This is a genomic window from Bradyrhizobium sp. R2.2-H, from assembly GCF_004346455.1.
Taxonomy (GTDB): Bacteria; Pseudomonadota; Alphaproteobacteria; order Rhizobiales; family Xanthobacteraceae; genus Bradyrhizobium; species Bradyrhizobium diversitatis.
Map to the genome: position 1 here is coordinate 169,935 of NZ_SMBR01000010.1, position 56,018 is coordinate 225,952.

The 56,018-nt window shown below is 64.7% G+C and carries 51 protein-coding genes and 3 pseudogenes (2 of these 54 cut by a window edge); 23 read left to right on the forward strand and 31 right to left on the reverse strand.

What is annotated here, in order from left to right:
- Window positions 1-292, reverse strand: partial view of a linear amide C-N hydrolase gene (locus EDE08_RS25520; RefSeq protein WP_207913087.1) — the 5' portion only. 776 nt of this gene lie to the left of the window's left edge; the window shows 292 of its 1,068 coding nt (coding positions 1-292); the start codon lies at window positions 290-292; its stop codon lies beyond the left edge, outside the window.
- Between the two features lie 125 nt (window positions 293-417).
- On the reverse strand, window positions 418-1,014 hold the full coding sequence (locus EDE08_RS25525; RefSeq protein WP_131871481.1) for a TetR/AcrR family transcriptional regulator: 597 nt from the start codon (window positions 1,012-1,014) through the stop codon (window positions 418-420).
- 158 nt (window positions 1,015-1,172) lie between these two features.
- Here EDE08_RS25525 and EDE08_RS25530 point away from each other — a divergent pair, with 158 nt between their 5' ends.
- From EDE08_RS25530 to EDE08_RS25545, 4 genes are all read left to right on the forward strand, one after another.
- Window positions 1,173-1,571 (forward strand): RidA family protein, encoded by a 399-nt coding sequence (locus tag EDE08_RS25530; protein WP_131871480.1) that lies wholly within the window; start codon window positions 1,173-1,175, stop codon window positions 1,569-1,571.
- Between the two features lie 22 nt (window positions 1,572-1,593).
- Window positions 1,594-1,785 carry a hypothetical protein gene (locus tag EDE08_RS25535; protein ID WP_131871479.1) on the forward strand — a complete coding sequence of 64 codons (192 nt, stop codon included), beginning with the start codon at window positions 1,594-1,596 and terminating at the stop codon, window positions 1,783-1,785.
- Between the two features lie 162 nt (window positions 1,786-1,947).
- A complete protein-coding gene (locus EDE08_RS25540) occupies window positions 1,948-2,247 on the forward strand; it encodes a hypothetical protein (RefSeq protein ID WP_131871478.1) in 300 nt (99 codons plus the stop codon).
- Window positions 2,244-2,669 (forward strand): PIN domain-containing protein, encoded by a 426-nt coding sequence (locus EDE08_RS25545; protein WP_131871477.1) that lies wholly within the window; start codon window positions 2,244-2,246, stop codon window positions 2,667-2,669. The genes EDE08_RS25540 and EDE08_RS25545 overlap by 4 nt, the downstream gene beginning before the upstream one ends.
- A gap of 147 nt (window positions 2,670-2,816) precedes the next feature.
- Here EDE08_RS25545 and EDE08_RS25550 read toward each other — a convergent pair whose 3' ends face one another.
- Both EDE08_RS25550 and guaA read right to left on the reverse strand, forming a co-directional pair.
- Entirely contained in the window at window positions 2,817-3,620 is an 804-nt protein-coding gene (locus EDE08_RS25550) for a DUF4253 domain-containing protein (RefSeq protein ID WP_245524886.1), read from the reverse strand.
- 116 nt (window positions 3,621-3,736) lie between these two features.
- Entirely contained in the window at window positions 3,737-5,335 is a 1,599-nt protein-coding gene (gene guaA, locus EDE08_RS25555) for a glutamine-hydrolyzing GMP synthase (protein WP_131871619.1), read from the reverse strand.
- A gap of 147 nt (window positions 5,336-5,482) precedes the next feature.
- On the opposite strand from guaA, the gene EDE08_RS25560 reads away from it, so the two are divergent.
- Window positions 5,483-5,854: a nuclear transport factor 2 family protein gene (locus EDE08_RS25560; RefSeq protein WP_131871475.1), complete on the forward strand. Its 372-nt coding sequence runs from the start codon at window positions 5,483-5,485 to the stop codon at window positions 5,852-5,854.
- A gap of 18 nt (window positions 5,855-5,872) precedes the next feature.
- On the opposite strand, the gene EDE08_RS25565 is transcribed toward EDE08_RS25560, so the two are convergent.
- The gene (locus EDE08_RS25565; RefSeq protein ID WP_131871474.1) at window positions 5,873-6,325 is read right to left on the reverse strand and encodes a winged helix-turn-helix transcriptional regulator; all 453 of its coding nucleotides are present in this window, start codon (window positions 6,323-6,325) and stop codon (window positions 5,873-5,875) included.
- 95 nt (window positions 6,326-6,420) lie between these two features.
- Here EDE08_RS25565 and EDE08_RS25570 point away from each other — a divergent pair, with 95 nt between their 5' ends.
- The 3 genes from EDE08_RS25570 to EDE08_RS25580 all read left to right on the forward strand — a co-directional run bounded on the left by EDE08_RS25570 (window position 6,421) and on the right by EDE08_RS25580 (window position 8,549).
- Entirely contained in the window at window positions 6,421-7,683 is a 1,263-nt protein-coding gene (locus EDE08_RS25570) for an MFS transporter (protein ID WP_131871473.1), read from the forward strand.
- Between the two features lie 65 nt (window positions 7,684-7,748).
- Complete coding sequence (locus EDE08_RS25575) at window positions 7,749-8,081, forward strand: DHCW motif cupin fold protein (RefSeq protein ID WP_131871472.1); 333 nt, start codon at window positions 7,749-7,751, stop codon at window positions 8,079-8,081.
- A gap of 258 nt (window positions 8,082-8,339) precedes the next feature.
- Window positions 8,340-8,549 carry a cold-shock protein gene (locus EDE08_RS25580; protein ID WP_015686739.1) on the forward strand — a complete coding sequence of 70 codons (210 nt, stop codon included), beginning with the start codon at window positions 8,340-8,342 and terminating at the stop codon, window positions 8,547-8,549.
- 215 nt (window positions 8,550-8,764) lie between these two features.
- Here EDE08_RS25580 and EDE08_RS25585 read toward each other — a convergent pair whose 3' ends face one another.
- Window positions 8,765-10,066, reverse strand: a complete 1,302-nt coding sequence (locus EDE08_RS25585; protein WP_131871471.1) for an RsmB/NOP family class I SAM-dependent RNA methyltransferase — start codon at window positions 10,064-10,066, stop codon at window positions 8,765-8,767.
- Between the two features lie 29 nt (window positions 10,067-10,095).
- The gene (locus tag EDE08_RS25590) at window positions 10,096-10,518 is read right to left on the reverse strand and encodes an MAPEG family protein (protein WP_131871470.1); all 423 of its coding nucleotides are present in this window, start codon (window positions 10,516-10,518) and stop codon (window positions 10,096-10,098) included.
- 122 nt (window positions 10,519-10,640) lie between these two features.
- Here EDE08_RS25590 and EDE08_RS39685 point away from each other — a divergent pair.
- Both EDE08_RS39685 and EDE08_RS25600 read left to right on the forward strand, forming a co-directional pair.
- Window positions 10,641-10,731: pseudogene (locus tag EDE08_RS39685) on the forward strand (acriflavin resistance protein); the annotation flags it as partial.
- Between the two features lie 69 nt (window positions 10,732-10,800).
- Window positions 10,801-11,643 carry a metallophosphoesterase family protein gene (locus tag EDE08_RS25600; RefSeq protein WP_131871469.1) on the forward strand — a complete coding sequence of 281 codons (843 nt, stop codon included), beginning with the start codon at window positions 10,801-10,803 and terminating at the stop codon, window positions 11,641-11,643.
- Between the two features lie 14 nt (window positions 11,644-11,657).
- Here EDE08_RS25600 and EDE08_RS25605 read toward each other — a convergent pair whose 3' ends face one another.
- The 3 genes from EDE08_RS25605 to guaB all read right to left on the reverse strand — a co-directional run bounded on the left by EDE08_RS25605 (window position 11,658) and on the right by guaB (window position 14,892).
- A complete protein-coding gene (locus tag EDE08_RS25605) occupies window positions 11,658-11,954 on the reverse strand; it encodes a hypothetical protein (protein WP_131871468.1) in 297 nt (98 codons plus the stop codon).
- A gap of 151 nt (window positions 11,955-12,105) precedes the next feature.
- Entirely contained in the window at window positions 12,106-13,128 is a 1,023-nt protein-coding gene (gene curA, locus EDE08_RS25610) for an NADPH-dependent curcumin/dihydrocurcumin reductase (RefSeq protein WP_131871467.1), read from the reverse strand.
- A gap of 270 nt (window positions 13,129-13,398) precedes the next feature.
- Window positions 13,399-14,892 carry an IMP dehydrogenase gene (gene guaB / locus EDE08_RS25620; protein WP_028178447.1) on the reverse strand — a complete coding sequence of 498 codons (1,494 nt, stop codon included), beginning with the start codon at window positions 14,890-14,892 and terminating at the stop codon, window positions 13,399-13,401.
- A 509-nt stretch (window positions 14,893-15,401) separates the two neighbouring features.
- Here guaB and EDE08_RS25625 point away from each other — a divergent pair.
- Window positions 15,402-16,892: a DHA2 family efflux MFS transporter permease subunit gene (locus EDE08_RS25625; protein ID WP_131871466.1), complete on the forward strand. Its 1,491-nt coding sequence runs from the start codon at window positions 15,402-15,404 to the stop codon at window positions 16,890-16,892.
- A 118-nt stretch (window positions 16,893-17,010) separates the two neighbouring features.
- On the opposite strand, the gene EDE08_RS25630 is transcribed toward EDE08_RS25625, so the two are convergent.
- The 3 genes from EDE08_RS25630 to EDE08_RS25640 form a co-directional block, all read right to left on the reverse strand.
- Complete coding sequence (locus EDE08_RS25630; protein ID WP_131871465.1) at window positions 17,011-18,813, reverse strand: hypothetical protein; 1,803 nt, start codon at window positions 18,811-18,813, stop codon at window positions 17,011-17,013.
- A gap of 224 nt (window positions 18,814-19,037) precedes the next feature.
- Window positions 19,038-19,727 carry an RlmE family RNA methyltransferase gene (locus EDE08_RS25635; RefSeq protein WP_131871464.1) on the reverse strand — a complete coding sequence of 230 codons (690 nt, stop codon included), beginning with the start codon at window positions 19,725-19,727 and terminating at the stop codon, window positions 19,038-19,040.
- Window positions 19,728-19,729: 2 nt separating this feature from the next.
- Window positions 19,730-20,815 (reverse strand): Ppx/GppA phosphatase family protein, encoded by a 1,086-nt coding sequence (locus tag EDE08_RS25640; protein WP_131871463.1) that lies wholly within the window; start codon window positions 20,813-20,815, stop codon window positions 19,730-19,732.
- A 209-nt stretch (window positions 20,816-21,024) separates the two neighbouring features.
- On the opposite strand from EDE08_RS25640, the gene EDE08_RS25645 reads away from it, so the two are divergent.
- The gene (locus tag EDE08_RS25645; protein ID WP_131871462.1) at window positions 21,025-23,397 is read left to right on the forward strand and encodes a xanthine dehydrogenase family protein molybdopterin-binding subunit; all 2,373 of its coding nucleotides are present in this window, start codon (window positions 21,025-21,027) and stop codon (window positions 23,395-23,397) included.
- A gap of 160 nt (window positions 23,398-23,557) precedes the next feature.
- Here the strand turns inward: EDE08_RS25645 and EDE08_RS25650 are convergent, their stop codons facing one another.
- Window positions 23,558-24,355, reverse strand: coding sequence for a hypothetical protein (locus EDE08_RS25650; RefSeq protein WP_131871461.1), 798 nt, complete (start codon window positions 24,353-24,355; stop codon window positions 23,558-23,560).
- Window positions 24,356-24,458: 103 nt separating this feature from the next.
- On the opposite strand from EDE08_RS25650, the gene EDE08_RS25655 reads away from it, so the two are divergent.
- The 3 genes from EDE08_RS25655 to EDE08_RS25665 all read left to right on the forward strand — a co-directional run bounded on the left by EDE08_RS25655 (window position 24,459) and on the right by EDE08_RS25665 (window position 27,905).
- Complete coding sequence (locus EDE08_RS25655) at window positions 24,459-24,950, forward strand: YaiI/YqxD family protein (RefSeq protein ID WP_131871460.1); 492 nt, start codon at window positions 24,459-24,461, stop codon at window positions 24,948-24,950.
- 2 nt (window positions 24,951-24,952) lie between these two features.
- Entirely contained in the window at window positions 24,953-26,764 is a 1,812-nt protein-coding gene (locus tag EDE08_RS25660) for an ABC-F family ATP-binding cassette domain-containing protein (RefSeq protein ID WP_131871459.1), read from the forward strand.
- 61 nt (window positions 26,765-26,825) lie between these two features.
- A complete protein-coding gene (locus EDE08_RS25665; RefSeq protein ID WP_131871458.1) occupies window positions 26,826-27,905 on the forward strand; it encodes a D-TA family PLP-dependent enzyme in 1,080 nt (359 codons plus the stop codon).
- Between the two features lie 187 nt (window positions 27,906-28,092).
- Here the strand turns inward: EDE08_RS25665 and EDE08_RS25670 are convergent.
- From EDE08_RS25670 to EDE08_RS25705, 8 genes and pseudogenes are all read right to left on the reverse strand, one after another.
- Window positions 28,093-29,270 (reverse strand): annotated as a pseudogene (locus EDE08_RS25670) (TIGR03862 family flavoprotein).
- Between the two features lie 223 nt (window positions 29,271-29,493).
- Window positions 29,494-30,411 (reverse strand): SDR family NAD(P)-dependent oxidoreductase, encoded by a 918-nt coding sequence (locus EDE08_RS25675; protein WP_131871457.1) that lies wholly within the window; start codon window positions 30,409-30,411, stop codon window positions 29,494-29,496.
- Between the two features lie 221 nt (window positions 30,412-30,632).
- Window positions 30,633-31,112 carry a MaoC family dehydratase gene (locus EDE08_RS25680; protein WP_131871456.1) on the reverse strand — a complete coding sequence of 160 codons (480 nt, stop codon included), beginning with the start codon at window positions 31,110-31,112 and terminating at the stop codon, window positions 30,633-30,635.
- A 131-nt stretch (window positions 31,113-31,243) separates the two neighbouring features.
- The gene (locus EDE08_RS25685) at window positions 31,244-32,962 is read right to left on the reverse strand and encodes an AMP-binding protein (RefSeq protein WP_131871455.1); all 1,719 of its coding nucleotides are present in this window, start codon (window positions 32,960-32,962) and stop codon (window positions 31,244-31,246) included.
- Window positions 32,962-33,864 (reverse strand): annotated as a pseudogene (gene mmsB / locus EDE08_RS25690) (3-hydroxyisobutyrate dehydrogenase); the annotation flags it as partial. The gene EDE08_RS25685 and the pseudogene mmsB, both read right to left, overlap by 1 nt.
- 13 nt (window positions 33,865-33,877) lie before the next feature.
- Entirely contained in the window at window positions 33,878-34,945 is a 1,068-nt protein-coding gene (locus EDE08_RS25695; protein ID WP_131871453.1) for an enoyl-CoA hydratase/isomerase family protein, read from the reverse strand.
- Window positions 34,942-36,087 (reverse strand): isobutyryl-CoA dehydrogenase, encoded by a 1,146-nt coding sequence (locus EDE08_RS25700; protein ID WP_131871618.1) that lies wholly within the window; start codon window positions 36,085-36,087, stop codon window positions 34,942-34,944. The genes EDE08_RS25695 and EDE08_RS25700 overlap by 4 nt, the downstream gene beginning before the upstream one ends.
- Window positions 36,088-36,269: 182 nt before the next feature.
- Window positions 36,270-37,766, reverse strand: a complete 1,497-nt coding sequence (locus tag EDE08_RS25705) for a CoA-acylating methylmalonate-semialdehyde dehydrogenase (protein ID WP_131871452.1) — start codon at window positions 37,764-37,766, stop codon at window positions 36,270-36,272.
- Window positions 37,767-37,867: 101 nt separating this feature from the next.
- Between EDE08_RS25705 and EDE08_RS25710 the strand changes: the two genes are divergently transcribed.
- Complete coding sequence (locus EDE08_RS25710; RefSeq protein ID WP_131871451.1) at window positions 37,868-38,776, forward strand: LysR family transcriptional regulator; 909 nt, start codon at window positions 37,868-37,870, stop codon at window positions 38,774-38,776.
- Between the two features lie 112 nt (window positions 38,777-38,888).
- Here the strand turns inward: EDE08_RS25710 and EDE08_RS25715 are convergent, their stop codons facing one another.
- Both EDE08_RS25715 and EDE08_RS25720 read right to left on the reverse strand, forming a co-directional pair.
- On the reverse strand, window positions 38,889-39,509 hold the full coding sequence (locus tag EDE08_RS25715) for a TetR/AcrR family transcriptional regulator (protein ID WP_131871450.1): 621 nt from the start codon (window positions 39,507-39,509) through the stop codon (window positions 38,889-38,891).
- Between the two features lie 69 nt (window positions 39,510-39,578).
- Window positions 39,579-40,106: a PaaI family thioesterase gene (locus EDE08_RS25720; RefSeq protein ID WP_165936158.1), complete on the reverse strand. Its 528-nt coding sequence runs from the start codon at window positions 40,104-40,106 to the stop codon at window positions 39,579-39,581.
- Window positions 40,107-40,263: 157 nt separating this feature from the next.
- Between EDE08_RS25720 and EDE08_RS25725 the strand changes: the two genes are divergently transcribed.
- From EDE08_RS25725 to EDE08_RS25735, 3 genes are all read left to right on the forward strand, one after another.
- Entirely contained in the window at window positions 40,264-41,034 is a 771-nt protein-coding gene (locus EDE08_RS25725; protein WP_131871448.1) for an enoyl-CoA hydratase, read from the forward strand.
- 238 nt (window positions 41,035-41,272) lie between these two features.
- Window positions 41,273-42,469, forward strand: a complete 1,197-nt coding sequence (locus EDE08_RS25730; RefSeq protein WP_131871447.1) for an acetyl-CoA C-acyltransferase — start codon at window positions 41,273-41,275, stop codon at window positions 42,467-42,469.
- A gap of 115 nt (window positions 42,470-42,584) precedes the next feature.
- Window positions 42,585-43,874, forward strand: coding sequence for an MFS transporter (locus tag EDE08_RS25735; RefSeq protein WP_131871446.1), 1,290 nt, complete (start codon window positions 42,585-42,587; stop codon window positions 43,872-43,874).
- A 133-nt stretch (window positions 43,875-44,007) separates the two neighbouring features.
- Here EDE08_RS25735 and EDE08_RS25740 read toward each other — a convergent pair whose 3' ends face one another.
- A complete protein-coding gene (locus EDE08_RS25740) occupies window positions 44,008-44,502 on the reverse strand; it encodes a hypothetical protein (protein ID WP_131871445.1) in 495 nt (164 codons plus the stop codon).
- Window positions 44,503-44,657: 155 nt separating this feature from the next.
- On the opposite strand from EDE08_RS25740, the gene EDE08_RS25745 reads away from it, so the two are divergent.
- Window positions 44,658-46,127, forward strand: coding sequence for an FAD-binding oxidoreductase (locus EDE08_RS25745; RefSeq protein WP_131871444.1), 1,470 nt, complete (start codon window positions 44,658-44,660; stop codon window positions 46,125-46,127).
- Window positions 46,128-46,134: 7 nt separating this feature from the next.
- On the opposite strand, the gene EDE08_RS25750 is transcribed toward EDE08_RS25745, so the two are convergent.
- Genes EDE08_RS25750 through EDE08_RS25760 form a run of 3 tightly spaced genes read right to left on the reverse strand, consistent with a single transcriptional unit; the run spans window position 46,135 to window position 48,767 of the window.
- A complete protein-coding gene (locus tag EDE08_RS25750; protein WP_131871443.1) occupies window positions 46,135-46,788 on the reverse strand; it encodes a TadE/TadG family type IV pilus assembly protein in 654 nt (217 codons plus the stop codon).
- Entirely contained in the window at window positions 46,788-47,345 is a 558-nt protein-coding gene (locus EDE08_RS25755; RefSeq protein ID WP_131871442.1) for a TadE/TadG family type IV pilus assembly protein, read from the reverse strand. Before EDE08_RS25755 ends, EDE08_RS25750 begins: the two co-directional genes overlap by 1 nt.
- A 12-nt stretch (window positions 47,346-47,357) precedes the next feature.
- Complete coding sequence (locus EDE08_RS25760) at window positions 47,358-48,767, reverse strand: TadE/TadG family type IV pilus assembly protein (protein WP_131871441.1); 1,410 nt, start codon at window positions 48,765-48,767, stop codon at window positions 47,358-47,360.
- A gap of 270 nt (window positions 48,768-49,037) precedes the next feature.
- On the opposite strand from EDE08_RS25760, the gene EDE08_RS25765 reads away from it, so the two are divergent.
- Complete coding sequence (locus EDE08_RS25765; protein WP_245524887.1) at window positions 49,038-49,409, forward strand: FAD-binding oxidoreductase; 372 nt, start codon at window positions 49,038-49,040, stop codon at window positions 49,407-49,409.
- A gap of 815 nt (window positions 49,410-50,224) precedes the next feature.
- Here the strand turns inward: EDE08_RS25765 and EDE08_RS25775 are convergent.
- The 3 genes from EDE08_RS25775 to EDE08_RS25785 all read right to left on the reverse strand — a co-directional run bounded on the left by EDE08_RS25775 (window position 50,225) and on the right by EDE08_RS25785 (window position 54,662).
- On the reverse strand, window positions 50,225-51,922 hold the full coding sequence (locus tag EDE08_RS25775; protein WP_131871439.1) for a GMC family oxidoreductase: 1,698 nt from the start codon (window positions 51,920-51,922) through the stop codon (window positions 50,225-50,227).
- 276 nt (window positions 51,923-52,198) lie between these two features.
- Window positions 52,199-53,758 (reverse strand): acyl-CoA carboxylase subunit beta, encoded by a 1,560-nt coding sequence (locus tag EDE08_RS25780; RefSeq protein WP_131871438.1) that lies wholly within the window; start codon window positions 53,756-53,758, stop codon window positions 52,199-52,201.
- The gene (locus tag EDE08_RS25785) at window positions 53,688-54,662 is read right to left on the reverse strand and encodes an IclR family transcriptional regulator (protein ID WP_131871437.1); all 975 of its coding nucleotides are present in this window, start codon (window positions 54,660-54,662) and stop codon (window positions 53,688-53,690) included. The genes EDE08_RS25780 and EDE08_RS25785 overlap by 71 nt, the downstream gene beginning before the upstream one ends.
- A 95-nt stretch (window positions 54,663-54,757) precedes the next feature.
- Here EDE08_RS25785 and EDE08_RS25790 point away from each other — a divergent pair, with 95 nt between their 5' ends.
- Entirely contained in the window at window positions 54,758-54,979 is a 222-nt protein-coding gene (locus EDE08_RS25790) for an acyl-CoA carboxylase biotin carboxyl carrier protein subunit (RefSeq protein WP_131871436.1), read from the forward strand.
- Window positions 54,980-55,145: 166 nt separating this feature from the next.
- Window positions 55,146-56,018, forward strand: the 5' portion of a protein-coding gene (locus EDE08_RS25795; RefSeq protein WP_131871435.1) for a TAXI family TRAP transporter solute-binding subunit. The gene runs 294 nt beyond the window's last position; 873 of the gene's 1,167 nt are visible here — the first part of the coding sequence; the start codon lies at window positions 55,146-55,148; its stop codon lies beyond the right edge, outside the window.

Consider the following 56,018-nt stretch of genomic DNA (forward strand, 5'->3'; position numbering starts at 1 on the left):
CGTTGATCCCGTCCGACGTCGAAACCTCGTAAGCGGAGGCAACAACGCTACCGAACTTGGATTTCCATTTCAGCGAGTTCGGTCCGCCCTCTCCGCTGCGCGCCATGCCTCTCGGGAAGATCCAGAGATTGGTCGGCATCTCAAACCGCCAGTCCATCGACCGCGCCGTGACGACCTGGCTGTTGGCGCCGAGATAAACCAGCCGCGTACAGGCGAGCGAGAGCGATGGTGCAACGGCGATCATAGCCGCCATGCTCGCCAGGAAAATGCGCGATAGGGCCGGACTCTTCATTGTCATCGAACTCGCGATAGCTCTTGAACCGACAGGAGCACGCTACCGGCTTCGATGATCGTCATCATGAGGTAAGTCAAACTGCGAGGTGCACGGGCCAGTAGGCTTGTCCCCGGCGACTGAGGTCACACCGGTTTTGCAAGCAGCCCCGAAGCCAGGCAACGGAAGGCCTCGACAGCTTTCGGGAGAACCTCTTTGGGATCTTTGCTGGCCGCAATCCAGAGGGCAGCGTTGAGCGCGGCGCCGTTGAGAAGCCGCGCTGCGGCCTCGGTGTCCACCGGCTTCAGAACTCCCTGTGCGATCAGGCGCTCCACGGTCGCCTTGGTCGCCTGCAGGCAACTGTTCTGGCTCGGCCATTGCGATGGATCTCCGAGGACCGCCGGCCCGTCGAGCAGAACAATGCGCTGGACCTCGGGATCGAGCGCCATCTCGATATAGGCCGCCCCCTCGGCCAGCAGCCCCTCCCAGTCGTCTCCCGCCTGGCCGCCAATCTCCTGCGCACGCGAAGCCATCTCAGCGTCGATCTGGTGAACCACCGCAGCCAGAAGCCCACGCTTGTCCCCGAAGTTGTGGTAGAGGGCCCCTCGCGTCAGACCGACATCGGCGGTCAACTCATCCATGGAGGCGGCAGAGTAGCCCTTTTCGGCAAAGGCCTTTCGCGCCGCCGCGATCAGCTTTGCGTGGTTCTCCTCCATCTTTTCGATGCGCCGCTTCGCCGTCATCGTCGTCCCACACTCACATACGCAGCGTATATGAGTTGACATACGCCACGTATGTCCGTATCTCACATACGCACCGTATGTCAAACGGCGCGACCGCGCGAATCTTGGAAGCTCGCGTCCGCTCCTTGCGCGCCGGCGGCGATGAAAGGAATCATGAGATGGCACAGCGAGAAGCGGTCTTTCCCGCCAACAGGCATGCACTCTACGAGGCCCATGGCTATTCGGCCGCGATCCGATCCGGCGACCTTCTCTTTGTCTCCGGGCAGGTCGGCAGCCGTTCCGATGGGAGCCCCGAACCTGATTTCGGACGTCAGGTCCGATTGGCCTTCGACAACCTCAAGGCAACGCTGGAAGCCGCCGGCTGCTCCTTCGCCGATATCGTCGATGTGACGACGTTTCACACCGATCCCGAAAACCAGTTCGAGACCATCATGGCCGTCAAGAACCAGATTTTCAGCGCGCCGCCCTATCCCAACTGGACGGCGATCGGTGTGAACTGGCTTGCCGGCTTCGACTTCGAGATCAAGGTGATCGCTCGCATTCCCCAAGCGGCATAGGCGTTGCTGTCGAAGCGGTCCGATGAACTTCGGGCTGGCGCAGGCGCCTCGCTCCCATGTCGCGGTCGATCTCGCCAGCGGCGCGCTGATCGAACTGCTCAACGACACGCCGCACCCTCCGCGCCCATATCGCTGCTCTATCCACGCAGCCGCGCGTGCGTTTGTCGGCAGCATCGATGCCGGCCCGCATCGCGCCAGACATTCACAAGTGTAGCTGCTCCGGAACAAGTCTCCGGATTTCGTATCATGCGACACCGTCCGGGACGTCTCGCGTTTGTGCCGCGGTGCTGCGCACCGATCGCGATCGGCACGCCGGCACGCTGCCGTTGTAGACTCCGGATTTCCGGCTATATTACTGGAAATAGCCGAGGACCGCATGGGAAACTCACAGAAGCGCGCCATCCAGAACTATCGGTCACGCCTCAGTAAGCGCGGCTTGGCGCGTTTCGAAGTGCTTGGCCGGAATGCCGACCGCGATTTGATCCGTTCGCTCGCCAAACGACTCTCGGAGGATACGCCAGAGGCCTTGGAGCTTCGCGCCACCGTGAGCAAATCGGTCGGGGGCCAGCCGCCGAAACCCGGCGGCATCCTTGCCGCATTGCGTCGCTCCCCGCTCGTCGGAGCCGATCTCGACCTGTCTCGCCCCCGCGAAAAGGGCCGCAAGGTCGACCTGTGACGCGCTATCTCCTCGACACCAACATCATTAGCAACGTCGTCAAGCCGCGACCGTCGGACTCGCTGATGTCATGGCTGTCGATGCAGCGCGACGAGGATCTGTTCATCGCCTCCTTGACCGTTGCAGAAATCCGCCGCGGCATTTTGGAGAAACCGCGCGGCAAGAAGCGCGATATCCTCGACAATTGGTTCTCGGGGCCTGAAGGACCGCAGGCGCTTTTTGCGGGCCGCATCCTGTCTTTTGACGATAAGGCGGGAGTGGTCTGGGCGCGACTGATGGCCGAAGGCAAAACGGCGGGCAAACCACGCAGAGCGCTCGACACGATCATCGCGGCCACCGCCGCCGCAAACGACTGCGTGGTGGTGACCGATAACGAAAAGGATTTTGCCGGAATCAAGGTCTTCAATCCGGTACGCGGATGAGCGGGATTTGGCCTTAGCTGGTGGAGCGAAGTGCCAACCTCAATCTGGTTTTGAAGCGCGGGAGCCTTAAAGTGCTCTACCCATTCTGCGGATTTATCGTCGCGTTCTAAGAGGGCGTGACTGAGATCCCCCACCCGTTCGCGGGCTTCAATCCCACCAGAAAAACCACCAATCGTTCGCCATCAGTTCGGCGGCGAGCGAGCTCAAACTCCCTGTGCCTTGATCGACGATGTCGGGGCAATAAGTGTAATGTTCGCGCGCAAGTGCGAGTGCTTCTTCGCGGGTCTTCGGTTTGATCGAGACACGCAAATTGAGCGTGTCGGAGTTGATGCCGATGAGCTCTACACCGTAACGCTCACGCCAGCTCCTCAGCGCGGCAACGTGATACTCCGCCGTCGGACAACCGTTCCAGCCACCCCAGCGGAGATGCGCAGGAATGGTGGTCCAATCGTCAGTCGGAGCAACACCAATGTAGACCTTTGGAAACGGTTCTCCTTTCAGGTCTCGCGCAACCGAAAGCCCGATGCCTGGACCAGTTGCAATGGGCCATTCCCCAATCTGGGGTTCGGGTTGCGCACGTTCCATCGCTGCAATCGTCGCGTCGAGCGATCGATTTGGATTGTTCGCCGACAATTTCCGAAGTTGCTTGATCGCTTCTTCGCGATCGGCCTGCTTGCGCTTTACGACATCTTCAGGAAGGCGAATTTCAGCTGCCCTCCGCAGTATTTCCTCGACGGAGGGAGGCGACGCGACAAGCGGTCCGTTTGGACCGAACGGCGTCAGCAGATTGCCGAAAGAGCCCCTGCTGTCATCGGCTCCAAGAACGACCGGACATCCTGCACCGGCTGATTTCAGCTCTTCCCATTTCGCTAGCGCTTGATCGCCAGTCGTCTCAATCAGTCTGAGCGGAAAGCTCTCCAGAGCCTTTCTCTTGTACTCATCCGGCGTCATCGCGCTTGCTCCTCGTGTTCCCGCGCCTAACGCTCCGGCAAGAAGCCATCTCAGCAGTTCTCGTCGCTGCATCTAAATGGCTTCCGTTGTGACAAGCATAATCTTGAACGGCCAGCCTACTCCCACTCAATCGTCCCAGGCGGCTTGCTGGTCACATCATAGACCACCCGGTTCACGCCCTTCACCTCGTTGATGATCCGCGTCGCGGTCTCGCCCAGAAACTTCATGTCGAACTGGTAGAAGTCCGCGGTCATGCCGTCGGTCGAGGTGACGGCGCGCAGGCCGACGACGTAGTCGTAGGTGCGGCCGTCGCCCATGACGCCGACCGTCTTCACTGGCAGCAGCACGGCGAAGGCCTGCCAGATCTCGTCGTAGAGGCCGTGCTTGCGGATCTGGTCGATGTAGACGGCGTCGGCCTTGCGCAGGATGTCGAGCTTGTCGCGGGTGATCTCGCCGGGGCAACGGATGGCAAGGCCCGGGCCCGGGAACGGGTGGCGGCCGACGAAGATTTCGGGCAGGCCGAGCTCACGGCCGAGCTTGCGGACCTCGTCCTTGAACAGCTCGCGCAGGGGCTCGACGAGCTTCATGTTCATGCGCTCGGGCAGGCCGCCGACATTGTGGTGCGACTTGATGGTGACGGAAGGTCCGCCGGTGAAGGAGACGCTCTCGATCACGTCGGGATAGAGCGTGCCTTGCGCGAGGAAATCGGCGCCGCCGATCTTCTTCGCCTCGGCTTCGAACACCTCGATGAAGAGGCGGCCGATGGTCTTGCGCTTCTGTTCGGGGTCGGTGACGCCCTCTAACTCGCCGAGGAATTGCCTGGACGCGTCCACGTGCACGAGCGGGATGTTGTAGTGGTGGCGGAACAGGTCGACGACCTGCTCGGCCTCGTTGAGGCGCATCAAGCCGTGATCGACGAAGACGCAGGTGAGCTGGTCGCCGATGGCCTCATGAATCAGCACGGCCGCCACGGCGGAATCGACGCCGCCGGACAGGCCGCAGATCACCCTGCCCTTGCCGACCTGCGCGCGGATCTTGGCGATCTCCTCCTCGCGGAAGGCGCGCATGGTCCAGTCGCCGGACAGGCCGGCGATCTTGCGCACGAAGTTGCGGATGAGCTTAGCGCCGTCGGGCGTGTGCACCACTTCGGGGTGGAACATCAGCCCATAATATTTGCGCGTCTCATCCTGGATGATCGCAAACGGCGCGTTCGGCGAGGTGCCGGCGACGGAGAAGCCCGGCGGCATCCTGGTGATGCGGTCGCCATGGCTCATCCAGACCTGGTTCTTGCTCCCTGACGACCAGACGTCCTCGAACAGCTTGCTCTCGGCCTTGACCTCGACGTCGGCGCGGCCGAATTCGCGGTGATGGCCGCCCTCGACCTCGCCGCCGAGCTGCGCGGCCATCGTCATCTGGCCGTAGCAGATGCCCATCACGGGCACGCCGGATGCGAAGATCAATTGTGGCGCGCGGGGCGAGCCGGCCTCGTGCACCGACTCGGGGCCGCCGGAGAGGATCACCGCCTTCGGCTTCATCTCCTTGAAGGCCTCTTCGGCCTTGTTGAACGGCACGATCTCGCAATAGACGCCGTCCTCGCGCACGCGGCGCGCGATCAGCTGCGTCACCTGGCTGCCGAAGTCGACGATGAGAATCTTGTCGTGCGCCGAGGCCACTGAGGGCGTCGACGCGGAGCGGTCGTTCTGTGCTGCTGTCATGGCCAGCAGATACGCCGGCAGCGGGCGCGCCGCAACCGCGCTCGCTGCGCGCCCACATGCTTCTTTGGGCATGGACAAAGGCCTATAGGTCAGTAATATTGACCTATTATCGACCCACTCTGAAAAGGGTCGCTCAGGGAGAACGCCATGTCACAGCATCATCAGCCATCAACGCTTGCCGCGCTCGGCCGGACCTGGGTCGAAGCCTGGAATACTGGCGATCTCGAGCGCGTGCTGGCGCTCTATGACGAGGCGGCCGTGATGACCTCGGACCGCATCCCCGCGATGGGGTTCGACGCCAGCGGCACCGTGCGCGGCAAGGACAGCTTGCGCGCCTATTGGGGCAAGGCGCTGGGGCTGCTGCCGGAGCTGCACTTTTCTCTGATCGATCTGTTCGTCAGTCCGGACAGCGTGGTGGTGTTCTACGAGAACGAGCGGGGGAAGAAGATCTGCGAGTATCTGCGGGTGAACGACGCCGGGCTGATCGTGCAGGGCTCGGCGAATTATTTGGCCCGTTGATCCGCCTGCGCCGCGCCATCAGCGCTTGCGCGCGCCGACCTTTCGCACCTTCGTGTCGGACCACGTCAGCGGCCGGCCGGTTCGCGACGGCAGCACGAGTTGCCCAACCGGCTGGCCTGCCTGGTCTACGAGGTCGGAATGCGCCTCGCCGCGCGCATAGAGATGCGCCTCGCCCCATTGGCGCAAACCGACGATGACAGGAAACAAGTCGCGTCCCCGCCTTGTCAGTGCGTATTCCTGATACGCGCTGCCGTCGGAAGCCGGAACCAGTTCGAGCACGTCGAGCTCGACCAGCTTGCGCAGGCGCGTGCTGAGCATGCCCTTGGCAATGCCGAGGTTCTTCTGGAAATCGCCGAACCGGCGCAGCCCGTCGAAGGCATCGCGCACGATCAGGAGCGACCACCAATCTCCGATTGCATCGAGCGCGCGCGCCACCGGGCAGTCGGCCCCGGAGAAACCTGTCCGCTTCATGCTCCCGCTCCCATCTGGTTCTAAGATAAGACTGGACAGCGCCGGACGCAACCGGTCCTATTATAAGACCAGAAGAACCGTACCGGAGATGACGAATGACCAGCGGCAACCTCGCCAGGGGCAACCCCAGAACTAATGCCGGGCCGGCCGGGCACGGGCTTTCTTCCGCGATGGCGCTGCTGCTCGCGCTGGCTTGCGGCCTCAGCGTCGCCAACATCTACTTCGCCCAGCCACTGCTCGACGCGATGGCCCAGGACCTCGGCATCGCTCCCGCAGCGATCGGCATGGTCGTGACCTTCACACAGATCGGCTACGCGTTCGGCCTGATCCTGATCGTGCCGCTCGGCGACCTCTGGGATCGCCGGCGACTGATCGCCGGCCAGATTGCACTGTCGGCGATCGGTCTCGTGGTCGTCGGCACCGCATCGCACACCGCGGTCCTGCTCGCGGGACTGACTCTGGTCGGCGTGCTTGCCGTCGTCGTGCAAATCCTGGTCGCCTTTGCCGCAACGCTCGCAACACCGGACGGCCGGGGCCGCGCCATCGGGACAGTGACCAGCGGCGTCGTCGGGGGAATCCTGCTCGCGCGTTTCGCCTCGGGCGCGTTGGCCGATATCGGCGGCTGGCGCACGGTCTACCTAGTTTCGGCCGGCCTCATGCTCGCCACCGCCGTCCTGCTGTTGCGCGTCCTGCCCCGCGGTCCGCACGCGGCCATGGCCGGCTCCTCGTATCTGTCGCTGTTGCGCTCGACGGCGGCGCTGTTCGTCGAGGAGCCGATCCTGCGCCAGCGCGCCCTGTTTGCGTTCCTGATCTTTGCCGATCTCAACGTGTTCTGGACGTCGATCGTACTGCCGCTTTCGGCGCCCCCTTTCCTGCTGTCGCACACGACGATTGGACTGCTCGGGGTCGCCGGCTTCGCCGGAGCACTCGGCGCGCGCAATGCCGGCCGTCTCGCCGACCTCGGATGGGCCCAACGCACCACCGGACTGTCGCTGATGCTGATGCTCGCCGCCTGGGGCGCGATCGCCTGCCTGCATGTCTCGCTCTGGTTCGTCGTCGCAGGCGTGATCATGCTGGATCTCGGGCTGCAGGCCGTGCATGTGACCAGCCAGAGCCTGATCGTCGCCGCCCGTCCCGACGCAGCGAGCAGGCTGGTCGGCGGCTACATGGTGTTCTACTCGATCGGCAGCGCGGCTGGTGGAATCGCGGCGACCATGGTGTACGCGATGATGGGGTGGAGCGGCGTTTGCATGCTGGGTTCCGGCATCAGCGCCGCCGCTCTGCTGGTCTGGGTCATCCATGCGAGCAGGATGCAGGAGGCGGCCGGCTGTGCGCTGACGCCCTCGCCGCCCAGGTAAAATGCACGACCCGGAAATCGGCATCGGCTAACAAGCGATGCACCGCATCAAGGCAGGATCCTTCCATGAAACTCCCCACCTCCCCTTTTACCGTCACCGACTGGAGCCGGATCGAGGCGACCACGCATCCCGGCGAGAGCGGTGAGGCCAAGTGGCGCACGCTCAATATCGGCGATCTTCGGGTGCGGGTGGTGGAATATTCGCCGGGCTATCTCGCCGATCATTGGTGCGATCGCGGCCACGTGCTCTACGTGCTGCAGGGCGAGCTCGATTCCGAGCTGCGCGACGGGCGAAAATTCAAGCTGACCGCAGGCATGAGCTACCAGGTCTCGGATTTCGGCGACGCCGCACACCGGTCCTCGACGGCCATCGGCGCCACGCTTTTCATCGTGGACTGACCCGCCGAGCGGTTTATTTGCACCGCAAAATAGCAAAGAGGCGCGACATGCCGAGCCACGGGTGGTGCCTTGAAGTGGCCCCAAATTCTCGCTATATTGTGATCATCGATACTTGGCCGAACGACTGGGCCGCTTCGCTTCGTTACAGACGGGCGCGCACGCTTCAGATGACTTCTCCAAAAATCGACTGAACAGGATCAAGGGCGCAGCGACGCGTACCGGTCCGCGTGCGTACCCTCTCTAACAAAGGAAATTCCCATGGCTATGGGCACCGTGAAGTGGTTCAACACCCAAAAGGGTTATGGTTTCATCCAGCCGGACGACGGCCAGAAGGACGTGTTCGTGCACATCAGTGCGGTCGAGCGCGCCGGCCTCTCCACCCTCAACGAGGGCCAGAAGGTCTCGTTCGACATCGTCGCCGACCGCCGCAGCGGCAAGTCCTCGGCTGACAATCTCCGCGTCGGCTAACGCCCGCGCAACGTTCTGACCACGGACGTACCGGCAGAACGCCAGAACAAGAAAGCCCCGCGACCGGGATCCGGTCCGCGGGGCTTTTGTTTTGGCCCCCTGTCATTCCGGGGCGCCCGGAGGGCGAACCCGGAATCCATGGCACGGCGATTCTCTGCGGCTCCATGGATTCCGGGTTCTCGCTTCGCGAGCCCCGGAATGACGGCGGGGTGCGGTCAGCCCGCCTTCCGCAGCACTGACACAAAAAACCCGTCCGTTCCGGTCCGTCGCGGCGTCATCAGCCAGCCCTCGCCCGACTGCAGCGCGGCCTCGCCAAAAGCTTCCGCCTTGTCCCAGAGCACGCTCGCGGTCTGCTCGGGCGGCACCACGCCGAACTCGGGATGGCGCGCGACGAATGCCCTCACCTGCTCGCCGTTCTCCTCCGCCAGCACCGAGCAGGTGATGTAGGCGATGCGGCCACCCGGCTTCACCAGCGGCACCGAGCGCGCGAGCACCTCGGCCTGGTCGCGCAGGCGGATCTCCAGCGCGCCCGGGCGCATGCGCCATTTGGCATCGGGGTTGCGGCGCCAGGTGCCGGTTCCCGTGCAGGGGGCGTCGATCACCACGAGGTCGGCCGAGGCGCGAATGTCCGCTAGCGGATTGGTCTCGCCCTTGGGCGTGCGAACGTCGGCATTGTGGACGCCGGCGCGCGACAACCGCTCATGGATCGGCGCGAGCTGGCGCTTGTCGCGGTCGGTCGCGATCAGGCGGCCCTTGCCCTGCATCAGGGCGGCGAGCGCAAGCGTCTTGCCGCCGGCGCCGGCGCAGAGATCGATCACCTGCTCGCCCGGCTTTGCCGCGGTAAGCTGGGCCGCAAGCTGCGACCCTTCATCCTGCACTTCAATTGCGCCCTTGATGAAATCCTCTTCCGCCTGGACGCCCGGGTTGCGCGCGTCGGCCGAGAGCTCGATGCGCAGACCCGTTGCCGACCACGGCGTCGGTTTCGCATGAAGATGAGAAAGCGCCTTCAGCACCTTGTCGCGATTGGATTTTAGCGTGTTGACGCGCAAGTCGAGCGGCGCCCGGCTCGCCATCGCGGCGGCTTCCGCAGCACGGTCGTCGCCGAACACTTTGGCAAGGTGCGGATCCAGCCATTCGGGATAGTCGCCGGCCACGGCGGCAGGCGCGTCCTTCAGGGAGCGCGAGGCGAGCGCGGCCTGCTCGGCCTCGGTCAGCGGCGCCGGCGCAAACCGGCTGCCGTCGAACATCGCGGCCATGGTGGCCGTGTCCATATTGCGCTCGAGGCGGAGCATGCCGATCAGCCGCGCCCGCGCGGTATCGGAATCCATCAGGAACGCGCTCGAGGCGTAGCGGCGCAGCACGTCCCAGACGAGACCGGCGATCGCGGCGCGGTCGCCCGAGCCGGCGAAGCGGTGCGCGGTGCCCCACTCCTTCAGCGCCTTGGCCGCGGGCACGCGGTCCCGCTCGATGGTGTCGATCAGTTCGATGGCTGCGGACAGCCGGGCAGCGGGGGTCATTTGAATTCTTTCAAGCGGCGCGCAAGCGCCTAGATCAGCAGCAAGAGCTTCAGCGCGAAGTAGATCCACATCGCCAGCAGCACCAGCACGCCGGCAAGCCAGACGGTGGAGCGCCGGCCCATATCGTTCGAGGACACGAAGATCCCGGCATGGGCAAAGCGCGCCACGACGAACACCCAGGACATCAACACGATGAAGAGATCGGCGCGGCGCAAGGGCAACGCCAGCGCGATCAGGACGTAGAACAGCACCGGCAGCTCGAACTGGTTGCGGTAGCAATTGGCGATTTGTGTGGCGCCCTTCGGCCAGTTCGGCTCGCCCAGCGCGATGTCGCGTATCCTGGTTTCGCCGGAGACCAGGGTCTTGCGGCGCGCGACGACCATGCCGATCAGAAGCGCGAAGGTGAGAGCGACCTGCACGAAGACCGGCAGCAAAACCATTTGAACGGACATCGGAACTTTCCCGAGAGGCGAAATGCCGCCGACCGTCATTAGACGCGACTTCTGCCGCTGACAATGAACGACTTGAACCGGCGTTCCCGGCCTTGCGACCAATCATCGACAGCTAAGGCGATTTCGGCCGCTGGCACCTCGCCGATCGCCTCGCCGCTCGCCGGCCCGGTTGCCCCGCAGGACGGCTACACGATCCGCTACCGCGTGCTTTAAACTTTGTTCGTTGCGATCCATGCCTGCGCCGTCATCGTTCCGACGCGCGACGACGGGTAGGATGATCGCATGCCCGAATTTCGCCTGACCCAGATTTCCGACACCCATCTCGGCCGGCGCTTTCCCGGCCTGATCGCCAACTTCCACCGCGTCAGCGAGCACATCGACGCCGACAGGCCCGATCTCGTCGTCAACACCGGTGACGTCTCGTTCGACGGGCCGGCCGGCCGCGACGACGCCGAATTCGCGAAGGGCCTGCACGACGCCCTGCCCGTCGCATGCCGCTACCTGCCCGGCAATCACGACATCGGCGACAATCCGACCGCGATCGGGCCGGCGCCGAAGCCGCCCGTCAGCGCGGCTCACCGCCGGCAATTTTGCGACATCATCGGCGAAGACCATTGGTCGTTCGAGGCCGCGGGCTGGCGCTTCATCGGCCTCAACTCGCTGGTGATGAATTCGGGGCTCGGCTTCGAGGCCGAGCAGTTCGACTGGCTCGCCTCCGAGCTATCGCGCACGAATGGCGGGCCGGTCGCGCTGTTCCTGCACAAGCCGCTGTTTCTCAACCTGCCCGACGACCCCGAGACGCCGGAGACCTCGATCCGCTATGTGCCGCAGCCGGCGCGGGCGCGGCTGATCGAGATGTTCGGGACTATCGACCTGCGTCTCATCGCCAGCGGTCATGTGCACCAGCGCCGCGACTTCACCTGGCGCCGCACCCGCCACGTCTGGGCGCCGTCTGCCGGTTTCGTCATCAACGATTCCCGCCAGGACCGGATCGCGATCAAGGAAGTCGGGCTCGTCGAATACCGCTTCCAGCCCGACAGTCTCGAGGTTCGTCACGTCCGCGCGGCGGGCCAGGTGGACGTCGACATCGAGGAGCTGCTCGTCCAGATGGGCGGCGAGCATTAGCTCGCGACCGGTTCTCAGGCGACGCTCTTGAGATCCTGCTGGATCGCGGCGAGCAGGGATTGCAGCGCTTCGCTGTTCACTGGCTTGGCCGCCGGATCACTGGCGGGCGGATGCCCGGCAGCTTGCGCAACCTTGACCGGACGCTTCGGGAATGGCGGCGGCACCGGCATCGTGGCCTGCGTGAAATCGCCCTCCTCGTCGACGTGGACGAACTTGCCATGGATGACGTCGTCGCGACGGCCCATGACGAACATCGTCGCCCAATAGGCGGCGGCCAGCACAATGACGCAGAAAATACCAATCTCTAACATCGCAACACCTGAAATATGCGCGATGATTCAATGCCTTCGTCGGCCCGTCAATCGTCCGGCGTTCACACCTGCGGCTTTTGCGAGCAGGTGTGGCTGATCGGCAACTCTTTCTTAACCATTCCGGCCGCTGCGGGGGGCCGGAAGCGGCGGCTCAGGCCTTGTCCGGCCCGACCCGCACCAGCTGCTTGCCGAAATTGGCGCCCTTCAGGAGGCCCATGAAGGCGCCCGGCGCACTCTCCAGGCCCTCGGTGACGAATTCCTTGTACTTGACCTTGCCGTCGCGAACCCAGGCGGACATGTCCCGCAGGAAGTCGCCATGGCGTGCGGCGAAGTCGGAAACGATGAAGCCGCGGAAGGTCAGCCGCTTGGTGAGGATGTTGCGCATCATCGCGCCGGCCCATTTCGGCGGCTTGGCCTCGGTGTCGTTGTAATGGGCGATCAGGCCGCAGACCGGCACGCGCGCGAACGGATTGAGCAGCGGGAACACAGCTTCGAACACGGCGCCGCCGACATTCTCGAAATAGACGTCGATCCCCTTCGGGCAGGCCTCCTTGAGCCTGGCGGCGAGATCGGGATCGCGGTGATCGATACAGGCGTCGAAGCCGAGCTCCTTGACCACGTAGTCGCACTTGTCCTTGCCGCCGGCGATGCCGACCGCGCGTGCGCCCTTGATCCTGGCGATCTGGCCGACGGCCGAGCCGACCGCGCCGGAAGCACCGGCAACGACGACGGTCTCGCCGGGTTGCGGCTTGCCGATGTCGAGCAGGCCCGTGTAGGCCGTCATGCCGGGCATGCCGAGCACGCCGATCGAGGTCGAGATCGGCCCGAGCTTGGGATCGACCTTGATCAGGCCCTTGCCGTTCGAGATCGCATGCGTCTGCCAGCCGGAGCGGATGCGCACGATGTCGCCGGCCGCGAAGTCGGGATTGTTGGAGGCCGCGACCTCGCTGACCGCCTCGCCTTCCATCACCCCGCCGATCGGCACCGGTGCAGCGTAGGACGGCCCCTCGCTCATGCGCCCGCGCATATAGGGATCGAGCGACAGCCAGATCATGCGCAACAGGACTTCGCTCGGTCCGGGCGTCGGAACGGCAAATTCCTCCAGGCGAAAATCAGACGGCTTGGGTTCGCCGACGGGACGCGCGGCGAGAACGATGCGTTTGCCTTGGGACATGACTTCCTCCGGATTGTGTTTCGGCGTCGACGGAAGCGGAGGCAGCGAGGCACGTCAACACAAAAGCGGTAGAGTCTGATGGCGTTTCGTCACGCGCATCTCTCGTGTCCCGGACGCGCTGCAGCGCTCTTGCGCTGCTGCGCAGAGCCGGGACCCAGATCGCGAAACGCGACCAAGCCTCGCGATGGGCCCCGGCTCTGCAGCGCACCGCTGAAGAAGCGCTGCGCTGCGTCCGGGGCACGAGCGCGGCGTCAAAGGTGAGATGCAGGACTAACCCCCGCCCGGATAGTTCGGGCTCTCGCGCGTGATCGTCACGTCGTGGACGTGGCTTTCGCGCAAGCCCGCGCCGGTGATGCGGACGAACTGGGCCTTCTCGTGCAGCTCCTTCATGTCGCGTGCGCCGACATAGCCCATCGCAGCGCGCAGGCCGCCCGCAAGCTGGTGCATGACGTGGCCGACCGCACCCTTGTAGGGCACCTGGCCCTCGATGCCTTCGGGCACGAGCTTGAGCGTGTCCTTGATGTCCTGCTGGAAATAGCGGTCGGCCGATCCGCGCGCCATCGCGCCGACCGAGCCCATGCCGCGATAGGCCTTGTAGGAACGACCCTGCCACAAGAACACTTCGCCGGGCGTCTCGTCGGTGCCCGCGAGCAGCGAGCCCACCATGGCGATGTCGGCACCGGCGGCAAGCGCCTTCGCAAGGTCGCCGGAGTATTTGATGCCGCCGTCGGCGATGACCGGGATGTCGGACTTCTTCGCCGCTTCCACCGCATCCATGATCGCGGTGAGTTGGGGCACGCCGACGCCGGCGACGATGCGGGTGGTGCAGATCGAGCCCGGGCCGATGCCGACCTTGATGCAATCCGCGCCCGCGTCGATCAGCGCCTGCGCGCCTTCGGTGGTGGCGACGTTGCCGGCGACGACCTGCACCGAGTTGGACAGACGCTTGATGCGGTTCACCGCGTGCAGCACGTGACGGGAATGGCCATGCGCGGTGTCGACGACGACGAGGTCGACGCCGGCATCGATCAGGCGCTCGGTGCGCTCGAAGCCGGTATCGCCGACGGTGGTGGCCGCGGCGACGCGCAGGCGCCCTTGCGCATCCTTGCAGGCGAGCGGATGGGCGACCGCCTTCTCCATGTCCTTCACGGTGATGAGGCCGACGCAGCGATATTGCTCGTCGACGACGAGCAGCTTCTCGATGCGGTGCTGGTGCAGCATCCGCCGCGCCTCGTCCTGGCTGACATTCTCACGGACCGTGACGAGGTTTTCGTGCGTCATCAGCTCGGAGATTTTTTGCTGGCGATTGGTCGCAAACCGCACGTCACGGTTGGTGAGAATGCCGACCAGCTTGCCGGGCGTGGACTTGCCCGCGCCGGTGACGACGGGAATGCCGGAGATGCCGTGATCGCTCATCAGCTTCAGCGCGTCGTCGAGCGTGGCCTCGGGGCTGATGGTGAGCGGGTTCACCACCATGCCGGACTCGTAGCGCTTGACCTGCCGCACCTGGGCGGCCTGCCCTTCGGGATCGAAATTGCGGTGGATGACGCCGAGGCCGCCGGCCTGCGCCATCGCGATCGCCATGCGGGCCTCGGTGACCGTGTCCATCGCGGAGGCCATGATCGGAATATTGAGCGGAATGGCGCGGGTGACGCGGGAACGGATGTCGACCTCGCCCGGCATGACGTCGGACAGGCCCGGCTTCAACAGCACGTCGTCGAACGTAAGGGCTTCGCGGATGCCTTGAAGTTGCACCGTGGCCATCTGCCAACTCCTTCCTGCGGCCCTGCCGCAAATGCTAATGGATGAGCGCCGCCCTCGGCGTACCTTGCGGCATCGCCGGAGAATCGGAGCCCATCGGTGGGGTTGACGCGGGTCGATAGCACGGCCGCGTGACGAATCAAAGCAATTCGGGCCGCCGGCCAGCCATGCACAAGGGTTTTTTGGCCGATTCAGCTGGGTGGGGTCGGTACGCCGCCCCCTCCGCCGTGATTCCGGGGCGCGACGAAGTCGCGAACCCGGAATCCATCTCGCAGCGGACCTTGCGGTCCGATGGATTCTCAGGTGCGCAATTGCGCACCATAGCTCGCGCCACGGGAGCGCCCCGGAATGACGGCGGAGCGAGAAGCGACGCCCCGAAATGACGGAGACGCAGGGTCACACCGTTGTTACGCGGGACTTAGGTGCCATGCGCCGATCCACAATGGTCTCCGCCCGGTGGCAATGATAAGCCGCAGCTTCGCCCTTCCTTCCGATTTCATTACCAATCCGTCATGGTCGACAAGCAACGCGTCATCCCGCTGATCGTGGCCACTGCTCTCTTCATGGAGAACATGGACTCGACGGTGATCGCCACCTCGCTGCCGGCGATCGCGGCCGACATCGGCACCAGCCCGCTGACGCTGAAGCTCGCGATCACTTCCTATCTGCTGTCGCTGGCGGTGTTCATTCCGGCGAGCGGCTGGACCGCCGACCGCTTCGGCGCACGCATGGTGTTCGCGATCGCGGTCGGTGTGTTCATGGTCGGCTCGGTCGGCTGCGCGCTCTCGACCTCGGTCACCGACTTCGTCTTCGCACGCATCCTGCAAGGCATGGGCGGCGCGATGATGACGCCGGTCGGACGCCTCGTCCTGCTGCGCTCGGTCGACAAGAGCGCGCTGGTCAATGCCATGGCCTGGGTGACGGTCCCTGCCCTCATAGGCCCCGTGATCGGCCCGCCGCTCGGCGGCTTCATCACCACCTACGCGTCCTGGCACTGGATCTTCCTGATCAACATCCCGATCGGGCTGCTCGGCATCTTCATGGCCTTGCGCTTCATCGATCCGATCAAGAGCGAGGAACGCGAGCCGTTCGATCTCTACGGCATGGTGCTCGCAGGCATCGGACTCGCAGGCATCGCCTTCGGCCTGTCGGTTGCCGGCCTCAATCTGCTGCCGTGGAGCACCGTTGCCGCGCTGATCGCGGGCGGTGCGATCTCGATGACGCTCTACGTCATCCATGCCCGGCGCACGGGATCGCCGGTGCTGGATTTCTCGCTTCTGAAGCTGCCGACGCTGCGCGCGGCCGTGTTCGGCGGCTTCCTGTTCCGCCTCGGCATCGGCGCGCTGCCGTTCCTGCTGCCGCTCTTGATGCAGATCGGCTTCGGGCTGACGCCGTTCCATTCCGGCCTCGTCACCTTCGCCTCCTCGCTCGGCGCGATGGGCATGAAGACGCTGGCCGCGCGCATCATCCGCACCTTCGGCTTCCGCAATCTGATGACGGTGAACGCGATCGTCAGCGCGTTCTTCCTCGGGATCTGCGCACTGTTCACGGTGTCGACGCCGCTGCTGATCATCATGGTCATCCTGGTGGTCGGCGGCTTCTTCCGCTCGCTGGAGTTCACCGCGATCAACACGGTCGCCTATGCCGAGGTCGAGACCGCGCAGATGAGCCGTGCCACCACCCTCGTCAGCGTCAACCAGCAGCTCGCGGTCTCCGCCGGCGTCGCCGTCGGCGCGGCCTCGGTCGAGACGACGATGTGGTTCCACCATGTCAGCGAGCTCAACGCCACGGTGTTCGCGCCGGCTTTCGTCGTGGTCGCGCTGACCTCGGCCGCGTCGAGCTGGTTCTTCTGGCAGATGCCCGCCGACGCCGGCCACGAGATCTCCGGTCGCAAGGCCGTGGAGATCGCCAGCCGCAAGGGCGCGGGCAAGGGCGCGGAGAAGGCTGCGGTCAAGGCGGCAAGCGAGAACACGCAGGATGCGCGGGATCAGCGGCTGAACTGAAGCGGCTTCTCGCGGTGAGCTCGACATGGCAACCGTGGTGCAGTCGCGCCCGGGACAGCGGGTTCGCTCGGCGGAGCCGCAATACGAAGTCTTTCCCGATGTGAGCTGCGAGCGGGCGTCAGGGTGTGACGCCCGGCGGCAGAACGCGGTACAGCAGGACGCCCAGCTTGAGTTGGTCCCCGGTCAGGACGAGCTTCCCGTTGTTGATCGTTCGCTGCAGCAAAGATCTCTGAAGGTTGGGGCTGGGGTGAGTCGGATTGGAGAAGAAGGCCGACAGATTGCTCGAAGTTTCATCGATCGTGTAACGCTCGATCGTCACCACCGAATTGTCGCTGAACGGCAAGTTGTCGACCTCGAGCGAAATCCCCTCCGCGGTCTCGGTCGAAGTAGTGCTGCCGAACACGCTGGACGGGTCGTAGTTATAGACCATGATGTTCGCAATCGAGCTAGCGGCGTCCCATGTCGCGAACGTGCCGAGATTGGATCCTGATCCGCCCGGACTCAATGTCGCCTGCCGGCGCTGGCCGGACATCTTGTTGTACATCGCAAACAAATTGGCCACGGGTTTTGGATAGTAGGTCGCCGGCAGATCCTGTCCGTTGGCGTCTTTTCCATTGTCATGCTTGTGGAGCAGGCTTGCCTGACCGTAAAAGGCTCCCCCGCCTCCCTGCCCGTCACTGATGATCAGGTAGGAGCCGAGGGAGATCTTCTTTCTCAAGGCCTCGCGCAGGAACGCGGCCGCCCAGGCGGCGCCCTTGTGCGAGACGTTGATGTCGGTGGTCTCGTCGAACGTAGGTCCCCACTCCGAGATGAACAGCTTGACGTCCGGCATCGCCGCATTGTTCTGCTTCAGGGACTGCAGCTTGGCGTTGACCGTGTCGACAATGCGGTCAAATTCGGCAAAGCCGGCCGCGCCGCCGGTCGAACCGTAAAAGTGGAACGAGAAGCGATCCAGCTTCGCGTTGAATTGGGAGCCGTAGTGAACGGCCAGCGGGTTGAACGTCTGATCCAGGAACTGCTCCTCCATCGTCGGGCTCGGAGGCGTATCAAGGTGATATGCGGTAAAGCTTAGCCCGGCGAAAGCCGGCCCCGCGAGCTCGAGCGTCTTTCCACTATAGAGGCCGTGATCGGCGAAATCCTGGCGCACAGCGTTGATGGCATCCGAAACGACCTTCTGCACAGGCAACACCTGTCGGCTGAGCCGGCGAACGTCGGCGCGGTAGGGATACGCCATCGTCACGTCTTCGGCGTTGGACAGAAGATGCGCCTGATACGGCGGCCACTGGTCCAGGACATACCTGCTCCGTTTTGGCCACCACAGCCAGCGGCCCCACGGTCCCAGCGGCTTCAAGCTGAAGAGCGACGGATCTGGCGCATTAGGATTGAAGTTTTCCGGCTCGGAATCGGCGATGTCGAGTTCGTTGCTGACCTCGAAGATGACATTCGTGGCGCCGCCGTCGAAGGAAGTCGTAGCGACGTAGCGGATGAGCGCTTTCATGTAGTTCTCGTAGCGCGCCAATACCGCGGGGCTCTGAGAAGCCCAGCTCTCGCCCTCCCCGTAACTCACCATGCTCGCCGGCATGAACGAGGCGACCGCAACGTGCGGCGTCAGCCCGTGACTCAACGCCCAGTCGAGATGCCAGCGCAGCGGATAGCAGTCACCGGCGTGAAACACGCTGCTGCTGTCAATGTATCCGAACACCGTACCGCTCTCATCGAGATCGCAATAGACGTCGCTCTGCAGCAGCCGCGCCCGCTTCAGGCCGGTGTCCGCGATGATCTGGTTGAACTGCTCGAGCGCCTGCTCGGACGGACTGTTCGCACCCTGGTAAAGCCGCTTGAGGTCGCCGAGATCGTCGTTGCCGCTGATACCTTCGTTGAAGGGTGCCAGCGTGTTCACCACGATCGACGCATCGGCCAACGCGGTCGTCGGGGACGCCAGGGTGGGGAAAAGAGACGTCAGAAACAGACCCGAGGCAGAGAGAAGATGGCGCCCACGAACAAGGCGCCGAAGTTCCGGCAGACAGCGCATGACTAACCCGCTTGGATTGCGATACGCCCATCAAACACACCTTAGATGGTCGTGATGTGAACGTTATGTTAAGATGTCATGAGCGCAGCTGGGCCTGCCCAGCACGACCCTGCCTATCGGCCGCGAAACCCCGTCGCCAGCACGTAGCGTTCCGAGGAGTCCTGCCGGCTCGCGGCCGGTTTCACGTGGCGCACCGTCGCGAAATCGCGCTTGAGCTGGGCCAGCAGATCGGCGTCGGCGCCGCTCTGGAATGTCTTGGCGAGGAACGTGCCGCCGGGCTTGAGCACGTCGCAGGCAAAGGCGGCCGCGGTCTCGACCAGGCCGACGATGCGGAGTTGGTCGGTCTTGCGGTGGCCCGTGGTGTTGGCCGCCATGTCGGACATCACGACATCGGCGCCGCCACCGAGCATTGTCGTGAGCTTCTCGGGCGCGTCGTTGTCCATGAAATCGAGCTGCGCGAAGTCGACGCCGGGAATCTCCGGCATCTCCAAGAGATCGATGGCGACGACCTTGCCCTTGCCTTCCGTCGAGCCGACGCGCTTGGCAGCGATCTGGCTCCAGCCGCCGGGCGCGGCGCCGAGGTCGACCACGGCCATGCCGGGTTTCAACAGCCGATACTTGTCGTCGATCTCCAAAAGCTTGAACGCCGCGCGCGAGCGATAACCCGCCGCCTTGGCCTTCGCGACATAGGGATCGTTGAGCTGCCGCTCCAACCAGAGCTTGGACGACAATTTGCGCTTGCCGCCGGTCTTGACCTTGGTCTTGACTTGGACGTGCAAGCGGCCGGTGGTGTCCTTGGCCATACTCACCAGCTCCTGAGCGCGCCGTCCTCGCGCATCATCTCGACCAGCATGCCTTCGCGCAAGCCGCGGTCGGCGACGCGCAGGCGCGGCAGCGGAAAGGCGCGGCGGATGGCGTCGAGGATGGCGCAGCCGGCCAGCACGAGGTCGGCTCGCTCGACGCTGATGCAGCTGTTGTTCGCGCGCTCCTCGTAGCTCATGCCGAGCAGCCTGCTGATGGTCGCGGTGATATCCGCATCGTTCATCCAGATGCTGTCGATACGGCGGCGGTCGTAGCGCGCGAGGTTGAGATGGATGCCGGCCAGCGTCGTCACCGTGCCCGACGTGCCGAGCAGATGCATGTCGGTGAGATCGCGGCCGTGCTCCTCCGCGAACGGTGCGACATGGTTTGCGACCTCGCGCTCCATCGCGGCATAGATCCCAGGTGTCACGTCGCGGCCGCCGAACTGCTCGGCGAGCGTGACCACACCGTACGGGATCGACATCCAGGCCTTGATGCGTGGCTGCGGATTTGCGGGATCGCGCTCGATCCGCACCAGTTCGGTCGAACCGCCGCCGATGTCGAACAGGATCGCGCCGCGTCCCCTGGGGTCGACCAGCGGCGAGCAGCCGAGCACGGCGAGCGAGGCCTCGGTCTCGCGGTCGATCACCTCGAGCTCGATGCCGGTCTCGGCCGCGACGCGGCTGCGGAACCCTTCCGCGTTCGAGGCCGCACGGCAGGCTTCGGTTGCAATCAGCCGCAGCCGCCGCGCCTTCCGTAAGTTGATCTTGTCGCGGCAGATGCTGAGCGCGGCGATGGCGCGCTCGATCGCGGCTTCGCTGATGCAACCTGTCGCCGAGACGCCCTCGCCGAGCCTGATGATGCGTGAGAAGGAATCGACCACGCGAAAGCCGTCGTGGGTCGGACAGGCGATCAGCAGCCTGCAATTGTTGGTGCCGAGGTCCAGCGCCGCATAGACGCCGGTTCCCGGCGCTTGCGCGCCAATGGCCGGATCGGCGGCCAACGCCACCGCCGCCATCGACCCCTCCAGCTCACCGTGCGGCCCATGTTGGCTTACATGGCCGTCGCGGAGCCGCGTGTGGTCATTCATACAAATTGTCTTTCCGCGGCCGGTCGGGCCGGTCTGGAATTGATTTTTCGCCTGAAACATTAGCAGCGCGGCAGGCCTGCGCAACAACGCATCACATGGGACCATGCCCATTCGTGCGTTGTCGTGAACGGGGTGGTGGGCTATCTGAGGAGAGTCCGGTCTCCCGCTGCCGCGAAAATGCGCAAATGCCGGCTTTTCAGGTCAATTCCATGCAAGAACACACCAAATCGTCCACGCTCGAGAACGCTATTGCACTGCAAAAATATGGCGTCGGGCAACCGGTCCGCCGCAAGGAGGACGACACGCTGGTGCGCGGCAAGGGCCGCTACACCGACGATTTCAACCTGCCCGGCCAGGCCTATGCCGTGGTCGTCCGTTCCACCCATGCCCATGGCGTCATCCGCGGTATCGGCATCGATGCCGCCAAGGCCATGCCGGGCGTGCTGGGGGTGTGGACCGGCAAGGACCTCGATGCCGCCGGTTACGGCCCCTTCACCTGCGGCCTGCCGCTGAAGAGCCGTGACGGCTCGCCGCTGCTCCAGACCAACCGCCAGCCGCTCGCCACCGACAAGGTCCGCTTCGTCGGCGATCCCGTCGCCTTCGTGGTGGCGGAGACGCTGGCGCAGGCGCGCGACGCCGCCGAGGCGGTCGAGCTCGACATCGAGCCATTGCCGGCGGTGACCGATCCCGAGGAGGCCGCCAAGCCCGGCGCGCCGCAGCTTTACGACCACATCCCGAACAATGTCGCGCTCGACTACCACTATGGCGACATCGACAAGGTCAACGCGGCGTTTGCCAGTGCCGCCCATGTCACAAAGCTCGACATCGAGAACACCCGCGTCGCCGTGGTCTCGATGGAGCCGCGTGTTGGCCTTGCCTCCTACGACAAGAAGTCCGAGCGCTACACGCTTCAGGTGCCGACGCAGGGTGTCGCCGGCAACCGCGCCAATCTCGCCAAGAACCTCAACGTGCCGAATGACAAGGTGCGCATCCTGACCGCCAACGTCGGCGGTTCCTTCGGCATGAAGAACGTCAACTATCCCGAATACATGTGCATCCTATTTGCGGCCAAGGCGCTGGGACGGCCGGTGAAGTGGCTCGACGAGCGCTCCACCAGCTTCCTCTCCGACAGCCACGGCCGCGCGCAGAAGATCCATGCCGAGCTCGCGCTCGACGCCGAGGGGCATTTCCTGGCAGCGAAGCTGTCCGGCTACGGCAATCTCGGCGCCTACATCACCGGCGTCGCGCCGGGGCCGCTCTCGCTCAACACCGGCAAGAATTTCTCCAGCGTCTATCGCACGCCGCTGATGGCGGTCGACATCAAGACGGTGCTGACCAACACCACGCTGATGGGCGCCTATCGCGGCGCCGGCCGGCCCGAGGCCAACTACTACATGGAGCGGCTGATCGACCGCGCCGCCGACGAGATGGGCATCAACCGGCTGACCTTGCGCAGGCGCAACTTCATCAAGCCGAACCAGATTCCGTTCCCGGCCTCCTCCGGCGTCACCTATGACAGCGGCGACTTCCAGGCCGTGTTCAACAAGGCGCTCGAGATTTCCGACCACGAGAATTTCGCCAAGCGCAAGAAGGAGAGCAGGAAGGCCGGCAAGCTGCGCGGCATCGCGGTCGGCTCCTATCTCGAGGTCACGGCGCCGCCGAGCCCCGAGCTCGGCAAGATCGTGTTCGAGCCCGATGGCACCGTGCAGCTCATCACCGGCACGCTCGACTACGGCCAGGGCCATGCCACGCCGTTCGCGCAGGTGCTGAGCGCGCAGCTCGGCGTTCCCTTCGAGAACATCAAGCTGGTGCAGGGCGACAGCGACATCGTGCACACCGGCAACGGCACCGGCGGCTCGCGCTCGATCATGGCGAGCGGCCAGGCCATCGTGGGCGCCGCCAAGCTCGTCATCGAGAAAGGCAAGCGCGCCGCGGCGCATATGCTGGAGGCGTCCGAAGCCGACATCGAATTCGAAGGTGGCAGGTTCACGATCGCCGGCACCGACCGCAGCATCGACATCATGGAGCTCGCCAAGAAGTTGCACGACGGCAAGATGCCCGAGGGCGTGCCTGAGACGCTCGATGTCGATCACACCAGCGAGCCGATCGCCTCGGCCTTCCCGAACGGCTGCCACGTCGCCGAGGTCGAGATCGATCCCGACACCGGTGTCGTGCAGATTGTACGCTACAGCGCGGTCAACGATTTCGGCACGGTGATCAATCCGATGCTGGTCGCGGGCCAGCTTCATGGCGGCGTCGTCCAGGGCATCGGCCAGGCGCTGATGGAGCATGTCCGCTACGACGAGAGCGGCCAGCCGATCACGGGCTCACTGATGGACTACGCCCTGCCCCGCGCCGAGGATGTGCCGAACATGGCGGTCGGCGACCACCCGGTGCCGGCCACGACCAACCCGCTCGGCAGCAAGGGCTGCGGCGAAGCCGGCTGCGCCGGTAGCCTGTCGACGGTGGTGAATGCGGTGATCGATGCGCTCTCCGAGTACGGCATCAAGCACATCGACATGCCGCTGACCCCGGAGCGCGTGTGGCGCGCGATCCAGGAGGCGCAGGCCAAGGCGGCGTAGTTGTGTGTTCACCTCTCCCCGCTTGCGGGGAGAGGAGCGCAGCGAGGCTTCGGGTGAGGGGGACTCTCCGCGAATCCAACTCTCACCGTCCTTGCGGAGACTCCCCCTCACCCGGCGCTTCGCGCCGACCTCTCCCCGCAAGCGGGGCGAGGTGAAGAGCCTACGCCGCTGCCTCACGCGGCTGGTAGATTGCGGTGTGCTGGCAGTGCGCGAGCGGCGTCGTGCCGTTGGCGACGACCAGCGCGTCGAACTCGACGAAGCGGTGGCCCTTCTTCTCGTAGTTCGCAGTGACTTTCGCGCGCGCGGTGATCTCGTCGCCGGCGCGTGCGGCGGACAGCAATTGCATGCGGCTGCCGACATGGATCCAGGGGCCCAGGATGGTGTTGTCCACCAGCACGCGGTTCATGACGCGCTGGATCAGGCCCGGGTGCCCCAGCCCTTCACGCGCAAAGATCGGCTCTTTCTCCCTGATGTCGGCGAGATAGTCCGCCGCATCCTGCCCGGCCCAACGGCGCGGCGCGGTGCCGAGCCATTTGCCCGTCTCGAACGTGGCCGGACTGACAGGCTTGCGCTCGGCCACCACGGGCACCTCCACATAGTCGCTCAACGACACCGCCGGCACCGCCGCCGGCAGCGAGGCCGTCCCGGTCGCACACAGCTCGCTGCGGCTGAACACCTCGATCGTGAGCAGGCCGTTGTGCTCGGTGGCATCGACGTCGGCGGTTTCGCCGTCATAGACCGGCTTGATAAAGCGGGCCTCGACCAGCCCGCGCGACAGAAAATCGCGTCCCCAGCGCGCGATCGGCACGTGCATCATGTAGGCGAACACATCGACGCCGGGGACCAGCCCGCCGGAAAAGCCGAAGCGGCGAGCCACCGTGTCGTCGTGCATCTTGTTTTCGGACTGCTTGGCGGTGTTGTAGGCCTCGACGCGGTAGGTTTCGAGCCGGTTCGGCATGGGCATCTTCCCTGTTTCTTGTTGTTCAGGGGCGATCGTAGGGCCTGAGGAACCAGGGTCAATCCCCTCGCCTTTGGGGCCCGAATGGGGTACCACGCGGCGAATGACCGACACCCCCACCCGCATCTATGTTGACGCCGACGCCTGTCCGGTGAAGGACGAGATCTACCGTGTCGCGCTCCGGCACGGCGTGCCCGTGAGCATCGTTGCCGGCAATTTCATTCGCGTGCCGCAGGACCCCTTGATCGAGCGTATCGCCGCCGGTGCCGGCATGGACGCAGCGGACGACTGGATCGCGGAGCGAGCCAGGCCCGGCGACGTCGTCGTAACATCAGACATTCCACTGGCGAGCCGCTGCGTGAAGGCGGGCGCCGACGTGATCGCGCCGAATGGAAAACCCTTCACCGAAGAGTCGATCGGGATGACGCTGGCAGTGCGCAATCTGATGACGGATCTGCGCTCGGCCGGCGAGGTCACCGGCGGCCCGCGATCGTTCGCGCCGCGCGACCGCTCCGCCTTCCTCTCGGCGCTCGACCAGACGCTGCGCCGGATCGCCCGCCGCCGCGCCGATGCGGCTGCAACGAGTCAGGGCTGACCATGGCGCCGCCGCTGATCCAATTGAAGGACATCAGGCTGACCTTCGGCGGCACGCCGCTCCTGAGCGGCGTCGAGCTCAACGTCGCGCCGGGTGAACGCGTCTGCCTGATCGGCCGCAACGGCTCCGGCAAATCGACGCTGCTCAAGATCGCCGCCGGCCTGGTCGAGCCCGATTTCGGCACTCGTTTCGTGCAGCCGGGCGCGACCGTGCGCTACCTGCCGCAGGAGCCAGACTTCGGTGACCACAAGACCACGCTCGCCTATGTCGAGTCCGGCCTCGCCCCCGGCGACGATCCTTACCAGGCGCGCTATCTGCTGGAGCAGCTCGGGCTGACCGGCAACGAGGACCCGCACAATCTCTCCGGCGGCGAGGCCCGCCGCGCGGCGCTGGCGTATGTGCTCGCGCCCTCGCCGGACATCCTGCTGCTGGACGAGCCGACCAACCATCTCGATCTCTCCACCATCGAATGGCTGGAACAGGAGCTCGACAGCCGCCGCAGCGCGCTCGTGATCATCAGCCACGACCGCCGCTTCCTCACCAATCTGTCGCGCTCGACCGCCTGGCTCGACCGCGGCAGGATCAAGCAGATCGACCGCGGCTTTGCCTCGTTCGAGACCTGGCGCGATGAGGTGCTGGCAGAAGAGGAGCGCGACCAGCACAAGCTCGACCGCAAGATCGTCGATGAGGAGCACTGGCTTCGCCACGGCGTCTCCGGACGGCGCAAGCGCAACGTCAAGCGGCTCGCCAATCTGCATGCCCTGCGCGACCAGCGCCGCAACTATCGCGGCACCGCCGGCAGCGCCAATCTCGCAGCCAGCGAAGCCGAACAATCCGGCAAGCTGGTGATCGAGGCGAAATCCATCACCAAGGCCTATGGCGAGCGCAAGATCGTCGAGAACTTTTCGACCCGCATCCAGCGTGGCGACCGGCTCGGCATCATCGGGCCGAACGGCGCCGGCAAGACCACGCTGGTCAACCTGCTCACCGGCGGCACGCAGCCGAATTCCGGAACGATACGTCTCGGCGCCAACCTGGAGGTCGCGACTCTCGACCAGCACCGCGAAAGCCTCGATCCCAAATCGACGCTGGCGGAGGCCCTGACCGGCGGCCGCGGCGACCAGATCATGGTCGGCGGCAAGCCGAAGCACGTCGTCGGCTACATGAAGGACTTCCTGTTCGCGCAGGAGCAGCGCGGCACGCCGGTGGAGGTGCTCTCCGGCGGCGAGCGCGGCCGGCTGATGCTGGCGCGCGCACTGGCAAAGCCGTCGAACCTCCTGGTGCTGGACGAGCCGACCAACGATCTCGATCTCGAAACCCTCGACGTGCTCGAGGAGATGCTCGGCGATTACGAAGGCACGGTGATCCTGATCAGCCATGACCGCGATTTTCTCGACCGCGTCGTCACCTCCGTGATCGCGCCCGAGGGCAACGGCAAGTGGATCGAATATGCCGGCGGCTACAGCGACATGCTGGCGCAACGCGGCGCCGACCTCAAGCGTGAAACGGCGAAGACGCAAGCCCCGGCGGAGAAGAAAGAGGAACGCTCCGCTGCTCCAGCTTCGGCGCCCAAGCGCAAGCTCAGCTTCAACGAGAAGCACGCGCTGGAAACGCTGCCGAAGAAGATGGAAACGTTGCAGGCAGATATTGCAAAATTGCAGCGCGTTCTCGACGATCCCAATCTCTACACCAGGGATCGAAAAAAGTTCGACGACACGTCGGCGGCCATCGCCAAGGCGCATGAAGAACTGTCCGCCGCCGAAGAGCGCTGGCTCGAACTCGAAATGCTCCGTGAAGAGATTGAACAAGCTTAACTTGTAGGATGGGTTTCGCTGCGCTCTACCCATCCTACAGGGTCGGAAACAGAGAGATCATATGACCACTCCCCTCGCCGCCAAGATCGCCCGCGAATACGGCACACCCTGCGCCGTCATCGACATGGACAGGGTCGAGCGCAACATCGCGCGCATCCAGAAGGCCTGCGACGACGCCGGCGTCGCCAACCGCCCGCACATCAAGACGCACAAGAACCCGACCATCGCCAGGATGCAGGTTGCGGCCGGCGCCAAGGGCATCACCTGCCAGAAGCTGGGCGAAGCCGAGATCATGGCCAATGCCGGCATCGACGACATCCTGATCAGCTACAATCTGCTCGGCGAAGAGAAGATGGCGCGCCTCGGCGCGCTGCAGGCGAAGGCGAACATGACGGTGGCGGCAGACAATTCGACCGTCGTTGCCGGCCTGCCCAAGGCGGCTGCGGCGTCGGGCCGTCCGCTTTCGGTCGTCGTCGAATGCGACACCGGCCGCAAGCGTGCGGGTGTCGAGACGCCGGCCGAGGCGATCGCGCTGGCGCGTGAGATCGCAGCCTCCAAGGGACTCGCGTTCGCCGGCTTCATGCTGTATCCGACCGAGACCGGCTGGGCGGACGCGCAGAAATTCTACGACGAGGCGCTGGCCGGCGTGCGAGCGCACGGGCTCGACGCCAAGATCGTTTCGACCGGCGGCACGCCGAATCTCGTCAATCTCGGCAAGCTCAAGGGCGGCACCGAGCATCGCTTCGGCACCTATATCTACAACGACCGCATGCAGGTCGCTGCAGGCTCGGCGACTTGGGACGATTGCGCGCTGCACATCTATTCGACCGTGGTGAGCCGCGCCGCGCCCGAGCGCGGCATCCTCGACGCCGGCTCGAAGACGCTAACCACGGACACCGGCGGCCTCGATGGTCACGGCCTGATCCTGGAGCATCCCGAGGCGAAGATCGCGAAATTCGCCGAGGAGCACGGCTTCCTCGATCTCTCCCGCAGCAACACGCGGCCGAATGTCGGCGACGTCGTCCGCATCGTGCCGAACCATGTCTGCGTCGTCGTCAACATGATGGACGAGGTGGTGATGGTGCGCGGCGAGGAGATCATCGGCACGCTGCCGGTGGCCGCGCGGGGGAAGCTGCGGTAGGGCCTGCGTCGCTCGCATCGGAACGCCCGCGCATCCTTCGAGGCTCCCGGCGCGCTGCCTTGCATCGCGCCACTCGCACCTCAGGATGACGCTCTCTCTAGACTAAGCCAGCGCATGCTAACGCTCTTTCGTAGCCGTCACCCTGAGGTGGCCGCTTCTTCAGCGGCCCTCGAAGGGCGGCGGCGTTCTACGAACGCTTCAGCCATTCCAGCACGCCCCTGCCCGCAGCAAGCCCCGTCGCGAACGAGGCCTGCAGCAGGTAGCCGCCGGTCGGCGCTTCCCAGTCCAGCATCTCGCCGGCGGCGAACACGCCGGGCAGCTTGCGCAGCATGAAGCGGTCGTCGAGCTCGTCGAAGGTGATCCCGCCCGCGGTCGAGATCGCGCGCGCGATCGGGGCGACGCCTGTGAGCTGAACCGGAATGGCATTGATCAGCTGCGCAAGCTCCACCGGCGAGAACGAGGCCAGCGTTCGGCCGGACGCAATGGCGGCCTCCTGCATCAGGCCGATTCCGACGGGCGACAATTGCGCGGCCTTGCGCAAGAAATTCGCCAGCGATTGCTTGCCGCGCGTGCCCGATAGCCGCGTCGTCAACGCGCCCGTATCGAGGTCGGGCCGCAACGCGATCATCAACGTCGCCTGGCCAAGACCCAGCACCGCCTCCCGCAACTCCGCCGACAGCGCGTAGACCGCACCGCCTTCGATACGCTGCGGGTGATCATGGCTTCGCCGCGCACCGTGTGTGCACCGACCGTCAGCGCCACGCCCTTGAGCGGCTGGCCCTCGAAGCGATCGCGGAACACATTTGACCACGCGACCGTGAAGCCGGAATTGGCGGGCCGCAGTTTGGAGATGGCAACGCCCCTGGCAGCGAGGAGCCCGACCCAGCCGCCATCCGAGCCGAGCCGCGGCCAGCTTGCACCGCCGAGCGCGAGGACCGCGGCGTTGGCAACGACCGCCGCCTCGCCATCGGGCGTTCGAAACAGCAGCCGCCCCTCGCCATCCCAGCCGGTCCAGCGATGCCGGAAGGCAAACCGTACGCCGCTGGCATCGAGGCGCCGCAGCCAGGCGCGCAGCAGGGGCGAGGCCTTGAACGCTTTCGGGAACACCCGACCGCTGGAGCCGACGAAGGTCGCCTCGCCCAGCGCCCCGCTCCAGGCGCGCAGCGCGTCCGGCGGGAACGCTGCGATCGCCGCTTGCAGCTTCGGTGCCGCCTCGCGATAGCGCGCCATGAATTGCGGCAGCGGCTCGCTGTGGGTGAGATTGAGCCCGCCGCGGCCGGCCATCAGGAATTTGCGGCCTGCGGACGGCATGGCGTCGTAGACGGTGACGCGGGCGCCGCCTTGCGCCAGCGCCTCCGCCGCCATCAGCCCGGCGGGGCCGGCGCCGATGACGGCGATGTGGTTGTCCGTTGAGGTCATGGTCCGAATTTTAGAGCACGCCGGTTCTACGGAACAGGTCGTCATGCCCGGGCTTGTCCCGGGCATCTACGAGAGCCTCGCAAGAACGTGGGTGGCCGGGACAAGCCCGGCCATGACGAGAGTACGGTTCCGGGCTCGCTGTTTGCGACGCGCCGGAATGACAGTCCGGCTAGAGCTTGATCCCCGCTCTTGCCGCGGCCTGCGCCACATACTTCTGCGTCTGCTCGAACGCGCCCGTCAGCGCCTTGGCCTTCGACATGTCGCTGATCTCTGCGAAATGCGCGGCGACCGCGTCCGGCGTCCATTCGGACTCCGGCAGGTTGATGCCTTCGCTCTCCAAAATCTTGATCACGGCGAAGGAGCCGGCTCCGGCGCCCATGATGGTTCGGGTCGGCGCGTCCTCGCTGAGCATGTACTCGACCGCCGGCGTGATCGCGTTCGGCTTCATCAGTTGCAGCGCCTGCGGCGGCAGCAGCTCTTCGGTCATGCGGGTCGCTGCCGTGGGCGAGATGATGTTGACGCGGATGTCGTTCTTGCGGCCCTCTTCCGCCAGCACGTTCATCAGCCCGACCATGCCGGACTTCGCCGCGCCGTAATTGGCCTGGCCGAAATTGCCATAGAGGCCGGAGGACGAGGTGGTCAGCACGATGCGGCCGTAATTGCGGTCGCGCATGCCGGCCCAGGCCGCCTTGCAGCAATAAAAGGTGCCGACGAGATGCACGTCGAGCACCTTCTGGAAATCGGCGGCTTCCATCTTGCCGAACGACTTGTCGCGCAGGATGCCGGCATTGGCGCACAGGAGATCGACGCTGCCCCATTCCTTGGTGGCACGCTCGACCATGGCGGTGACCTGCTCGAAGTTCGAGACATCAGCGCCGTCGGCCATCGCGGTGCCGCCGGCCTTGCGGATCTCCTCGACCACGGATTCGGCCGGCGACAGCGAGCCGCCGGTGCCGTCGCGCGCGCCGCCGAAATCGTTGACCACGACCTTGGCGCCGCGGCTGGCCAATCCCAGCGCGTGCGCCTTGCCAAGACCATTGCCCGCGCCGGTGACGATGGCGACGCGTCCGTCGAACCTGATTGCCATGGATTACGTCCTGTTCTTCCTTTTCCCCTTGTGGGAGAAGGTGGCGCGAAGCGCCGGATGAGGGGTCTCTCTCGGCAGATGAGTTCGCGGAGAGAGACCCCTCACCCGCCTCGCGTTCCGCGAGGCACCCTCTCCCACAAGGGGAGAGGGGACGCCCCGACTTTGGTCGGCTTTTGAGCAGCGATAAATGGCCGGGTCAAGCCCGGCCATGGCGGGCGGAGTTACTCGAAATAGATCAACCCGAGCCAATCCGCGACCAGCGCGGGCTTGTCCTCGCCTTCGATCTCGACCGTGACGTTGGTGCGGGACTGCAACTCGTTGGGCTTGCGCAGCTTGGCCTCCGTCAGCACGAAGCGGCCGCGAACGCGCTTGCCCGAGCGGACCGGCGAGATGAAGCGCAGCTTGTCGAAGCCGTAGTTCACGCCCATCGTGGTGCCCGCGATCACCGGCATCACCTCGTAGGACATGATCGACATCAGCGACATCGTCAGGAAGCCGTGCGCAATCGTCGTGCCGAACGCGGTCTCCTTCTTCGCGCGTTCCGGATCGACATGGATGAACTGGTGATCCTCGATCACGTCGGCATAGGTGTCGATGCGGGGCTGGTCGATCAGGTGCCACGAGGACACGCCGATCTCCTTGCCGACCATGGCCTGATAGGCCTGAAGCGTAATCGGCGGCTTCTTCCAGACTTCGTTCATTGATGACTCCAACCACTGTCATTCCGGGGCGCGCGAAGCGCGAGCCCGGAATCCATCGCTCGACCATCTCCGCGGCCCGATGGATTCCGGGTTCGATGCTGCGCATCGCCCCGGAATGACGAGTTCCCTACTTAGCTTTCGCCGCGTGTCTTCGCCAGCTCCGGAAACTCCTCCTCGCGGAATTCCCGGCCGCGCAGCGGATCGTCATGATCATTGTCCCGTTCCAGCCGTCGTAGCTGGACGCGACGGATTTTTCCAGAGATCGTCTTCGGCAGCTCGGTGACGATTTCGAGACGGCGAATGCGCTTGAATGGTGCAAGGCGCGCATGGAGATGTTTGAAGATGGAGAACGCGGTCTCGGGTGAACGCTCCGCGCCCGACGTCAGCAGCACGAAGGCCTTGGGAATGGCGAGCCGGATCGGATCCGGGCTCGGCACCACCGCAGCTTCCGCGACCAGCTCATGCTCCAGCAGCACGCTCTCGAGTTCGAACGGACTGATGCGGTAATCCGACGACTTGAACACGTCATCGGAGCGGCCGACGAAGGTGAGATAGCCCTCGTCATCTTCGAACACGACATCGCCGCTGCGATAGAGCTCGCCTTCGGCGCCGGACAGTTTGCCGTCATCGCCCTGATAGCCCTGCATCAGGCCGGCGGGGCGATCGGTGCCCAGCACCAGCGTGACCTCGCCTTCCTTTGCGGGATGACCGTCGGCATCGCTGATCTGCACGCGATAGCCCGGCAGCGGCCGGCCCATCGAGCCGACCTTGATCTTCTGGCCCGGCGAGTTGCCGGCGAGCGCGGTGGTTTCGGTCTGGCCATAGCCGTCGCGAATGGTGAGCCCCCAGGCGGCCCGCACCTGGTCGATCACTTCAGGGTTGAGCGGCTCGCCGGCGCCGCAGACCTCACGCAACGCCACCTTGAACGAGGCGAGGTTCTCCTGGATGAACAACCGCCACACGGTCGGCGGCGCGCATAGCGTGGTGACGCCGCAACGGCCGATCGTGGCGAGCAGGCCTTTCGCATCGAAGCGCGGCTGGTTGACCACGAACACGGCAGCGCCCGCATTCCACGGCGCGAAAAAACAGCTCCAGGCATGCTTGGCCCAGCCGGGCGAGGAGATGTTGAGGTGAATGTCTCCGGGCTTCAGCCCGATCCAGTACATCGTCGAGAGATGGCCGACCGGATAGCTGCGCTGGCTGTGCCGCACCAGCTTTGGTTTCGCCGTCGTGCCCGAGGTGAAATAGAGCAGCATCGGGTCGTCGGCGTTGGTCAGGCCATCCGGCGTGAAGCCCTCCGGCATTTTGGCCGCCTCGTCATAGGCCAGCCAGCCGTTGGAAGCCGCGCCGACCACGATGCGGACGACATTCTCGGTGCCAAGGCTCGCGAATTTTGTGACCTGATCCTCGGCTGCGACCACCGCCTTCGCCTTGCCGCGATCGAGCCGGTCGCGAAGTTCGTCAGCGGTGAGCAGCGTCGTCGCTGGAATCACGACGACGCCGAGCTTCATCGCCGCCAGCATCGTCTCCCACAGCGGAACCACATTGCCGAGCAGCAGCAAAAGGTGGTCGCCGCGCTTGAGGCCCTGCGCGCGGAGGAAGTTGGCGACCTGGTTCGAGCGCTTCGAGAGCGCCGCGAATGACAGTTTTGTCTGCTTGTCCTGCGCGGCATCGACAATCCAGAGCGCGGGCCGGTCCTTGCTGTCAGCATTTGCCGCCAGCTCGGCGTCGAACCAGTCGAGCGCCCAGTTGAAGGGAACCGGATCGGGCCAGCGGAATCCCTTGACCGCGGCCTCGTAATCCGTGCGGTGCTTTAGCAGAAACGCGCGCGCTTCCTGGAATGTCGTCATCAAGCTTTCCCGGCTAGACTCCTAACGTGCTTGATAATTCCGGAAAAATCCACCCCGCCCTGCCCGGCAGCGTCGAAAGACTGATAGATCTCCTGCGCATGCTTGCCGAGCGGCGTCGCCGCGCCCGCAGCCTTCGCCGCGTCCTGCGCCAGCGTCAGATCCTTCACCATCAGCGCAGAGGCAAAGCCCGGCTTGTAGTCGTTGTTCGCCGGCGAGGTCGGCACCGGCCCCGGCACCGGGCAATAGGTCGTCAGCGACCAGCACTGGCCGGACGAGGTCGAGGCGACGTCGAACAGCGCCTGGTGCGAGAGCCCGAGCTTTTCACCGAGCGCGAACGCTTCGCTCACCGCGATCATGGAAATGCCGAGGATCATATTGTTGCAGATCTTGGCGGCCTGCCCTGCGCCGGCGCCGCCGCAATGGACGATCTTCTTGCCCATGTTCTCCAGTACCGGCTTGGCGGCTGCGAACGCCTTCTCCTCGCCGCCGCACATGAAGGTGAGCGTCGCGCCCTTGGCGCCGCCGGTCCCGCCGGAGACCGGCGCATCGACCGAGAGCACGCCGTGCTTGGCGGCCAGCGCATGCGCCTGCCGCGCGCTTTCGACGTCGATGGTCGAAGAATCGATGATCAACGCGCCCTTGGTCATGACGGGCACGACCTCGTTCCAGACACCGAGCACGTGCTTGCCCGCGGGGAGCATGGTGACGACGACATCGGCGCCCTTCACCGCGGCGGGCGCGCTGTCGGCAATGCCAGCGCCGTCGGCCTTGGCCTGATTGCGGGAGGCCTCGACGAGGTCGAACGCCACCACCTTGTGGCCGGCCTTGACCAGGTTGGCGGCCATCGGGCCGCCCATGTTGCCGAGACCGATGAATGCGATCGTGGCCATTGTCGTTTCCTCCGCTGTAGCGTTGTTAGTTGAACTTCAACTCGTCGGCGCCGATCTCGACGAGATACGGCGCAAGCATCGCCGGCGTCACATCCTCGATCCGCGGCGGCAACCAGGTCGGGTTGCGGTCCTTGTCGATCACGGCGGCACGCACGCCCTCGCGAAAATCGTCGCTGCGGAAGACTTCCAGCGCGGCGCGGTATTCGCGCACCAGGCACTCTTCCAGGCTCGATGATTGGCGCGCGAGGCGCAAGAGCTTCAGCGTCACCACCATGCCGCGCGGCGATTTCTCGTTGAGCGTCTTCAGCGTCGCCTGTGCGAATTCGGAGCCGTCACGCTTCAGCGCCGCGACGATGTCCTCCATGCGGTCGAAGCCGAACAGCGAATCGATAGCAGGCTCCTTCGCAGCCACCGGCCCCGCGGTCTCGCCGGTGGCAAAGCCGCTGATGAGCTTGCCGACATCGGCGGCACTCGCACCGGGACGGAGCTTTGTCAGGGCCTCGCGCAGCTCCGGCAATTTCACCGCCGGCACGACCCAATCGGCGAACTTCGCGTGGATCGCGTCCGGCCCATTCATGGTCTGGCCGGTCAGCCCGAAATAGGTGCCGATCTCGCCCGGCGAATGCGACAGCAGATAGGTGCCGCCGACATCTGGGAAGAAGCCAAGACCGACTTCCGGCATCGCGAGCCTGGTGCGATCGGTGACGACGCGATGGCTGGCATGAGCCGACAAGCCGACGCCGCCGCCCATCACGATGCCGTCCATGAAGGCGACATACGGCTTCGGAAACTTCTTGATGCGGGCGTTGAGGATGTATTCCTCCCGCCACAGGATCTTGCCGAGGTCGCCGCCAGCCTTGGAGCTCTCCCAGAGCGTGCGGATGTCGCCGCCAGCGCAGAGCCCCCGCTCGCCGGCACCTTCCAGCAGGATCACAGCGACGGCGGGATCAGCTTCGAAGCGATCGAGCGCCTTGTCGATGTCGCGAAACATCTCCAGCGTGACGGCATTGATGGCCTTGGGCCGATTGAGCCTGATGACGCCGACCGCGCCTTCGACGCGCGCGACGAGATCGCCCTCTTCCGCTCCGCTCATCGCGCGCCCTCGATCAGCTTGCGCGCCACGATGAGCCGCATGATTTCATTGGTGCCTTCGAGGATCTGATGCACGCGCAAGTCGCGCACGATCTTCTCGATGCCGTATTCGCTGAGATATCCGTAGCCGCCATGCAGCTGCAGCGCGTGGTTGGCGACATCGAAGCCGACATCGGTGCCGAAACGCTTGGCCATCGCGCACAGCATGGTGGCGTCGGGGTCCTTGCGGTCCAGCGCGGCCGCGGCACGCCACAGGAAGGTGCGCGCGGCCTCGAGTTCGATCGCCATGTCGGCGAGGCGGAATTGCAGGGCCTGGAATTCGTCGAGGCGTTTTCCAAATGCCTTGCGCTCCTTCATGTAGGCGCGCGCCTTGTCGAGCGCAGTCTGCGCGCCACCGAGCGAGCAGGCCGTGATGTTCAGGCGGCCGCCGTCGAGACCGGCCATCGCGATCTTGAAACCGACGCCCTCCTCGCCGAGCCGATTGGCCGCCAGCACCCGGGCGTTCTCGAACATCACCGCGCGGGTCGGCTGCGCATTCCAGCCCATCTTGCGCTCGTTGGCGCCGAAGGAAACGCCTGGCGTCTTGCCGTCGATGACAAGGGTCGAGATGCCGCCTGGGCCGTCGCCGCCGGTCCTGACCATCGCGACCAGGAGATCGGTGCCGCCGGCGCCGGAGATGAACTGCTTCTGGCCGTTGAGGATGTAATGGTCACCGTCGCGCACCGCGCGGGTGCGCAACGCTGCCGCGTCCGAGCCCGCGCCCGGCTCGGTCAGGCAATAGCTCGCGATTAGCTCCATGGTGCAGAGCTTTGGCAACCATGTGTGGCGCTGGGTGTCGCTGCCGAAGGCATCGATCATCCAGCTCGCCATGTTGTGGATGGAGATGAAGGCGGAGGTGGTCGGGCAGCCAGTCGCCAGCGCCTCGAAGATCAGCGCCGCATCGAACCGCGTCATGGCGGAGCCGCCGACATCGTCGCGGATATAGATGCCGCCCATGCCGAGCGCCGCTGCCTCGCGCATGACGTCGACGGGAAAGTGCTTCTCCTCGTCCCAGCGCAACGCGTGCGGCGCGATCTTCTCGGCCGCAAACGCCAGCGCCATGTCGCGAACCGCGATCTGATCCTCGTTCAGAGCGAACTGCACCTCAAGGCCCCCGCTGGCTTCGGTCACCTCTCCCCTGCGGGGAGAGGTCGATTTGCGCAGCAAATCGGGTGAGGGGGCGCGGCTCCAACGAGAGACCATAACCCCTCACCCGGCGCTTGGCGCCGACCTCTCCCAAAGGGAGAGGTGCTTTCCCGATGCCGCTGCAGCTCACATCAATCGCACTACTTCATCAGCGGGATCGAGAACTCCGCACCCTCCTTGACGCCGGACGGCCAGCGCGAGGTCACCGTCTTGGTCTTGGTGTAGAAGCGGATCGAGTCCGGGCCGTGCTGGTTGAGATCGCCGAAGCCCGACTTCTTCCAGCCGCCGAAGGTGTAATAGGCGATCGGCACCGGGATCGGCACGTTGATGCCGACCATGCCGACGTTCACCTTGGCCGCGAAGTCGCGCGCGGCGTCGCCGTCGCGGGTGAAGATGGCAACGCCGTTGCCGTAGTCATGCTCCGACGGCAGCGCCAGCGCTTCCTTGTAATCGTGCGCACGCACGACCGAGAGCACCGGGCCGAAGATCTCTTCCTTGTAGATCCGCATGTCCTTGGTGACGTTGTCGAACAGCGAACCGCCGAGATAGAAGCCGTTTTCGTAGCCCTGCATCTTGAAGCCGCGGCCGTCGACGGCGAGCGTCGCGCCTTCCTTGATGCCGATGTCGATATAGCTCTTGACCTTCTCGACCGCCTCGCGCGTCACCAGCGGACCGTAGTCGGCCGACGGATCGATCGAGGTGCCGATCTTCAAGGACTCAACGCGCGGGATCAGCTTCTCCATCAGACGGTCGGCGGTGGACTTGCCGACGGGGACGGCGACCGAAACGGCCATGCAGCGCTCGCCGGCCGAGCCATAACCGGCACCGATCAGCGCATCGACGGCCTGGTCCATGTCCGCATCGGGCATGACGATGGCGTGGTTCTTGGCGCCGCCGAAGCACTGGCAACGCTTGCCGGTCTGCGCGGCGCGCTCGTAGATGTACTGCGCGATCGGAGTCGAGCCGACGAAGCCGATGGCCTTGATGTCGGGATCGTCGAGGATGGCGTCGACCGCCTCCTTGTCGCCGTTGACGACGTTGAGGATGCCGGCCGGCAGGCCCGCTTCCATCATGAGTTCAGCGAGCAGCATCGGCACGCCGGGGTCGCGCTCCGACGGCTTCAGGATGAAGGCGTTGCCGCAGGCGATCGCCGGCGCAAACTTCCACATCGGGATCATCGCCGGGAAATTGAACGGCGTGATGCCCGCGACGACCCCGAGCGGTTGGCGCATCGAATAGATGTCGATGCCGGGACCGGCTCCTTCCGTGTACTCGCCCTTCATCAGATGCGGAATGCCGCAGGCGAATTCCGCGACCTCGAGGCCGCGCTGGATGTCGCCCTTGGCGTCCGGCACGGTCTTGCCGTGCTCGCGCGCGAGCAATTCGGCGAGCTTGTCGTAATCGCGCTGGACCAGCTCCACGAATTTCATCATCACGCGGGCGCGGCGCTGCGGATTGGTTGCGGCCCATTCGGGCTGTGCTGCGCGCGCGTTCTCGACGGCGGCGCGGACTTCGGCCTTGGAAGCCAGCGCGACCTTGGCCTGGACGTCACCGGTCATCGGCTCGAAGACGTCGGCAGTGCGGCCCGAGGTCCCCTTGACCTCCTTGCCACCGATGAAATGTCCGATTGAACGCATGGGATAATCTCCTTAGGCCGAGCGTGGTCGCTTTGACAAATCCTATCGACCTGCATTTTATAGGATTCAAGTCTGAGATAATGCACCATAGATGTGCGAAAATGCTGGATCAAGGCGCTATCGACTGGGACGACTTTCGCTTCGTGCTGGCCATCGTGCGGGGCGGCTCGGTCTCGGCTGCGGCAAAACAGCTCGGCGTCGACCATGCCACGGTGATCCGCCGCGTCGATCGGCTGGAAAAGCACCTTTCGGCCAAGCTGTTCGACCGGCGCAAGACCGGCTATCTCCTCACCGAGGCCGGCCAACGCGTCGCCGACAGTGCGGAAGCGATGGAATCGACCATCGTCGCCAACCAGGAGCAGGTCGGCGGCTCCGTGGCGCGGCTGACCGGCACGGTGCGGATCGGTGCCCCTGATGGCTTCGGCACCGCCTTCCTGGCGCCCCGGCTCGCCCCCTTCGCCGACCGCTATCCCGATCTCGATCTGCAACTTGTAGCTACCGCGCGGCTATTCAGTCTCTCCAAGCGCGAGGCTGATATCGCCATCAGCCTGACCATGCCCAAGGAAGGCCGCATCGTCGGCCGCAAGCTGCTCGACTACCGCCTCGGGCTCTATGCCTCGCCGGCCTATCTCGACCGCTTTCCCAGGATCTCGTCACGGCAAGACCTGCCGCAACACCGCTTCGTCGGCTACATCGAGGAGCTGCTGTTCACGCCGGAGCTCGACTATCTGCCGCAGGTGTCGCCGCGGATTTCCGCGCGCTTTCGCAGCGCCAATCTGATCGCTCAGCTCAATGCTACGCTCTCGGGCTTCGGCATTGCGGTGCTCCCGCATTTCATGGCGAGCGACCATCCGCAGCTCGTCGCAGTGCTGCCGGACGACATATCGATCATGCGGACATTCTGGATGCTGATGCACGCCGACAGCAAGGACCTCGCGCGGATCAGGGCGGTGGCGGATTACATCAGCGAGATCGTCGAGCGCGAGCGGACGCTGTTTGCGGGACGGTAGCGCCGTTTCCGCAGGGTGAGCGAAGCGTGCCCACCATATCAGTCGCGCGAGTGGACAGATGGTGGCACGGCGCAAGAGCGCCTTTGCCTACCCTACGGCTGCCGAGGTCGGCCTAACTCTGCTTCACCTTCTTCGCCGCAGGCACCTTCGGCTGGCGCTTCACGCCATCGAGCGCGCTATCCCGGCCGGCCTTCAGAACCTCATCCGACAATTCGTTCGATCCGGCGATGCGCGCCAGCAGCATGGTGCCGGCCATCGTCGCGAGCGTCGCGATTGCCTGCTTGCGCGCGGCCTTGCGCGGCATGTTCGGGACATAGTCGGTCATCATCTCGATCATCTGGTCGAGCTTGCCGGCAAAGGCCTTGCGTGTCTTCGGGCTCTCGCGGGCGATCTCGGCGCCCAGCGCGGGAATCGAGCAGCCATGGCCGGGATTGTCGCGATGCAGCGTGGACAGATAGCTCTCCGCGACCAGCGCCAGGCGCTTTTCAGGAGCGGCCTCGCCGGTGAGCTTGCGCCAGTGTTCCATCGAGCGGTCCATGGCATAGCCAAAGGCCTCGATCACCAGCGCCTCGCGGGAATCGAAATGCGCGTAAAAGCCGCCATGGGTCAGGCCGGCCTCCTTCATGAGATCGGCGACGCCGATGCCATGAGCGCCCTTCTCGCGCAGCCGCACGGAGGCCTTCTTCACGATCCGATCGTGGGTTTCCTGCTTGTGTTCCGGGGAATAGCGCATGCGGATCTCATTGGATGTCGAGAGTCATCTCATAGCACGCAAATGCCGGGATCGGTGCATTAATTCACGTTAAGTTGCGCCGATCATGGAAAAGGTTGCGGTTGCGTGGACCGCCAGGGCCCCCTTGCCGTCGCGGACAAAGCCCTCGGTGTAGCTGGTCTGGCGTCCCAGCTTGATCACCTTGCCTTCGGCCGAGATCAGCCCGGAGCGAACCGACAGCGGACGCAGATAGGTCAGCTTCAGATCGAGGGTCACCGAGCTTTGCCCGGCCTCGAGCCGGGTCGAAATCGCACATCCCATGGCCGTATCGAGCAGCGCCGCTGCGGTCGCGCCGTGGAGAAGACCGATGGTGTTTTCGAGATCTTCGCGCGGCTCCAGTTCCATGACGATCCGGCCCGGCTCGACAACGGCCATGATGAACCCGATCAGTTTCGCAAAAGGCGGCGGCGGCAGCCGGCCGTCGCGAATGCCGAGCATGGCGTCCATGCCCGATAGGCCCATCGCCGCTTTCGCGACCGGCGCCGGCACCTGCCAGTCCACCACGCGCTCACGCCGCTGCGCCGGCGAAAACAGGGCGATTGGATCGATGTCGGTCATGGCCACCTCTTTGAATGATATATGTCATACTATGCCACGGACTTCGCGCTGGCAACTCGGTCTCATGGGCCCCGCTTGACAAGCCGGCCGTTTCGGCCCGGAAGTGATCCCGACCAGTGCGCCTCGCACGCGTCCACGGAACCTTCGAGATGCCCCGATGGAAATGCTCAACAACCACTGCGGCGTGACGCGCGACGCGCGCGGCGTCGTTCATGTCGCGATCTGCAACGCCGGCCCGCTCAACATTCTCGGCTCGCCCGTCACCGAGGCCGTACGCGAAGGCCTCCAGCAGCTCGCGTCCGACCGCAGCATTCGGGTCGTGGTGCTGCGCGGCCAGAGCGAGAAGAGCATGATCGGCGGCGCGGACATCAAGGAGATGGCCAAGCTCGACCAGAAATCCGCCGAAACCTTCATCAGCCGCCTGCGCGATCTCTGCGAGGCGGTGCGCCAATTCCCTGCCCCGGTGATTGCGCGGATGCCCGGCTGGTGTCTCGGCGGCGGGCTCGAAGTGGCAGCGGCCTGCGACTTCCGCATTGCCGCGCATGATGCGCATTTCGGCATGCCGGAGGTGCGCGTCGGCATCCCCTCGGTGATCCATGCCGCTCTCTTGCCGCGCCTGATCGGCTGGGCCCGCGCGCGCTGGCTGGTGATGACGGCGGAGAACATCGACGCCCCGACCGCGCTGGCCTGGGGACTGATCGACAAGGTCGCGCCGGAGGGCGAACTCGATGCCGTGATCGAGCACACCGTGAAGGCGCTGCTCGAATGCGGTCCCGAGGCGCTGCGATCGCAGAAGGCCCTGTTGCGGCAATGGGAGGAACTGCCGCTGACGGAGTCGGTGAATCTGAGCGTCAAGGTGTTCGGCGAGTCGTTCCTGACAGACGAGCCGACGCGGCTCATGCAGGCATTTGCGAACCGGAAGCGGTAGGCGCACCAAAGACGGTGTCGTGCCCCGCGAAGGCGGGGCATCCAGTACGCCGCGGCTTCTCGGTTCTAGCCGCACCGCCTCTGGAATACTGGATCACCCGCCTTCGCGGGCGATGACAGTGTGCGGTGAGCGAATCTCATCCGAGCCACGACATTTTCTCATCCCTGGCGCGGTTGCATTTTTTGCGTCGCATCATATGATGACCATAATCTTATCCGTCATTGCAGGGAGTTCCGTCATGGCCGAAGCCGCCGATCCCGTCGTCATCGTCTCCGCCGCCCGCACCCCGCTCGGCCGCTTCATGGGCGAATTGTCGCCGCTGGCCGCCCACAAGCTCGGATCGCACGTGATCGGGGCGGCGCTGGAGCGCGCCAGGCTCACCCCCGAAAAGGTCGACGAGGTCTTCATGGGCTGCGTGCTGCCGGCCGGACAAGGCCAGGCGCCGGCGCGGCAGGCGGCACGTAGCGCCGGTTTGCCCGATGCCACCGGCGCGACCACGGTGAACAAGGTCTGCGGCTCCGGCATGAAGGCGACCATGCTGGCGCACGACATCATCCGCGCCGGCTCGGCCGACATCGTCGTCTCCGGCGGCATGGAGAGCATGAGCAATGCGCCCTATCTGCTCGCCAAGGCACGCGGCGGCTATCGCGTCGGCCACGACCGCATCATCGACCACATGATGATGGACGGGCTCGAGGACGCCTATGAGACCGGCCGTTCCATGGGCGATTTCGGCGAGGCCACGGCGGAAGCCTATCAGTTCACCCGCAAGGACCAGGATGCCTATGCCATGGAGACGCTCAGCCGCGCCCGCAAGGCGGTCGAGGGCGGCGCGTTCAAGGCCGAGATCGCGCCGATCACACTGACCGAGAAGGCCGGCCCGCGCGTCATCGCCAATGACGAGCATCCGCTGAAGGTCGACCCCGCCAAGATTCCCGGGTTGAAGCCGGCGTTCCGCGCCAACGGCACTATCACGCCGGCGGCCTCCTCCGCCAATGCCGACGGCGCCGCTGCGCTCGTGCTGACGAAGCGCTCGCTCGCCGATCGGGGCGGCCTACCTGTTCTCGCCGAGATCAAGGGCCACGCCACTCACAGCCAGGAGCCGCAATGGTTCACCACGGCGCCGATTCCGGCGATCCGCAAGCTGCTCGACAAGGTCGGCTGGGCTGCCTCCGATGTCGACCTGTTCGAGATCAACGAGGCGTTCGCCGTGGTCGCGATGGCTGCGCAACGCGATCTCGGCATTCCCCGCGACAAGCTCAACATCAACGGCGGCGCCTGCGCGCTCGGACACCCGATCGGCGCCACCGGCGCGCGGCTGATCGTGACGCTGCTGCATGCACTCGAGGCGCAGAACCTCAGACGCGGCATCGCCGCGCTCTGCATCGGCGGCGGCGAAGCCACGGCCATCGCGGTGGAGCGGCCGGCGCACTAGCCGTCCGCAATGGCCGAAATCAAGGGAAGTCTGTCATTTCAGACTTCCCTCGCCCGTGCCAGAATGTAACGATGACGCGGGTCTCCCGGGGCTCGCAAACCAAGATTGAGGCCCAATGATCTCGAACTGGCTCGCGGCAGCGCTTTCCCGCCGCAACATTCACTATGGCTGGGTGATGGTCGGCGTGACCTTCCTCGCCGCGCTGATCAGCGCCGGCACGGTCGGCGCCCCCGGCGTGTTCATCGTGCCGCTGCAGAAGGAGTTCGGCTGGAGCACGGCGGAGATCTCCTCCGCACTGTCGATCCGCTTCATCCTGTTCGGGCTGATGGCGCCGTTTGCGGCGGCCCTGCTCAACCGCTACGGCCTGCGCAACGTGACGCTGCTCGCGCAGTTGATCGTGGTCTCGGCGCTCGTGCTCTCGCTGGGCATGACCGAGGTCTGGCAGCTCATCGCGCTGTGGGGCGTGGTGATCGGGATCGGCACGGGCATGACCGCCCTGGTGCTCGGCGCGACGATTGCCACGCGCTGGTTCGCAGCAAGACGCGGCCTCGTCGTCGGCATCATGACCGCGAGCGTCGCCACCGGCCAGCTCGTGTTCCTGCCGCTTTTGGCAAGCCTCACCGACCATTACGGCTGGCGGCTCGCACTCGGCTTCGTCTGCATCGCGCTCGGCGTGTCCGCGGTCGCCGTGCTGCTGGTGATGCGCGACCGGCCGAGCGACGTCGGCCTGCGCCCGTTCGGCGATGAAGGTACCGAGCCCTTGCCCGCCCCGCCGGTCAGCCACGGCACGATCACCGGCGTGGCGCTCGGCACGTTGCGCGACGCCTCGAAATCGACCGCGTTCTGGATCCTGTTCGCGACCTTCTTCGTCTGCGGCGCTTCGACCAACGGCCTCGTCCAGGTGCACCTGATCCCGATGTGCCTGGATTTCGGCATCCCGCAGGTTCAGGCGGCGAGCCTGCTGGCCGCGATGGGCATCTTCGACTTCTTCGGCACCATCATGTCTGGCTGGCTGTCGGACCGTTACGACAATCGCTGGCTCCTGTTCTGGTATTACGGCCTGCGCGGGCTCTCGCTGATTTTCCTGCCCTTCAGCGACTTCTCGTTCTACGGCCTCTCCCTTTTCGCAATGTTCTACGGGCTCGACTGGATCGCCACAGTGCCGCCGACCGTGCGGATCACCGCGCAGAAATTCGGACCGGAGCGCGCCAATCTGGTGTTCGGCTGGATCTTTGCCGGCCATCAGCTCGGCGCCGGCGCGGCCGCCTTCGGCGCCGGCCTGTCCCGCACGGTGTATGAGAGCTACCTGCCTGCGTTCTTCATTGCCGGCGCACTGTGCGTGTTCGCCGCGCTGATCGTGCTGGCCCTCTCGCGTCAGCCCAAGCCGCAGCCTGCGATGGCGTAGTATCTCATCGTGATGGTGACGCCGAGCACGGCGGCGTCACCAATCCGCTCGAGCCGGCGAACCCCTCGATCACCGGGCGCGCCGAGGCGAAGAGCGATTGCGGTGCATGGAAGTGACGGCATGAAGATCGGCGTCACTTCGAATCCTTGTTCAATTCGATCGCGACCTCCGACATCCAGGACCCCGGCGCCTCCATCAGGAAGGATTGATGATTGCTCTTGGTCTGGATCGTCACCAGCGCGGCCACCGTGTTTCCCTCGATTCGCGCCTCGATCAGGCCGTCCTTGTTCGTGCCGTAGACCTTGCCGCCCTGTCGATATTCGCTCTCGAACCAGTTGCCGGAAAGCTCCGTCCCGCTCTGCTCGATGTTCGCGGACAGGACCATCTTGTACGCATCGCTTGCGCAGCGCAGATCGAGTGTCAACGACCGTCCCGGCCTGGTGACGTTGTATGCCACTTTGCAGCGGACCTTCTCACGCGGACCATCCGACGGCTTCATCGTACCGATGCCCGACCATGCGCCGGCCAGGCTGTCGAACACCGGCTCTGCGCACAACGGGCTGATGCCGACAAGCACGAGGCAGGCCGCGCCGATGCCGATGCGCGCCGCCGGAAACTTCAATAACATTCTGCCGATCCTGATCCGTAAAGTCTGGGCGCGTCCTACGCCCCAACAGCCGCGGGATGTTGACGAAGCTGTTTAGAAATGTTGCAAAGATTGCCTGAACGTTGCCGCGATCGGCACATCGAGTACACGCCAAGATGTACCCCAGGGGAAACAAAATGCCGGCTCCGTCGTCCGCACCCATCATCCCGACCACTCCAGTGACCGCCGAGATGCGCGATGCGTTGCGCGCGATCGTCGGCGAGAAGGGATTTATCGAGGACGAGCACGGCAAGCAGCCGTTCGTGACGGATTGGCGTGGGCTGCTGGTCGGTGGGACCGGCGCCGTCGTTCGTCCCGGCAGCACCGAGGAAGTATCGAGAGTGGTCCGGCTTTGCCATGCGCACGGCGTCGCGATCGTGCCGCAGGGCGGCAACACCGGCCTGATGGGCGGGGCCACGCCCTGGCCGGCGCACACCGGCATTGTGCTGTCGCTCGGCCGCATGAATCGCGTGCTGGATGTCGATCCCGTCGGCTATTCGATGACGGTCGAGGCGGGCTGTGTGCTGCAGACGCTGCAGGAGACCGCCAGCGAGCACGACAGGTTCCTGCCGCTCAGCCTCGGCGCCCAGGGCTCGTGCATGATCGGCGGCAATCTCTCGACCAACGCCGGCGGCGTGCAGGTGCTGCGCTACGGCAATGCCCGCAATCTGGTGCTGGGGCTCGAAGTCGTCCTGCCCAGCGGTGACGTCTGGGACGGATTGCGTGCGCTCAAGAAGGACAATACGGGCTACGACCTCAAGCACCTGTTCATGGGCGCCGAAGGCACGCTGGGCATCATCACCAAGGCCGTGCTCAAGCTGTGGCCGGCGCCGAAGGACGTCAGCACCGCGTGGCTGGCGATCCGGGATCCACGCGCGGCGCTGGAGATCCTGTCCGACGCCCATAGCGCCTCCGAGGACAATGTCGGCTCGTGCGAGTTGATGAGCCGCGCCGCCATCGACATGGTGCTGCGCCACATTCCCGGCACCCAGGATCCGCTCAAGGCGGATACGCCATGGTATCTCCTGCTCGAATGGTCGTCTGCGCGCCCACGCCGGGATGGGACCGAGGGCATGTCCGAGAAGCTGGAGCAGTTCCTTGCCGACCAGTTCGAGGCCGGCCGCGTGCTCGATGCCGCGATCGCTCACACGGTCGGCCAGTCGCGCAACATGTGGCGAATCCGGGAGGGTGTGGCCGAGGCCTCCCGGGCCGAGGGTCCGGGGCTGAGCTACGACGTGTCGGTGGCGATCTCCAGGATACCGGACTTCATCGACAAGGGACTCAAGGCCGTGATCGACATCCTCCCGACCATCCGCCCCTATCCCCTGGGACACATCGGCGACGGCAATCTGCATTTCTCGTTCATGGGGCCGGCCGGCATGGATCAGCAGACACTGACCCAATACAAGGGCGCGATCACGCGGGCCGTGAACGACCTCGTCACTTCCATGGGCGGATCGATCTCGGCGGAGCACGGCATCGGCATCGACAAGCTCGACGAGCTCAGTCACTACCGGTCGAAGACCGAGCTCGACATCATGCGCACCATCAAGCGCGCGCTCGATCCGCAGAACATCATGAACCCCGGCAAGGTGCTGCGGCTGTGACTGTCGATCAACAGGTCTTCTTCTGCAAATGCTCGACGCAGGTGCAGGTCTTGGTCGCCGGATATTTCACGTCGTAATAGGGAAAGCTCGAGGTGGCCGGGCTGTTGGTCGAGCAGCGGGGAAACAGGTAGTAGCTGTCGGACAGCTTCACGGTGCCGGCGATGGTGAAGCCGAGGTTGGGCGCATAGTCGTAGGTCACCTCGCTCAGCACGAGCGAGATGTTGGCGTTGGTGGTGCCGCTCGGCCCCGTGAACTTCGACAAGGTCATCGGGTCACCCTTCTGTCTCGCGCCCGTCGAGCTGGTCGACCTGCTCCATTGCACCGTCGCATTGCCGTTGCTGTCGGTCGACACGCCAGAAACCGTGATCGTCATCAAGGAGGTGCTGCCGCTCTTGGTCGGATAGGGAGCCATGATGGCGCTTGCAGCCGCGAGAATGCCGTCCATCTGAGACGAGGTGACGGCCGTGTTCTGCGTGACCATGTCGGCGACACTGTGCGCGGTCGCGCTGACCTTGACGTTCATGGCAAGTCCGTTGCCGAGCTCGACGCCGCCGACATAGAGCACCAGCATGAACGGCACCACAATGGCGAACTCCGTCGCTGCAACGGCGCGGTCATCGGCCAGCAGGCGCCGGGCGCGAGATGACAGGGCGGAGATCATCAGGGGGCTCCTGGCTCGTTCTGGAACGCGGCGGACGACATGATCAGCCGGTTGCCGTTGCTGAGGTTCGAGAGGTTGAAGCCGAGCGGCCCGAGCACGACCGGCCAGACATACATGACGCGGAGCACGACGATATCGCCGGCATCGCCGGGATCGTACTGCCAGGAATTGGTGACCTTGCCCGAGCTGTCGAAGGTCAGGGTCGGCATTCCCGTGTTCGCGGACGTCCACGAGGTCGCCACCTGCATGTCGACCATGAGGCCGTTGCAATTGAACAGGATCACGATCTGCTCGCAGACCTTCTGCTTGAACGCCGCCTGGGTCATCTGAGCGGATTGAACCTGTCCGGTCATGACGAGGCGCGCCGACTGGCGCACGATGGATTCGAGCGTCTGCTGGGCGAAGAAAACGAGGAACGTCTGGATCAGCGCGATGATGAGGGCGAGGAACGGCGCAGCGACCAGCGCGAATTCGACGGCCGTCGCGCCGCTCTTGTCCCGCGCGAAGGCAGCACAGCGATTGCGGCATCTCTTGGTCGTTGCGGCGGGGCCGGTCATGGCTCTTCTTCTCTACTTCACGAGGCTGGCCGTGCTGGATGCGACCTTCAGGAACAGGTTGGTCAGCGCATCGGAAATGTCGCCGCCGGTCTGAACACTCGCGTACAGACCGGGCGAGGCGCATGATTGCAGCCGTTGCGCGATCATGCCTGTCGACGAGGACGGATTGTTGAATTGCGCAATCTTCTTCTTGTACCAATCGTCGGCTGGCAACTGCAGATACTCGGTGTAGAGCACCGCGATGCGAATGCCGCGGTTCTTGATCGTCGTGCACGCCGCTGTATTCAGCGGCTGCTGGCAACGCACTTGCGTGCTGCCGACTGCTGGCAGCGGATAGGTGGCAGCCGGATCGCAGCTTGCAGACTTCAGGATCAGCTTGTCTTCGACCCCGTCGGTGACGAGGAATACCACCTCCTGCGGCGTGTCGCCGGCCTGGTTAGTGCCGCCGCCCGGCGTGGGCATGATGTTGTTGACGCCTGTCAGCCCGCCTGCAATGTCAGAGCCGTAGTCGGTGGAACATTGATTGATGATGACGCAGTTCTGGTGATCCACCGGCATCAGCTTGATATTAGCGATCTGCGTGCCCGCGGTCGTCGGCGTCGTCAGCGTCTGGACCGTGTTCAATTTGTAGTCAAACGTGTAAATGGCAGCCTTGTACGTCGTGTTGTTGAGCGCGGCCATGCACTGCATGACGCCGCCCGAAACACCCGATTGCGGGCACGTCCATGGCCCCACCATCAATTGCTTGACGGCATTGGTTACGAGATCAATGCGCAGCGTAATGTTGTTGGCGCGTGCGACGGTGAGATTGTCCTTGTTCGTCGAGCTCGGATTCTGGTTGTTGGGATGAATTTCGTGGCAAGCGAAGGCGCAGTTCCTCGCGTATGAAGGCTGACTGCTCGTGGCAGAAATCATCTTGTCAATATCGGCCTGCGTCGCCCCAAGCGCCATCGATGGCGAGACGTCCAGCAGCATATAGAAGTTCATGTTGGGCGCGCTGGACGCCCGCGCTGTGGCGGATCCGTTGACCTGCCAGGTCTGCTTGCCGAGAACACCGGGGAAATTGTTGATGGACTGCGCGGTGTAGGACACCGTGATCGTGCGAGCGAGACCGGTATCAGTGACGGTGACCGTCGGCGTCGGGACCGACGACAGACCGGGAAGCTTCGCCTTCGCAGCGAAAACCGCTTCCGCGGTCGCCTTGACGATGCCGGTGTCGGTCTGCGTCAGCATCGCCGGCCGCACGGCTGCGATCGCGGCGGCGTCGGCGGCGGCGTTCAGCTGCTCGCGCTTGCGCAAGGCCAGCGTGTAGTCGAGCGTCATGCCCAAAAGAAAGATGGTCGGAACCATCATGAGCGCGAAGATGATGGCGACGTTGGCCTTCCGATCACTCCCGAAACGGAGCACTGCGCGGCGGAGCATGACCTTCATCCTGATTGCCGTCGTTACGGCAAAAAACTTCCCTGAAATCTCGTGATCGGAGGGGCCGCAGCATTGCTGCGATCACCCCCACATCGCAGGCTGCAATATGCTTTTGGCCTTCTTAATCAACACTTACGGGCGATCGACAAACATGGACCGCGACAAAGTGCGATGGATCGTATTGAGAAAGCATCATTAACGCGGCTTAAACGCGATCGCAGAGATCGACGGTTAACGGGATCATGCGCAGGGTGGCGGCGGGTACACGACGTGCACCGGCAGACGAAGGGCGCGTCAGGCAAGCCTAGCGCGGGCGGCGGTGCCGGCGCCGTCGTTCGTCCCGGCAGTACCGAGGACGTGTCGAACGTGGTCCGGCTCTGCCATGAGCACGGCGGCGCGGCCGTACCGAAGGGTGGCAACACTGGCATCATGGGCGGAGTCGCGCCCTGGCCTACGCACACCGGCATCGTGCTGTCGCTGGGCCGCATGAACCGCGTGCTGGATGTCGACCCCGTCGGCTACGCGATGACGCGCCAGGAATTGGTGCAGCGTAGGAGGGTCGCAAAGATGTTGCGACCCTCCGTGGTTTTGTCGAGCGTGGTGTTGACTGTCCTCAAGCCACCGAACCGCCACGGGGATTGACGATCGTATACCCCCGCAATGAACGTGCGTGGATTCGCGTCGCGCGCCCGCCCGAGTTGGCGTCATAGGCCATCCAGACGTCGCCCCCGAGGTGCTGCTCCAGGACGAAAACGTGTCCTCGTCGCGCAGCAACCATTCCTGGTGCGGGTGATGTCCGCGGAAAGCGCAGCCAGTTGGCCGCAAGATTCAATTCCGGCACAATCCGGCCAAACACGCGCAGCGCCGCACCGCAGCCGCAGAAGGACGAAGGACAACCGGCCGGACGGCCACCGACAATGCGAGCGCTGGACGCACCGGAGACGGTCGCCGACGTGGCGGTGTCCCCCGCATCAGTCACCGTCAGTTGCGTCGAGCGGTAGGCTTGCAGCAAGGACCTGGAAGCCGGTGAAGATCTGGACGCTGATAAGGATCGCGAAGTCCGCTCGCGTCGCGTCTGCGAATACGAGAAGTCGCAGGGCATGGTGACATTGCATTCAGGGGCTTGATGAATTCGATAAGGTCGTGCTTCCGAAGCGACAGAACCGAGGACAATGAAGAGACACGCAGAAAATACTCGCTTGAACATTGCAGGACTCCAAATGAGAGACCCTGCCCCGGATGATGAGAAACAAATACAGTTTGGCTGAAATGGGACTAAAGGCCGGCTGAAAATCGACTGCATTGCGCGACACGGCCGGCAATCGTCATAGCCTACACGTAGCGACCGAGATGATTAACTCGCAACGCACGAATGCCCGCTCAGCGGGTCAATCTTGTGGCCCGCAATCAAGTCAGCTTCGCATTTGGAGCGTTGCCAAGGCAGAACCCGCTGCCACTCACTGCATCATCGCGGTCGCGATCTTCTCCGCCGACATCAGGACCGGGAAGTTGGTGTTGGCGCACGGCACCACCGGGAAGATCGAGGCGTCGACGACGCGCAGGCCCTCGACGCCCCTGACCCGGCCCTGGCTGTCGACCACCGCCATGGGATCGTCGGCCCGGCCCATTCGGCATGAGCAGGAGGCATGCCACACGCCGATGGTTGCCTTGCGCACGAAGGCTTCCAGAGCCTCGTCATCGTTCATCACCTGATCGAAGGTGAAGCCTTCCACCACGAAATTGTCGATCATGTAATGACGCAGCGCCGCCGGCCCGTCCATCAGCGCCGCGGCGATCGTGGTCAGAATCTTGTTCCTGGTGTTGACCACGCCGATCTTGCGGACGCGGTCGGTATAGGCGGCCGGGAACGGCTTGTCCGTCACCTTCCTGACGACGTCGCTCATCTGCACCGCCGCCATCTTGCGGAAGCCGCTCATCAGGCGATCGAGGTCGCGCCGGTCGGACAACAGGTTGAACTCGACGATCGGCTCTGCCGAGGGATCGCGCGAGGCCAGCTTGACCTGTCCGGTCTCGGAATAGGTCTTGTTGACGAAGGTCAGGAGCGAGCCGATCTGCGCGCCGACGGCGTGCCAAGCCGATTTGCTGATGACGACGACGAACATATCGCCCTTCGGCACATCAGGCAGCCCGGACGAGTAACGCAGGCCCAGCTGCATGTGGCGCCGGGTGTGCCCGTTCATCCGCGCGCCGCGGCGGACAAAGGACGACAGCGAGATCGAGGGATGATCCATCAGGCGCTGGCCGACGCCCGGCAAGCCCATCAGCACGGGAATGCCCATGTCCTTGAGGTGACCGACCGGGCCTATGCCGGCGCGGAGCAGATGCGCCGGCGAATGGATGGCGCCGCTGGAGAGAATGATCTCGCGTCCGCGAAATTCCTGCTCGCGTCCGTCAACCGTCGCCTTCACGCCGACGCAGCGCGTGCCTTCGAACAGCAGCTCTTTGACTTGCGTGTTGGTGGAGATCGTGAGGTTGGCGCGCCTGCGGGTGTCGCGATCGAGATACCCCATGGCGGCCGAGACGCGCTGCTCGGCCTGGTTGGAATGCGTCACCGGAAAATAGCCGTCGACGAACTCGCCGTTCTGGTCGGGCACGAATTGATGCCCGGCCTGCTGGAAAGCCTGCGCGAAGGCCTGCGAATGCTGCGTCCAATGCTCCCGTGGGATACGGCGCACCGGGATCCGGCCGTCCTTGCCGTGATACGGTCCGTCGAAGTCGAGGTCGCGCTCGACCTTCTTGAAGAAGGGCAGCACCTCGGCCCACGACCACCCCTCGGCGCCCCGCGCCTCCCATTCATCGTAATCGGTCGGCGCGCCGCGATTGGCCATCTGGCCGTTGATCGACGAGCCGCCGCCCAGCACGCGCGCCTGTTCGTATTTGCGTAAAGGGGGACGCGATTCGTTCGGATTGTTGTGACTGACGACCTGCGTCGTAACCTTGAGCTCGGTCCAGTGAAAGCGCGGATCGAAATAGGCCGTGCCGGGATAGCTGTCCCTGATCTCGGCCGGCTCGTTGCCGGGCGGAGTGTCCTGTCCGGCCTCGCACAGCAGGACCTTGTTGGCGCTTCTTGCGGAGAGTCGATGGGCCAGCACGGACCCGGCCGAGCCGCCGCCCACGATGATGAAGTCGTACACGATTGGCGTTTCCTGTTGTTCTTGTTGGCGGAGCTTAGCTCGTTATCGTTTGACCATGGAAGGATTTGGATTGCATCCACGCCAACTTTCTCTCGTGTCCCGGACGCGCTGCAACCCCTCAGGCGTTGCGGCGCTGAGCCGGGACCCGGGAGGCTCCGAGTTCGCTGTTAGATGGTCCCCGGCTCTGCAGCGCACCGCTGCCCGACGATGCTTCGCATCGCCGGGGAAGCGCTGCGCTGCGTCCGGGGCACGAGCTTCGCGGCTGGCACAAGGATGCTACGGCCTGATCGAAAAGTTCTCCGGCGGCCCCGGCTTGCGCAGGGGCTCCGCCAGCCGGGCGAACTCGCACAGCAGCGATCGCGTCTTCCTGGGATCGATGATCTCCTCGACCCAGAATTTCTCGGCCGAGCGGAACGGCGAGCGCAGCCTGTTGAGTCGCTCCTCGATCTCCTTCAGCTTGCCCGCCTTGTCTTCCGCCGCGTCGATGTCAGCGCGGTAGGCCGCTTCGATGCCGCCTTCCAGCGGCAGCGAGCCCCAATAGGCCGACGGCCAGGCGTAGCGGATCGAGAAGCGGTCGGCCGGCTGGTGCACGACGCCGGCGACACCGAATGCGTTGCGCAGGATCACGGTGCACCAGGGTACGGTGGTCTGATTCACCGCGGCCATGGCGCGGACGCCGTGGCGAATGGTCGCCGCCTTCTCGGCATCGAGGCCGATCATGAAGCCGGGGCAGTCCATGAGGTAGACGATCGGAAGATGGAAGGTCTCGGCGAAATCGACCCAGCGCACCACCTTCTGGCAGGCATCCGCGGTCCAGGAGCCGCCATAATGGAAGCTGTCGCTGGCCAGCAGCAGCACCGCCCTGCCCTCGAGCCGGGCGAGGCCGATAATGATCGGCTTGCCGAAATTCTTGGCGACCTCGAAGAACGAGCCCTTGTCGACGACGGACTCGATGATCGGCCGCATCTTGTAGACCTGCTTGCGGTTGCGCGGCACCGCATTCATCAGCGCTTCGTCGCCGCGCTCCGGATCGTCGGTGCAGGGCAATGTCGGCGGCAGCTCGTAGACCGACGGCGGCAGATAGGACAGAAACCGCCGCGCGCAGGCAAAGGCCTCCTCCTCGGTGTCGACGGCATGATCGACCGCGCCGGCGCGGGTCTGAATGTCGGCGCCGCCGAGTTCCTCCTTCGTCAGGTCCTGCCCCAGCGCCTTCACCACCGGCGGCCCGGCGACGAACATCGCGGACTTCCGGGTCATGATGGAATAGTGGCTGGCGGCAAGACGCGCCGCACCCAGGCCCGCCACCGAGCCGAGGCCGAGTGCGACCACAGGCACGCGCGACAGATTTTCCGTCGTGAAGCGATACCAGCGCGTGCCGCCGATGCCGCCGGGCAGGTTCGCCGCCCCCTTGGTCTCGATGGTCTTGACCGAACCGCCGCCGCCGGAGCCCTCGATGATGCGGACGATGGGCAGACGGAAATCGTGCGCCATCTCCTCCGCCATCAGCGGCTTTGCGGAGATCGATGCATCGGCCGAGCCGCCACGCACCGTGAAATCGTCGCCGACCACGGCGACGGTGCGGCCGTCGACGCGCGCGCGGCCGAACACGCAGTTGGCCGGCGTCAGTTTCTGCAGTTCGCCGCTGGAATCGTACTCACCGATGCCGGAGACGGCACCGATCTCGTGAAAGCTGCCCTTGTCGATCAGCTTGTCGATACGCTCCCGAACAGTCAGCCGGCCCTGGTCATGCTGTCGCTTGACCTTGTCAACGCCGCCCATCTCCCGCGCGAAGGCTTCGCGCCGGGCGAGCTCGTCGAGTTCCGGCTTCCAGTTCATTCACTCCCTCCGAATGGATCGGCTTGTTATTGTTGTGCACGGCCATGGCGACCGGCTTACGCGAGATACGGTTGCTGAAGGCATCGCCCTCCGCGCCCTCCATCAGGCTGCCGAGCGAGCGGCCAAGCTCCAGCATCAGCGGGGCGACTTCGTCGTGCAGACGCTGCTCGTCATACATCGCCGACAGAAGACCGATCGTGATGACCACGAAGGTCTGGTACTGCGGCGACCAGATCGGCACCGCGAGGCCGTTGATGTGCGGGCTCCACAGGCCGCAGGCGACGACATAGCCGCGCTCGCGCAGCATCTGCCGGTTGGCCTCGATGCGGGGCTTGAGGACCTTCGCAGCCTCGGGAGCTTCGCGCTCCATCTCAGCGATGAAGGCATCGCCGACTTCCGGCGATAATGCCGCCGTGTAGGCCGCGCCTGCTGCGGTCGAGGCCATCGCGATGCGGCTGCCGGTGCCCTCGTGCAAGCCGAGTGCAGAGGGCGAGCGCGCGAACTGGAGATAGACGAGATGGAAGCGATCGGGGACGACGAAGCCGACGGTGCCCGGCAATTGCTCGGCCACTTCCTGCAGCCGCTGCCGGATCATGCTGCGCAGCTGTGCGCCCTTCATCATCGAGGCGCTCATCGCCACCGCGCTCGGGCCGATGCGATATTTCTGATCGCGCGGCAGATAGACGAGCTGGCCCATGCGGGTCAGCGTGTGCGTGAGCCGCGACACCGTCGAGCGCGGCAGACCGCAGCGGTTTGAAATCTCGAGATTGCCGAGCCTCGCTTCGTGGCCCTCGAAGCATCGCAACACGTCGAATGCGCGCGAGACCACCTGGATGACATCACCCTCGCCGGCATCGCCCGCGAGCGCACCTTGCCTACTCAACCGCTCCGAACGTCGTCCCATGATCCCTACCGTTATGTTCCGCTGTGCGGAATTAAATTCCACTTGCAGACGACGCTACCTCAGGCATTTTGCGACGACAACAAAAAGGCGATGGCATGCCAGAAATTAAGATCGTCACGGAGATCGCGGGACGCGTCTGCGCAACTCCCGTGCAAGTTGGAGGAACCGTCGCGGATGGCGATGACGTTGTGGTTATCGAAGCAATGAAGATGGAAATTCCGGTGCCCTCGCCCGCGAGCGGCACAATCACATCGCTTCTGGTGAAGCTCGACGACGTCGTTGCCGAGGGACAGGCGATCGCGATCGTCGCGAACTGACTGTATTCTGCGCGATTTCCGCGACAATCTGTCAGGCTCATTCCCGAATGCTCGGTACGGCGTTGCCATCGCTTGATTGCGGTGACATGATCTGGTGCAAACAAAACGTTGTTTCAAACAAAGAAAGAAAATCCTCGCAAGCAAGCGAGGATCGTTGGAGGGAAACATGCTTCGTGGGCTGCTCGTGCTCGCGCCTGCCTTGGTGGCGGGCATTTCTTTTGCGTCTACACGCTATTCGTTCGCCGAAGACATCAAGCTGCCGGCGACATTGACCTTCACCGCCTATGACACCGGAACCGCCGGCTTCAACATCGCAGTCGGCGTCGGCAAGATGATGAAGGACAAGTACGGCACCGACGTGCGCGTGCTTCCCGCAGGCAACGATGTTGCCCGCCTCGCGCCGCTGCGCGCCAAGCGCGCAGCCTCATCGGCGATGGGATCGGGCACCTACTTCGCGCAGGAAGGTGTGTTCGAGTTCGGCTCGAAGGAATGGGGGCCGCAACCGCTGCAGACCCTGCTCTCGACCGTCGACTGCAATTGCGCCTCGCTCGGGGTGGCCGCCGACACCGGCGTGAAGGAGCTGAAGGACCTCAAGGGCAAGCGCGTCGGCTTCGTCGTCGGCTCGCCCGCGCTGAACCAGAACTCGCTCGCGGTGCTCGCCTTCGCCGGGCTGACGCAGAAGGACGTCAAGGCCGTCGAGTTCGCCAGCTACGGCGCGATGTGGAAAGGACTGATCAACAACGACGTCGATGCCGCCTTCGGCACCACCATCACCGGTCCCGCCAAGGAGGCCGAGACCTCGCCGCGCGGACTGATCTGGCCGCCGCTGCCCGCCAAGGACAAGGAAGGCTGGGCGAGGATGCAGAAGGTCGGCTCGTTCTTCTTCCCGCAGCTTGCGACCTGCGGCGCCGGCATCTCGCCGGAGAAACCGGTCGAGCTCGGCAACTATCCCTACCCGATCTTCGTCGCCTACGCATCGCAACCGGCCGACCAGGTCTACGCGATGACCAAGGCGATGATCGTGCACTACGACGCTTAC

Excerpts from the sequence above, each read along its gene's own strand:
- EDE08_RS25525 (WP_131871481.1), bottom strand. The coding sequence starts at position 1,014 with ATGACGGCGAAGCGGCGCATCGAAAAGATGGAGGAGAACCACGCAAAG.
- EDE08_RS25530 (WP_131871480.1), top strand. The coding sequence starts at position 1,173 with ATGGCACAGCGAGAAGCGGTCTTTCCCGCCAACAGGCATGCACTCTAC.
- EDE08_RS25535 (WP_131871479.1), top strand. The coding sequence starts at position 1,594 with ATGAACTTCGGGCTGGCGCAGGCGCCTCGCTCCCATGTCGCGGTCGAT.
- EDE08_RS25540 (WP_131871478.1), top strand. The coding sequence starts at position 1,948 with ATGGGAAACTCACAGAAGCGCGCCATCCAGAACTATCGGTCACGCCTC.
- EDE08_RS25550 (WP_245524886.1), bottom strand. The coding sequence starts at position 3,620 with ATGACGCCGGATGAGTACAAGAGAAAGGCTCTGGAGAGCTTTCCGCTC.
- guaA (WP_131871619.1), bottom strand. The coding sequence starts at position 5,335 with ATGACAGCAGCACAGAACGACCGCTCCGCGTCGACGCCCTCAGTGGCC.
- EDE08_RS25560 (WP_131871475.1), top strand. The coding sequence starts at position 5,483 with ATGTCACAGCATCATCAGCCATCAACGCTTGCCGCGCTCGGCCGGACC.
- EDE08_RS25565 (WP_131871474.1), bottom strand. The coding sequence starts at position 6,325 with ATGAAGCGGACAGGTTTCTCCGGGGCCGACTGCCCGGTGGCGCGCGCG.
- EDE08_RS25570 (WP_131871473.1), top strand. The coding sequence starts at position 6,421 with ATGACCAGCGGCAACCTCGCCAGGGGCAACCCCAGAACTAATGCCGGG.
- EDE08_RS25575 (WP_131871472.1), top strand. The coding sequence starts at position 7,749 with ATGAAACTCCCCACCTCCCCTTTTACCGTCACCGACTGGAGCCGGATC.
- EDE08_RS25580 (WP_015686739.1), top strand. The coding sequence starts at position 8,340 with ATGGCTATGGGCACCGTGAAGTGGTTCAACACCCAAAAGGGTTATGGT.
- EDE08_RS25585 (WP_131871471.1), bottom strand. The coding sequence starts at position 10,066 with ATGACCCCCGCTGCCCGGCTGTCCGCAGCCATCGAACTGATCGACACC.
- EDE08_RS25590 (WP_131871470.1), bottom strand. The coding sequence starts at position 10,518 with ATGTCCGTTCAAATGGTTTTGCTGCCGGTCTTCGTGCAGGTCGCTCTC.
- EDE08_RS25600 (WP_131871469.1), top strand. The coding sequence starts at position 10,801 with ATGCCCGAATTTCGCCTGACCCAGATTTCCGACACCCATCTCGGCCGG.
- EDE08_RS25605 (WP_131871468.1), bottom strand. The coding sequence starts at position 11,954 with ATGTTAGAGATTGGTATTTTCTGCGTCATTGTGCTGGCCGCCGCCTAT.
- curA (WP_131871467.1), bottom strand. The coding sequence starts at position 13,128 with ATGTCCCAAGGCAAACGCATCGTTCTCGCCGCGCGTCCCGTCGGCGAA.
- guaB (WP_028178447.1), bottom strand. The coding sequence starts at position 14,892 with ATGGCCACGGTGCAACTTCAAGGCATCCGCGAAGCCCTTACGTTCGAC.
- EDE08_RS25625 (WP_131871466.1), top strand. The coding sequence starts at position 15,402 with ATGGTCGACAAGCAACGCGTCATCCCGCTGATCGTGGCCACTGCTCTC.
- EDE08_RS25635 (WP_131871464.1), bottom strand. The coding sequence starts at position 19,727 with ATGGCCAAGGACACCACCGGCCGCTTGCACGTCCAAGTCAAGACCAAG.
- EDE08_RS25640 (WP_131871463.1), bottom strand. The coding sequence starts at position 20,815 with ATGAATGACCACACGCGGCTCCGCGACGGCCATGTAAGCCAACATGGG.
- EDE08_RS25645 (WP_131871462.1), top strand. The coding sequence starts at position 21,025 with ATGCAAGAACACACCAAATCGTCCACGCTCGAGAACGCTATTGCACTG.
- EDE08_RS25650 (WP_131871461.1), bottom strand. The coding sequence starts at position 24,355 with ATGCCGAACCGGCTCGAAACCTACCGCGTCGAGGCCTACAACACCGCC.
- EDE08_RS25655 (WP_131871460.1), top strand. The coding sequence starts at position 24,459 with ATGACCGACACCCCCACCCGCATCTATGTTGACGCCGACGCCTGTCCG.
- EDE08_RS25660 (WP_131871459.1), top strand. The coding sequence starts at position 24,953 with ATGGCGCCGCCGCTGATCCAATTGAAGGACATCAGGCTGACCTTCGGC.
- EDE08_RS25665 (WP_131871458.1), top strand. The coding sequence starts at position 26,826 with ATGACCACTCCCCTCGCCGCCAAGATCGCCCGCGAATACGGCACACCC.
- EDE08_RS25675 (WP_131871457.1), bottom strand. The coding sequence starts at position 30,411 with ATGGCAATCAGGTTCGACGGACGCGTCGCCATCGTCACCGGCGCGGGC.
- EDE08_RS25680 (WP_131871456.1), bottom strand. The coding sequence starts at position 31,112 with ATGAACGAAGTCTGGAAGAAGCCGCCGATTACGCTTCAGGCCTATCAG.
- EDE08_RS25685 (WP_131871455.1), bottom strand. The coding sequence starts at position 32,962 with ATGACGACATTCCAGGAAGCGCGCGCGTTTCTGCTAAAGCACCGCACG.
- EDE08_RS25695 (WP_131871453.1), bottom strand. The coding sequence starts at position 34,945 with ATGAGCGGAGCGGAAGAGGGCGATCTCGTCGCGCGCGTCGAAGGCGCG.
- EDE08_RS25705 (WP_131871452.1), bottom strand. The coding sequence starts at position 37,766 with ATGCGTTCAATCGGACATTTCATCGGTGGCAAGGAGGTCAAGGGGACC.
- EDE08_RS25710 (WP_131871451.1), top strand. The coding sequence starts at position 37,868 with ATGCTGGATCAAGGCGCTATCGACTGGGACGACTTTCGCTTCGTGCTG.
- EDE08_RS25715 (WP_131871450.1), bottom strand. The coding sequence starts at position 39,509 with ATGCGCTATTCCCCGGAACACAAGCAGGAAACCCACGATCGGATCGTG.
- EDE08_RS25720 (WP_165936158.1), bottom strand. The coding sequence starts at position 40,106 with ATGACCGACATCGATCCAATCGCCCTGTTTTCGCCGGCGCAGCGGCGT.
- EDE08_RS25725 (WP_131871448.1), top strand. The coding sequence starts at position 40,264 with ATGGAAATGCTCAACAACCACTGCGGCGTGACGCGCGACGCGCGCGGC.
- EDE08_RS25730 (WP_131871447.1), top strand. The coding sequence starts at position 41,273 with ATGGCCGAAGCCGCCGATCCCGTCGTCATCGTCTCCGCCGCCCGCACC.
- EDE08_RS25735 (WP_131871446.1), top strand. The coding sequence starts at position 42,585 with ATGATCTCGAACTGGCTCGCGGCAGCGCTTTCCCGCCGCAACATTCAC.
- EDE08_RS25740 (WP_131871445.1), bottom strand. The coding sequence starts at position 44,502 with ATGTTATTGAAGTTTCCGGCGGCGCGCATCGGCATCGGCGCGGCCTGC.
- EDE08_RS25745 (WP_131871444.1), top strand. The coding sequence starts at position 44,658 with ATGCCGGCTCCGTCGTCCGCACCCATCATCCCGACCACTCCAGTGACC.
- EDE08_RS25750 (WP_131871443.1), bottom strand. The coding sequence starts at position 46,788 with ATGATCTCCGCCCTGTCATCTCGCGCCCGGCGCCTGCTGGCCGATGAC.
- EDE08_RS25755 (WP_131871442.1), bottom strand. The coding sequence starts at position 47,345 with ATGACCGGCCCCGCCGCAACGACCAAGAGATGCCGCAATCGCTGTGCT.
- EDE08_RS25760 (WP_131871441.1), bottom strand. The coding sequence starts at position 48,767 with ATGCTCCGCCGCGCAGTGCTCCGTTTCGGGAGTGATCGGAAGGCCAAC.
- EDE08_RS25780 (WP_131871438.1), bottom strand. The coding sequence starts at position 53,758 with ATGAACTGGAAGCCGGAACTCGACGAGCTCGCCCGGCGCGAAGCCTTC.
- EDE08_RS25785 (WP_131871437.1), bottom strand. The coding sequence starts at position 54,662 with ATGGGACGACGTTCGGAGCGGTTGAGTAGGCAAGGTGCGCTCGCGGGC.
- EDE08_RS25790 (WP_131871436.1), top strand. The coding sequence starts at position 54,758 with ATGCCAGAAATTAAGATCGTCACGGAGATCGCGGGACGCGTCTGCGCA.